The sequence below is a fragment of the Vibrio sp. F13 genome (genome assembly GCF_020806305.2).
Taxonomy (GTDB): Bacteria; Pseudomonadota; Gammaproteobacteria; order Enterobacterales; family Vibrionaceae; genus Vibrio; species Vibrio crassostreae_C.
Map to the genome: position 1 here is coordinate 3,224,525 of NZ_CP170175.1, position 57,671 is coordinate 3,282,195.

General features: G+C 44.1%; 46 protein-coding genes, 2 pseudogenes and 1 riboswitch (2 of these 49 running past the window's edge). Of the genes and pseudogenes, 23 read left to right on the top strand and 25 right to left on the bottom strand.

All coding sequences use genetic code 11. The features are described 5' to 3' along the window. Positions 1 to 1,087, bottom strand: the 5' portion of a protein-coding gene (locus tag LMH68_RS14780; protein WP_102394470.1) for a DUF1611 domain-containing protein. Its footprint begins 119 nt before the window's first position; only the first 1,087 of its 1,206 coding nucleotides appear in the window; it begins with the start codon at positions 1,085 to 1,087; its stop codon lies beyond the left edge, outside the window. A gap of 461 nt (positions 1,088 to 1,548) precedes the next feature. Next, a pseudogene (locus tag LMH68_RS14785) lies at positions 1,549 to 1,818 on the bottom strand (carboxypeptidase M32); the annotation flags it as partial. A gap of 391 nt (positions 1,819 to 2,209) precedes the next feature. Here LMH68_RS14785 and LMH68_RS14790 point away from each other — a divergent pair. Next, positions 2,210 to 2,488 (top strand): hypothetical protein, encoded by a 279-nt coding sequence (locus tag LMH68_RS14790; RefSeq protein ID WP_229648236.1) that lies wholly within the window; start codon positions 2,210 to 2,212, stop codon positions 2,486 to 2,488. 529 nt (positions 2,489 to 3,017) lie between these two features. On the opposite strand, the gene LMH68_RS14795 is transcribed toward LMH68_RS14790, so the two are convergent. Continuing rightward, entirely contained in the window at positions 3,018 to 3,929 is a 912-nt protein-coding gene (locus tag LMH68_RS14795) for a LysR family transcriptional regulator (RefSeq protein WP_229648235.1), read from the bottom strand. 330 nt (positions 3,930 to 4,259) lie between these two features. Beyond that, positions 4,260 to 5,732 (bottom strand): carboxypeptidase M32, encoded by a 1,473-nt coding sequence (locus LMH68_RS14800; protein WP_017066275.1) that lies wholly within the window; start codon positions 5,730 to 5,732, stop codon positions 4,260 to 4,262. A 296-nt stretch (positions 5,733 to 6,028) separates the two neighbouring features. On the opposite strand from LMH68_RS14800, the gene LMH68_RS14805 reads away from it, so the two are divergent. Then, entirely contained in the window at positions 6,029 to 6,664 is a 636-nt protein-coding gene (locus tag LMH68_RS14805; protein ID WP_017058961.1) for a LysE family translocator, read from the top strand. Positions 6,665 to 6,765: 101 nt separating this feature from the next. Here LMH68_RS14805 and LMH68_RS14810 read toward each other — a convergent pair whose 3' ends face one another. From LMH68_RS14810 to LMH68_RS14825, 4 genes are all read right to left on the bottom strand, one after another. Continuing rightward, a complete protein-coding gene (locus LMH68_RS14810; protein WP_017063796.1) occupies positions 6,766 to 8,241 on the bottom strand; it encodes an aerolysin family beta-barrel pore-forming toxin in 1,476 nt (491 codons plus the stop codon). Between the two features lie 560 nt (positions 8,242 to 8,801). After that, on the bottom strand, positions 8,802 to 9,263 hold the full coding sequence (locus tag LMH68_RS14815) for a hypothetical protein (RefSeq protein WP_017059728.1): 462 nt from the start codon (positions 9,261 to 9,263) through the stop codon (positions 8,802 to 8,804). Further along, entirely contained in the window at positions 9,260 to 10,072 is an 813-nt protein-coding gene (locus LMH68_RS14820; RefSeq protein WP_017066273.1) for a winged helix-turn-helix domain-containing protein, read from the bottom strand. Before LMH68_RS14820 ends, LMH68_RS14815 begins: the two co-directional genes overlap by 4 nt. A 384-nt stretch (positions 10,073 to 10,456) precedes the next feature. Beyond that, entirely contained in the window at positions 10,457 to 11,827 is a 1,371-nt protein-coding gene (locus LMH68_RS14825) for an alanine/glycine:cation symporter family protein (protein WP_229648234.1), read from the bottom strand. A gap of 128 nt (positions 11,828 to 11,955) precedes the next feature. Beyond that, a riboswitch (glycine riboswitch) is annotated at positions 11,956 to 12,075 on the bottom strand. Positions 12,076 to 12,684: 609 nt separating this feature from the next. Between LMH68_RS14825 and LMH68_RS14830 the strand changes: the two genes are divergently transcribed. Then, the gene (locus tag LMH68_RS14830) at positions 12,685 to 13,419 is read left to right on the top strand and encodes a chromosome segregation ATPase (protein ID WP_017066271.1); all 735 of its coding nucleotides are present in this window, start codon (positions 12,685 to 12,687) and stop codon (positions 13,417 to 13,419) included. A gap of 322 nt (positions 13,420 to 13,741) precedes the next feature. Beyond that, positions 13,742 to 13,969 (top strand): hypothetical protein, encoded by a 228-nt coding sequence (locus LMH68_RS14835; RefSeq protein ID WP_065584878.1) that lies wholly within the window; start codon positions 13,742 to 13,744, stop codon positions 13,967 to 13,969. Positions 13,970 to 14,112: 143 nt separating this feature from the next. Here the strand turns inward: LMH68_RS14835 and LMH68_RS14840 are convergent, their stop codons facing one another. From LMH68_RS14840 to LMH68_RS14865, 6 genes are all read right to left on the bottom strand, one after another. Further along, positions 14,113 to 15,654, bottom strand: coding sequence for an alanine/glycine:cation symporter family protein (locus LMH68_RS14840; RefSeq protein WP_017063800.1), 1,542 nt, complete (start codon positions 15,652 to 15,654; stop codon positions 14,113 to 14,115). Between the two features lie 568 nt (positions 15,655 to 16,222). After that, the gene (locus tag LMH68_RS14845) at positions 16,223 to 17,395 is read right to left on the bottom strand and encodes an ABC transporter permease (RefSeq protein ID WP_102333374.1); all 1,173 of its coding nucleotides are present in this window, start codon (positions 17,393 to 17,395) and stop codon (positions 16,223 to 16,225) included. Beyond that, a complete protein-coding gene (locus tag LMH68_RS14850) occupies positions 17,392 to 18,693 on the bottom strand; it encodes an ABC transporter permease (protein WP_136974314.1) in 1,302 nt (433 codons plus the stop codon). Before LMH68_RS14850 ends, LMH68_RS14845 begins: the two co-directional genes overlap by 4 nt. A 7-nt stretch (positions 18,694 to 18,700) precedes the next feature. After that, positions 18,701 to 19,675 carry an HlyD family secretion protein gene (locus LMH68_RS14855; protein ID WP_102333372.1) on the bottom strand — a complete coding sequence of 325 codons (975 nt, stop codon included), beginning with the start codon at positions 19,673 to 19,675 and terminating at the stop codon, positions 18,701 to 18,703. Between the two features lie 3 nt (positions 19,676 to 19,678). Further along, positions 19,679 to 21,118: a TolC family protein gene (locus LMH68_RS14860; RefSeq protein WP_017063805.1), complete on the bottom strand. Its 1,440-nt coding sequence runs from the start codon at positions 21,116 to 21,118 to the stop codon at positions 19,679 to 19,681. A 215-nt stretch (positions 21,119 to 21,333) separates the two neighbouring features. Beyond that, entirely contained in the window at positions 21,334 to 21,561 is a 228-nt protein-coding gene (locus LMH68_RS14865; RefSeq protein ID WP_009846577.1) for a hypothetical protein, read from the bottom strand. A 663-nt stretch (positions 21,562 to 22,224) separates the two neighbouring features. Here LMH68_RS14865 and LMH68_RS14870 point away from each other — a divergent pair. The 5 genes from LMH68_RS14870 (at position 22,225) to gnd (ending at position 28,718) form a co-directional block, all read left to right on the top strand. Next, entirely contained in the window at positions 22,225 to 23,832 is a 1,608-nt protein-coding gene (locus LMH68_RS14870) for a sensor histidine kinase (RefSeq protein WP_229648237.1), read from the top strand. Between the two features lie 69 nt (positions 23,833 to 23,901). Next, positions 23,902 to 24,597: a response regulator gene (locus LMH68_RS14875; RefSeq protein ID WP_017063807.1), complete on the top strand. Its 696-nt coding sequence runs from the start codon at positions 23,902 to 23,904 to the stop codon at positions 24,595 to 24,597. A 410-nt stretch (positions 24,598 to 25,007) separates the two neighbouring features. Continuing rightward, positions 25,008 to 26,510, top strand: a complete 1,503-nt coding sequence (gene zwf, locus LMH68_RS14880; RefSeq protein ID WP_017059714.1) for a glucose-6-phosphate dehydrogenase — start codon at positions 25,008 to 25,010, stop codon at positions 26,508 to 26,510. Beyond that, complete coding sequence (gene pgl / locus LMH68_RS14885; RefSeq protein ID WP_017066266.1) at positions 26,507 to 27,241, top strand: 6-phosphogluconolactonase; 735 nt, start codon at positions 26,507 to 26,509, stop codon at positions 27,239 to 27,241. Before zwf ends, pgl begins: the two co-directional genes overlap by 4 nt. Before the next feature lie 28 nt (positions 27,242 to 27,269). Further along, positions 27,270 to 28,718, top strand: coding sequence for a decarboxylating NADP(+)-dependent phosphogluconate dehydrogenase (gene gnd / locus LMH68_RS14890; RefSeq protein WP_017059712.1), 1,449 nt, complete (start codon positions 27,270 to 27,272; stop codon positions 28,716 to 28,718). A 138-nt stretch (positions 28,719 to 28,856) separates the two neighbouring features. Here gnd and LMH68_RS14895 read toward each other — a convergent pair. After that, a pseudogene (locus LMH68_RS14895) lies at positions 28,857 to 29,063 on the bottom strand (metal-dependent phosphohydrolase); the annotation flags it as partial. Between the two features lie 239 nt (positions 29,064 to 29,302). Between LMH68_RS14895 and LMH68_RS14900 the strand changes: the two are divergent. Further along, positions 29,303 to 29,716: a VF530 family DNA-binding protein gene (locus tag LMH68_RS14900; protein WP_010438513.1), complete on the top strand. Its 414-nt coding sequence runs from the start codon at positions 29,303 to 29,305 to the stop codon at positions 29,714 to 29,716. 116 nt (positions 29,717 to 29,832) lie between these two features. On the opposite strand, the gene LMH68_RS14905 is transcribed toward LMH68_RS14900, so the two are convergent. From LMH68_RS14905 to LMH68_RS14925, 5 genes are all read right to left on the bottom strand, one after another. Beyond that, the gene (locus LMH68_RS14905) at positions 29,833 to 30,024 is read right to left on the bottom strand and encodes a hypothetical protein (RefSeq protein ID WP_017059711.1); all 192 of its coding nucleotides are present in this window, start codon (positions 30,022 to 30,024) and stop codon (positions 29,833 to 29,835) included. Positions 30,025 to 30,279: 255 nt separating this feature from the next. Continuing rightward, the gene (locus LMH68_RS14910) at positions 30,280 to 31,038 is read right to left on the bottom strand and encodes a sulfite exporter TauE/SafE family protein (protein WP_229648233.1); all 759 of its coding nucleotides are present in this window, start codon (positions 31,036 to 31,038) and stop codon (positions 30,280 to 30,282) included. Between the two features lie 192 nt (positions 31,039 to 31,230). Further along, a complete protein-coding gene (locus LMH68_RS14915; RefSeq protein WP_229648232.1) occupies positions 31,231 to 32,751 on the bottom strand; it encodes a tripartite tricarboxylate transporter permease in 1,521 nt (506 codons plus the stop codon). A gap of 10 nt (positions 32,752 to 32,761) precedes the next feature. Then, positions 32,762 to 33,262, bottom strand: coding sequence for a tripartite tricarboxylate transporter TctB family protein (locus LMH68_RS14920; protein ID WP_004733594.1), 501 nt, complete (start codon positions 33,260 to 33,262; stop codon positions 32,762 to 32,764). Positions 33,263 to 33,506: 244 nt separating this feature from the next. Continuing rightward, on the bottom strand, positions 33,507 to 34,478 hold the full coding sequence (locus LMH68_RS14925) for a tripartite tricarboxylate transporter substrate binding protein (protein ID WP_229648231.1): 972 nt from the start codon (positions 34,476 to 34,478) through the stop codon (positions 33,507 to 33,509). 497 nt (positions 34,479 to 34,975) lie between these two features. Here LMH68_RS14925 and LMH68_RS14930 point away from each other — a divergent pair, with 497 nt between their 5' ends. The 11 genes from LMH68_RS14930 to LMH68_RS14980 all read left to right on the top strand — a co-directional run bounded on the left by LMH68_RS14930 (position 34,976) and on the right by LMH68_RS14980 (position 50,989). Continuing rightward, the gene (locus LMH68_RS14930) at positions 34,976 to 38,149 is read left to right on the top strand and encodes an HD domain-containing phosphohydrolase (RefSeq protein WP_229648230.1); all 3,174 of its coding nucleotides are present in this window, start codon (positions 34,976 to 34,978) and stop codon (positions 38,147 to 38,149) included. A 393-nt stretch (positions 38,150 to 38,542) separates the two neighbouring features. Beyond that, on the top strand, positions 38,543 to 39,262 hold the full coding sequence (locus tag LMH68_RS14935) for a GntR family transcriptional regulator (protein ID WP_017065771.1): 720 nt from the start codon (positions 38,543 to 38,545) through the stop codon (positions 39,260 to 39,262). A 100-nt stretch (positions 39,263 to 39,362) separates the two neighbouring features. Then, entirely contained in the window at positions 39,363 to 40,259 is an 897-nt protein-coding gene (prpB, locus tag LMH68_RS14940) for a methylisocitrate lyase (protein WP_229648229.1), read from the top strand. 146 nt (positions 40,260 to 40,405) lie between these two features. Then, positions 40,406 to 41,620 carry a 2-methylcitrate synthase gene (gene prpC, locus LMH68_RS14945; protein WP_229648228.1) on the top strand — a complete coding sequence of 405 codons (1,215 nt, stop codon included), beginning with the start codon at positions 40,406 to 40,408 and terminating at the stop codon, positions 41,618 to 41,620. A gap of 101 nt (positions 41,621 to 41,721) precedes the next feature. After that, positions 41,722 to 44,358 (top strand): Fe/S-dependent 2-methylisocitrate dehydratase AcnD, encoded by a 2,637-nt coding sequence (acnD, locus tag LMH68_RS14950; RefSeq protein WP_229648227.1) that lies wholly within the window; start codon positions 41,722 to 41,724, stop codon positions 44,356 to 44,358. A gap of 9 nt (positions 44,359 to 44,367) precedes the next feature. Further along, positions 44,368 to 45,540, top strand: a complete 1,173-nt coding sequence (prpF, locus tag LMH68_RS14955) for a 2-methylaconitate cis-trans isomerase PrpF (RefSeq protein WP_229648226.1) — start codon at positions 44,368 to 44,370, stop codon at positions 45,538 to 45,540. A gap of 118 nt (positions 45,541 to 45,658) precedes the next feature. Next, positions 45,659 to 47,563: a propionyl-CoA synthetase gene (locus tag LMH68_RS14960; RefSeq protein WP_017063816.1), complete on the top strand. Its 1,905-nt coding sequence runs from the start codon at positions 45,659 to 45,661 to the stop codon at positions 47,561 to 47,563. Between the two features lie 147 nt (positions 47,564 to 47,710). Beyond that, positions 47,711 to 48,157 carry a hypothetical protein gene (locus LMH68_RS14965; RefSeq protein ID WP_050648228.1) on the top strand — a complete coding sequence of 149 codons (447 nt, stop codon included), beginning with the start codon at positions 47,711 to 47,713 and terminating at the stop codon, positions 48,155 to 48,157. Between the two features lie 236 nt (positions 48,158 to 48,393). Then, positions 48,394 to 48,795: a glycine zipper domain-containing protein gene (locus tag LMH68_RS14970; protein WP_017062298.1), complete on the top strand. Its 402-nt coding sequence runs from the start codon at positions 48,394 to 48,396 to the stop codon at positions 48,793 to 48,795. 215 nt (positions 48,796 to 49,010) lie between these two features. Further along, positions 49,011 to 49,490: a GNAT family N-acetyltransferase gene (locus LMH68_RS14975; RefSeq protein WP_009846623.1), complete on the top strand. Its 480-nt coding sequence runs from the start codon at positions 49,011 to 49,013 to the stop codon at positions 49,488 to 49,490. An 86-nt stretch (positions 49,491 to 49,576) separates the two neighbouring features. Continuing rightward, positions 49,577 to 50,989 (top strand): bifunctional NUDIX hydrolase/phosphatase PAP2 family protein, encoded by a 1,413-nt coding sequence (locus LMH68_RS14980; RefSeq protein ID WP_029235369.1) that lies wholly within the window; start codon positions 49,577 to 49,579, stop codon positions 50,987 to 50,989. A 100-nt stretch (positions 50,990 to 51,089) separates the two neighbouring features. On the opposite strand, the gene LMH68_RS14985 is transcribed toward LMH68_RS14980, so the two are convergent. Beyond that, a complete protein-coding gene (locus LMH68_RS14985; RefSeq protein WP_017062301.1) occupies positions 51,090 to 51,899 on the bottom strand; it encodes a Cof-type HAD-IIB family hydrolase in 810 nt (269 codons plus the stop codon). A 184-nt stretch (positions 51,900 to 52,083) separates the two neighbouring features. Between LMH68_RS14985 and queE the strand changes: the two genes are divergently transcribed. Then, entirely contained in the window at positions 52,084 to 52,752 is a 669-nt protein-coding gene (queE, locus tag LMH68_RS14990) for a 7-carboxy-7-deazaguanine synthase QueE (protein ID WP_324295274.1), read from the top strand. 58 nt (positions 52,753 to 52,810) lie between these two features. Then, the gene (gene queC / locus LMH68_RS14995; protein ID WP_017063822.1) at positions 52,811 to 53,506 is read left to right on the top strand and encodes a 7-cyano-7-deazaguanine synthase QueC; all 696 of its coding nucleotides are present in this window, start codon (positions 52,811 to 52,813) and stop codon (positions 53,504 to 53,506) included. Here queC and LMH68_RS15000 read toward each other — a convergent pair. The 4 genes from LMH68_RS15000 to LMH68_RS15015 all read right to left on the bottom strand — a co-directional run. Then, entirely contained in the window at positions 53,466 to 55,493 is a 2,028-nt protein-coding gene (locus tag LMH68_RS15000; RefSeq protein WP_229648224.1) for a diguanylate cyclase, read from the bottom strand. The two genes, queC and LMH68_RS15000, sit on opposite strands and share 41 nt — an antisense overlap. Before the next feature lie 162 nt (positions 55,494 to 55,655). Next, a complete protein-coding gene (locus LMH68_RS15005; protein ID WP_017062305.1) occupies positions 55,656 to 56,006 on the bottom strand; it encodes a DUF2750 domain-containing protein in 351 nt (116 codons plus the stop codon). Positions 56,007 to 56,141: 135 nt separating this feature from the next. Further along, positions 56,142 to 56,759, bottom strand: a complete 618-nt coding sequence (locus LMH68_RS15010) for an OmpA family protein (protein WP_017062306.1) — start codon at positions 56,757 to 56,759, stop codon at positions 56,142 to 56,144. Further along, a protein-coding gene (locus LMH68_RS15015) for a TolC family outer membrane protein (RefSeq protein WP_017062307.1) crosses the window boundary here: on the bottom strand, positions 56,759 to 57,671 show its 3' portion. The gene runs 395 nt beyond the window's last position; 913 of the gene's 1,308 nt are visible here — the last part of the coding sequence; its start codon lies beyond the right edge, outside the window — the gene reads right to left on this strand; its stop codon occupies positions 56,759 to 56,761. The genes LMH68_RS15010 and LMH68_RS15015 overlap by 1 nt, the downstream gene beginning before the upstream one ends.

Sequence of the window (57,671 nt, forward strand, 5' to 3'; positions counted from 1 at the left end):
AACTGTCTATCACACTGCGTGTTTCATCCAACGACATATCTTCATGATTCAGTGTTAGTCCAATAACATTGGTATTAGAAAACGTTTCGATAAGATTGATTTCTGAGGCAATCGAAGGCATTGGGCAATCAGGAAAATCACTACGATATAAACGTTTAGGGGCATGTTGCAGTATCACACCCGTTGGACAGCTGCCACGTAAGATAAAAGCGCTGGTTGAAAACGCAGGGTGACTCAAGGCTCCTTGCCCTTCAATAATAATCAGATCCGGGTTTTCTTTTTCATAGGCCTGTACAATGACAGATTCCAACTCACCGGCACAAAATTGTGAAGGAACAGCATCGAGTGCAACGCAGTATTGTGCGCCTTGCATAATGCCTGTTTGACCGGTGGCAATCAGAACGACGTTAAGGCCTTTTTTAGTCAGTTCATTCGTTAATATTGTTGCTGTTGTTCGTTTTCCTAGCGCGCAATCCGTCCCCATGACAGCAATTCTCGGACATTTAACGTTGTGTATTTTCCCGATAAACGTTTTCAGATCGCCTTTATTTTTGGGTTTGCGAGTATCGAATATTCGAACGTTATTCTTTAAGCTGGCTTCTAAAAATAGAGGATCATCGGTTAGGAATTCATGTAAGCCATTTACGATGTTCATTCCTAGTGACATGGCATTTAAAATTATGCTTTTATCTAAGTCAGATAAAAAGCCACTTGATGGCGCAATGCCAAAAATGAAGTAATCAGGAATGCTTTCTGCGTGAATGATAGCTTCTTCAGCATTAGCAAGGATAGGTATTCCATTGGCTTTGTTATCAAGAACTTCACCAGCATCTAAGCCAGCAGACTCACTATCAATAACCGATAGAATACGATAGCTTAACGAATGTCTCACTAACCCATTAGCGGTTTTACCATCAATTTTACCAAAATTACCTTCGCAATATATAATCGCAGAAGGGATGACAGGTTTTACTTTCTGAGCAAGTGGTAACCAAGGTGCGAAATGGGGTACATCGTTGTTGATTTCTACATTTTCAATTCTAGTGAGTTTGAAGATGTTTCTTAACTTTTGGGTTGAAATGGACATAATTAAAGCCTGCGGTGAGGCTTAGGAGGGCAACTAAGGAGTGCCGAGATGTGAGTTCGGAAAAGAAAAGAAGTCCCCACTAAGCGGTAGGGATAACAACCAAGATAACACACTCACCAGACTTTTGTTGATTATTATTAATACGCTTTCTAAGTCTATCACTTTCAGGCTTCACCCATACTAACGTGATTGATTAGAGATCTAAGACTCATTGTTCAACGTCGCCGTATCAACCTCTCAGCTTTAAGGTTTCAAGATACTTTTTCTAATATTAGTTAAGTGAATTAGAGTTTTGAGTTTAACGCGTTTTTGTCCAATTTCGTGCTAGTAGGTACCAGAATCTTCCGTGATTGTTAAGTTCGATGAAGGGATAAAACCTTCAAATCAATCTAAGTATGTTTTGAAAATGTGATTAAAAAGGCTGAATCAATAAACTGATCAGCCTCTATCAATTTTTTCCATTAAAGGTAACGGCTTCTTAGGTGGTCTTTGAAGTATTGCGCATTCAAGGTTTCACCGGTTGCGCCTTTCACCAAATCATCAGTAGTAAGCAGGCTGCCTTTGCTCTAAATGTTCGATTCTAACCAATTGAAGATAGGGGATAGGTCACCGCTTTCAATCACTGAGTTCACATCCACTGTTTTCTTCATTGAAGCCATGAACTGAGCCGCGTACATCGCACCTAATGTGTAAGGTGGGAAGTAACCGAATGCGCCGTCCGTCCAGTGGAGAATGTGACCTGCATTTTAAGGTAGTTGCGGCTGTCCAAATTCTTGCTAACGGGGCGACTTAACTCACAAAGTACGAAAAGTGGGGGCAGAGTACAGTTCTTGACTCAAACGAATTCGCTAGTTTTTGCTCTGTAAATCGCACTGAAAGAGTCACATACATACAAGGTAGTATGAGCATAGCCTTGAACAAGCCCAAAATCCTCGCTGAGAGCGTTTGAGGCGGTCTGAGGGTTGTTTTTGGTAGCTAATTTACCCATTTACCATAATAAGAATGATGAACTCCGACATTAATTGCATGAAACGAGAGCTATCTATTTAGTTTCACTGCTGCGACAATCTTAATTTCTTACTAAACTGGAATTAGTATTGAACTAATAAAAAAGGAATAGTTATGCGAATTGTTTTTTTTGTTTTTGCTCTTTTTTTTTCTTCCCTTTCATTTGGAGGTTTTAAACCAATTCACGATAAAGCCATAGAAGAAAAAGCACTCGATGCATTAGAAGTTCACTTAGTAGCTGAAGGTTTGATAAGAGATGATGCTGAGCTAGCTCTCGCGTATGAGGAGGGAGGGAAGAGTATTTTTTTCTTTCGAGTAAGAGAGCATGAAGGTGGGGATGAGTTATATAGGGTTTTTTGCTCAAAGGCTAGGTGCCGTTTTAGTTATAACTGACAATTGAAGTTGTAGTGGTCTAATGATCCCTGACAATCACGTAAGCGACTTTTTCTATCCTTTTAATTCATGCTTTGCTTAATTGGCAATCTTGCTAAAACGGAAATGTCCAGAGGCTTCATAAGCCTGAAGTTTTACTCGTGGCGCTTTTCTTGCAAAGTGCCTGCTAGCTCAGATCTGCCCCAAAATCACTTAGATTGAATACTCTACATCGTTTAGGATGCGAACATTTTCCCTACTAAAAGTCATCCATCCTTATGAACTTTAGTTGTGAACAATTGCTATGTATCACATCAACCATTTAGTCACTTTATCTTCACGGGCTGGGGGTAAAATCACAACAAACTGTATGATATCTTTTATATTATTTAAAGGTACAGGGAAAGTGACATGACTGAAGAGATAGTCAGCTTGATACCTCACACTCCTATATAAAGGGTGTAATCCATTAAAACTCGAACTTAAAGTTAACTGAAACGAAAACAAGGCTCTAATTGAACCTTGTTAAAAAATTGGATGAGTCTATGAGTTAACGACGGAGACCATCTTCAAATCGCTTGCGATAATTGTTTATCACGGTGATTAACGACTTTTTAATATCAACAATTTGTTTGGAATGTGGACACCAAAGCGCGAAGCCAAACTTGAAGCCCTCTAGCATCTCATCGGCTTCAACTGGCTCAATGGCATGATTGGCAAACTCAGTATTAGCGAAGGTTTTAGGCAGTAACGCCCAACCCAACCCCGCTTCGACCATCTTTATCACTAGGGCAAGTTGATCGATTGCTTCATTGTCTGAGCTGTAAATAATCTTCTCTGACATACCTTCTTCAATAAAAGATCGTAAGACAAATTGTTTGCTGTTTTTCAGAGCTACCAAGACTGCACTTTTCTCCAACCTAGATAGATCTCCACCTTTTTGAACAAAAGGGATAAATTCGAAATGCCCAAGGAAAGTAGCATCAAAGCTATACATCGCCTGACGGTCATGCACATTGACGATACCAAAATGGTATTCGCCACTATCTATGCCTCTTTTGATGTCCTGTTTATTCCTAACAAAAAAGTTCACGCGCATTAGCGGAAAATCGCGAAGAAATTGCTGGCGGATTTCAACCAAAGCGCGATGAGGAATCACACTAGAATAAGCGATGTTGACGCTTTCTAATCCACCATAAGAGAGGCTTAGCGCCAATTTATCGAAAGTACGCGCTTGCTCGATGGTTAATTTAGCATTGTGATAAAGAAGGTGACCATCTTCAGTTGGCTCTACCGAACGCCCCACTCGTTCAAACAAACTGACCGCTAGTTGGTCTTCAAGGTTGGTAATCACCTGCCCTATCGTAGTTCGGTGCTTATTGAGTTTGACCGCGGCTTTGCTAAACGAGAGTTGTTCATAAACGGTCACGAACGCGAGAAGTTGTTCAAAACTAAAATTCATAGGTTTCGCTTCCTTTCTAGAGTGATTTACTTAAAATATGATAACTGATCTGCACCAGTGATACTGGACACTCGACTAAGCGAGTTGCCCTAATTCTGTTAATTCATGACTTACTAAATTAGATAAAACGCAACTCGGAAATGTCCAGAACCTTCACAGATGGCACTTCGTAACTCAGAAGTGCCCCTTTTCTAGTTAGAACCAAAGCTACCCTTCAGCCATAATTGTGACTTTTGACTTACAATACTTGTACTATGCTTTTTTCAGCTTGGTTCTACTTACACAGCAAGCTTTGCAAGTAGAAACCTTTAATGTAGTTGGGCGTTTTATCTACAGATAACGACTTCTCAAATGGTCTTTGAAGTATTGCGCATTCAAGGTTTCGCCCGTTGCACCTTTCACCAAGTCATCAGTGGTCAGCAGGCTGCCTTTGCTCCAAATGTTTGATTCTAACCAAGTGAAGATAGGGGATAGGTCACCGCTTTCAATCACAGAGTTTATATCTACCGTTTTCTTCATTGAAGCCATGAACTGCGCCGCGTACATCGCACCTAATGTGTACGATGGGAAGTAACCAAATGCGCCGTCTGTCCAGTGGATGTCTTGCATACAGCCGTTAGTGAAGTTGCCTTGAGTGCTTAAACCAAGGTAAGACTGCATCTTGGTATTCCATAACTCTGGCACGTCAGTGTGTTTGATCTTGCCGTTGATCAAGTCACGCTCAATCTCGTAACGCAGGATAACGTGTGCAGGGTAGGTCAGTTCATCGGCATCAACACGGATGAAGTCTTTCTTCACGCGCGTGTAGATCTTCTGGAAGTTTTCTTTCTCAAATTCTGAGCCTGAGAATTGCTGACCAGCCAAGTTCGCTAAGTGTCCAATGAACGGGTCGCTGCGGCCGACTTGCATCTCGAAGAATAAAGATTGAGATTCATGAATGCCCATAGAACGAGCTTCCCCCGCTGGTTGTCCTGCTAGGTGTTTTGGTAAGCCTTGTTCGTAACGTGCGTGGCCTGTTTCATGCACAATACCCATTAAGCTTTGAACGAATTCCGCTTCGTCATAGCGTGTTGTGATACGCACGTCTGAAGGCACGCCGCCACAGAATGGGTGAACACTTTCATCCAATCGGCCGTGTTCAAAATCGAACTGAAGCAGCTTCATGACTTCTAAACCCAGTGCTTTCTGTTTCTCGGTCGAATAGATACCTGATGGTGCGTTAAATTGCTCGCTCGATTGTTTTTCGATCACTTCATCAATTAAACCTGGAAGCCAAGTTTTAACGTCTGCAAATAGGGTATCAAGTGAAGTAGAGCTGGTGCCCGGTTCATAAATATCCAGCATCGCATCATAAGGCGTTAGATTGGCTGCGTCTGCGCGAATCTGCGCTTCTTCACGAGAAAGCTCAACCACTTCACGCCAGTTCTTTTCGAATCCAACCCAGTCGTTGTTACCGCGTTGGCTACGCCACGCATGTTCACATTTTGAACCCGATAGAGATTTCGCTTCAACCAGTTTTTCTGGAAGTAGGTTTGCTTGTTGCCACTGGCGTTTTATTTCACGAAGTGACGATTGTTGCTCAGTGTTCAGCGCTTCATTTTCAGCGTCTGCAATCCAATCGCCAAGCTGTGGTTGAGTCATTAAGCCGTGAATATGAACAGAAAGCTCGGCCATCGCTTCACTACGAGCTTGGTTACCACCTGCTGGCATCATTGAAGCTTGGTCCCAACCACAAATAGAAGCTAGGTGTTGAAAGCGTGAACATTTTTGAGAGTGTTCGACTAGTTTTTTGAATGCGCTCATTTGACTACTCTTAATTTGGTTTCTTTAAATGATCCTTAGGGCTGCGTCAGCGTTAAGGTTCATCTCGTGTACTTTGATTATGGCTTTGCTTTTTAATGACGCCGACCTTCGCAGTCGAAGATATAGCGAGAAAAGCATGAGGCGGTACGATGCCTTGAATTTACTATTTCTTAACAAATCAAACTGTTCTATTGTGCACAAAATCAGTGAGTTGTATAGCTGGTGGCAATTGTTGCTTGCGAATTGTTCAGATACACGGTATTGATGATAGATCGCTGAACAAAAATGACAATGATATGGATATTTTGAACTTTGAGGCATTTCTAATTGCCATCACTATTTTAACGCTAACGCCGGGCTTAGATACGGCTTTGGTGATTCGCAATACTAGCCGCTCTGGCTTAGCTGACGGTTGTATGACGAGCTTTGGTATTTGTAGCGGCTTGTATGTACACGCGTTTTTCTCTGCTGTGGGTATATCTGCAATCCTCGCCCAATCCGCTGAACTCTTTCAAGCCGTTAAGATGGTAGGTGCGGTTTACCTCATCTGGCTTGGCTTAAGCAGTTTGCGAGCGTTGATGAAAAACGGTGGCGGTTTGAAGGTCGGAGAACAAGCTCAGCAGGCTTACAGTGCAAAGCGTTCTTTGCGTGAAGGCTTTCTGTCTAACGTTCTTAACCCAAAAACAGCAGTTTTCTATCTGGCCTTTTTACCTCAATTTGTAAACCCTGAAGGTTCGCCTTTATTGCAATCTATGTTGATGGCTTCGGTACACTTTATGATTGCGATGGTATGGCAATGTGGTTTGGCTGGCGCTCTTAATTCCGCTAAAAACTTGCTCAAAAACGCGAGTTTTATGAAGTGGATGGAAGGCGTGACGGGCATGGTGTTGGTTGGGCTGGGTGTTAAGCTTCTTATGGAAGAGCCTGTGTAGTTCACCGTTTCCAGTTGAACATGAATATATGAAAGCCCACGACGTGGGCTTTGTGCTTTATTACTGGTAGATCTTTGTACCGATCTTATTCTACAGCGCAGTTATTCAACGACGCTAATGTTCATCTCAGCACCTTCGAAACCTAAGTCACTCAACTCATCGGCGTTAAAGTTGGTGGTAACTTCGATGTCGCCAATGCGCTCAGTAGATTCGTTGACGGAATCAGTACTTCTTTTGCTGCGTAGATTGTTAGTAATTGGTGTTGCTTGTCCAATTTCGATAGTACCTGCAAATTGAGATTCAGCGTAGAAATCTCCAGACACGTAAGAGTGGAAGGGGCGTAAGCTTCCGCCAGTCGCGTATTGCATGCTTGATAAGCCAGCTTCTTTAATCGCCCAGCCCCAATCCCACCATTTAGTTTCACCTGGGATGTAACGGTGATCCCATTGGTAGCGAATGTCGGCAGATTCACTGCTGCCACGGCCCATGGTGAAGGTATGAGCCTTGTACGGGCGGTTATCTGGATGAGAGTGCCACGCGTTGCCACCCCAACGAAGGAAGCCGTTGAATTCAACATCGTAGCTAATATCGGCGTTGAATCGGTACGGGTAAGAGATGCTTGAACGATACAGCTCAACTCGAATCGGTAGCTCCGAATTCGCAGGAACCATAGGACGAGCTTGAAGTGTTACTTGTTCGCTAGTGGAGTTGCCATTTGTTTCAGCGAAGCTTTGGTTAGCCTCGAACTTAACGGTGAGCTTAGTTTCGCCAACCAAAGGCCACTTGAAGGTGTTCTCTGTTTGAACGCTCTGTGAGAATCCGTAGCTGTTCGTTTTCGACCAGTTTGTTGATTCGTCTACTTTTAGGTCTACCACCACTTGTTGCGCGATGTTGCTGTTGTTTCTTGCCGTCGCGTAAACCGTTTTCACTAGTTCACGATCCGACTCGACAACATCACCATGCCAAAAGTTGTCGTCGTTAACGGTGTAGGCAAAATTGTCGACGGTGATTTTGGTTTTTTCATCACAGCGATAGCCGCTACAAGAGCCATTGTTATTTCCTTGTATTACCCAACTGTTGCCAGAGCGCTTTATCGTCATGTCTTCGCCCACGTACTGACTGTTATTACCGCCAACCCAAGCGTAACCTAGGTTGTGGGCTAAGTAGCTTAATGGGCGTACAAAGTCGTTACGGTTGTTCACTAATTCATACTGAACATCGATTTCGCTGCCTTCCTGAACCGATTTGGCGGAATAGTTAGGGATTTCAGATTGGTCGTTGTTTGGGTAACAGAACGTTGACCCACTGCTTGATTGCTTAATTTCGCCATGATAACCCGGCCCCATGATTACCCAGTTTCCTTTTAACCCGGTGATCTGCCAAGTGCCCATGCGAGCGACCAAAGTACTCTTCTGCTCTTCTGCTTCATAACGGTCTATAGGACGATAACCAGAGCGACAGACATCTTCACCAAGTTGGTCAAACACTATTTGGTCTGGGTAAATCTTCGCATTTACACCGGTTGATAGAACAGACAACACTGCGGTTGCTAAGAGACTTCTGTTTACTGTGATCATTAACAATTCCCTCATTTGTAATTTTTCTATTTTGATAATGTTTTGTGTGCCGTGCAGTTAACAAGACAAGTTCACTTTTTCATGTTGATAAATAGATAGATACTGAAAAGGGTTGAATTAAATTACCCAGTTAATTCAATGGCTTGTATTGTCATTAGTGTTTTTACGGTGAAAGAGCATGCAACTGAACGTAAATTGTTTGATGGGGCTCAAACCGTTTTTAGAAAAATGAAGGCCCATTATTCGGGCTTAGACGTCAAAATTATTTGACGTTATTTTTGGCGTTTGTATGAATGGTTAATTAGAAGAACAGGTATAACCATTCACAATACTCGTAGTTTTAAGGTGGGCAGGTAGTGAGTGACAAAGAGTAAAAATCTAACTTGAATATTTTGCTTTGCTATCGGTTTTAAAATGCAAACACTTAAAGTAAGGAAGACTGTAATAATTGTATTACTAATAAAATAATGAAAATAACCATCCGTTTTTTATGTGTAATATCGGAAAAGCTTGCTACTTGATAATAGGGCACTTTTTGCTAGTGGTTAAACTATCTCTAATTATCGTTTGGCCAGAAGTTGCGTTCGGCCTGTATTACACGTTTTAATGATGGCAAATAAATCATTCGAACTTAAGATATCAATCTTTACCGTTAATGGGTCATTGTTGATTAACAGGTAAGGCGCCAATCGGCTGTCATTCATTGTTTTATTTATTTTTTGCACAGAGACTAAGTCAATGGTGCCAGAAATAGAAAAGAAAAGTGATTGAGAAGGACGGGCTGTTCCTCTGAATCGCAGAACAAGTGGGTCGGGCATGTTGTCGTCTTGAACGGACATCAGGTGCAGCACCTTGTTGTTACTTATTTTCGTTAATCCGTCGGTACGTAATACATTGTCATTCACTATCAGGTCCACCACGCTATGTTGGTAGCGATGCTCTTCTTTTGGTTGGGGCGAAGGGATACTCCATATGCCAACCAATAAAACGAATGCAGAAATGAGCGCAACGATTGGCATCATAATTGACCTCTTTCTAGGAATAGGGCCAGTTCGGTACTGGCTTGATCTAGTTGGGTTGGCGTGTAAAAGATGTTGACGGACTGGCGTGTGGCTTTGTTCAGAATAGAGAGCTCAGAATATTCCGCTTCTTCGCTAATGTACGCCACGCAATCACATTGATACTGATAGAGAATGCTTTCTAGCTCTGGCGTCATCGCCATTTCAGGGGCTTGGAAAACTTGTATTTGACCTATCCATTGCTCGCTGAGCCGGTTAACGGGGTTGATATCGCTGAGGTTTCTCTCATTAACCTTAGCAAAAGCCAATAACGCTGATGCCAACAGTAAGCAGCCAGTGGTGAAGTAGCACAACTTGTTTCGGTTTTCAGCAGTGGGAAAGTAAGCCGACGAACTTTGTTTAGGGTTAGGCTTAGGTTCGACTGCAACAGCTGCACCGATAGCAATACCGTTATTGCCGACGGGTATCAGGTTGCTCGCATCAGCAAGGGGAGTTGTGGCTGCATTATTGATGGGGGAGTCGATTACCACGCACTCATCGATAAGGCGATAGCCCACCTTAGGAACGGTGACGATTGGGGTTTCTTTGATGCCTAATCTAACGAACCCTTGGCGCAGTAAACTTATACTTTTCGCTAGTGACGTATCCCCTATGAACTCGTTTCCCCAAGCGAAGCTAATAATATCTTGTTTGTTAACAATATCGGGTGAGTTTTTATGTAATAACTCCAGGACCCGAGTTTCACGGTATCCTACTTTAATAGAACGTTCATCGTTATAAATACGGTTTTTAATCGGGTCGAATCTGATCATATAGCCAACGTTTTATTTTTATTATAATTCTCTCTACAATGTAGATGACTATAAACTGACTAATATATGAATTAAAGTCACATGTTTTATTCTTCTGGTTTTTTGTGTCGTTGAAACGAAAAGAAATTTAATATGTTTGTTACAAAACGCCTGACACCAACGCACAATCTGTTAAATATAAGTAATATCTAATTAAGTGTTGGTTTTATTAGTGTCCTTTTTAGTAGTCTACTATTCGCTTTATTAAATCGCATAGTAGTCGATTTAATATTCTTGTTATTTATAAGGGCATATGTTCTGCATAATAATTTAAGACGTTTCGCTATGTGATGAAAATAAAAAAGCCCGCAGTTGAGTGCGGGCTTGGTATTCAATCACTTCAGGTTACGCTTTAACTGCTTTACAATCTTTTGAAGAAGTTAACGGTTTGAAGAATAGCTTGGTTTCTTCGATAACAACGTGGCGCAGCAAGATAAGCCCGATTAGGTTCGGAATTGCCATTAGGCCGTTCACGATATCAGCCATTATCCAGATCATGTCGAGCTTTAAGAATGCACCAGAAGCCACCAACGCAATGAAGATGATCTTGTAAGGCAATACAGCTTTGGTACCTAGCAAGAACACAACACAGCGCTCACCGTAGTAGTTCCAACCTAAAATTGTTGTAAACGCAAAGAAGATTAAGCCAACAGAAACCAACATAGGGCCAAGGGTATCTGCATTCAGACCAACAGCGAATGCGTGAGTGGTCATCGCAGCGCCTGAAAGATCAGTCTGCCAAGCACCCGTTAAGATAAGCGCCAAACCTGTCATCGTACAGATGATGATGGTGTCGAAGAAGGTACCTGTCATAGAGACAAGTCCTTGTTTCACACATGAGTCTGTTTTAGCCGCTGCTGCAGCCATTGGTGCGCTACCTAGGCCAGATTCGTTCGAGAACACACCACGAGCGATACCTGATTGGATAGCAAGCATGATGCTCGCGCCAAAGAAACCACCGGTTGCTGCTGTGTTGGTAAACGCAGAAGTCACAACAAGGGTAATGGCATTCAGTAGTTGGTCGGCATTTGAAATCAGAACGCTTAAACACGCGACGACGTACATAACCGCCATAGTAGGAACAACTTTCCCTGCCACTTTAGCGATAGATTGGATACCACCAAGGGTAACCACTGCCACTAATATCGTAAGAACGACAGCAGACATCTCACGCGAAGCGCCAAATGAGATTTGAGTTGCGTCCAAGATAGCGTTGACTTGTGGGAAGGTACCGATACCGAAGCAAGCAACGCCGAGCGCGAAGACAGCGAACATTACCGCTAAGATTCGTGAGCCGACACCGTATTGCAGGTAGTACATTGGGCCGCCAACCATTTCGCCATTGCTATCGGTTCTGCGGTATTTAACGGCGAGTAGACATTCTGCGTACTTGGTCGCCATACCAAATACAGCGGCAAGCCACATCCAGAATAGGGCACCAGGGCCACCAATCTTGATTGCGGTCGCTACACCAACGATGTTACCTGTACCAATGGTTGCTGAAAGTGCAGTACACAAAGCCGCGAAACTCGATACGTCACCCGTACCAGATTTGTCTTTGCTGAACACCATTTTCAGTGCAGTTGGGAGGTGTCTAAACTGGAGTAAGCCTAAGCGAAAAGTAAAGTAGATACCTGTACCCACTAGCAGAATAAGCAGTGGTGGTCCCCAAACGAATTGGTTAATGGTTTGTAGTGTAGCTTGTAGGTGGTTCATAGATTCCCCTTAATAAATTAAAAATTTAAGGAGAAGAGGGAAGGCAGTGCAGATCTCAGGGATCGGGGGCACTACTTAATACATACGGATTTCTAGATAGAATTCTTGTGTTAATTAAGGCTGTTGCTTTCCACTCCTCTGTCCTTTTGCCTGAGAGTTTCACTTAGCGAATCACTTATAGATAAGTAACGGGCACTAAGCTTGCTCCTTCGGCGACCGATCTAACGGTTCTCTCCAGAGGTTCCTCCAACGACAGTCCTCACTTTTCTGGATTTCTCCAGCATAAAGCACCTGAAAGATTTACTTCTTCGGCGGGTCAATCTAACTAAATGTTAATGTTTAGTTAAAAACCACTCTCCTGCAGTCTTCATCGGAACAATTACCTAAATAATTAGGTAATCTGTAGGCGTATCCTAGATCATATAAAATGTGATGTCAGCTACAAAATATCTGTTTGCACAAATGTTGTTCAACTAAATGATCAAACAACGAGTCTCTGACGTAACTTGCTTATTTAAATGGTATAAAATAGAGAAACAAGGAGGAGTTATGACTCGACTAATAGCGATTGTTTTTTTATTGGCTTTGGCATTTGTACTATTTCGTTACCGGACAAACGAAAAACTGCAAAAATGGGTAGTGATAGTTATCGTTAGCAGTTTCCTTTTGTATACTGCCAGCTTGATGATTTCGGAGTTAACTCGTTAAGCCTGCCTGTAAACAGGTGGGATGAATGTGTTAGTAAAGCTTAAGTGCTTCTGGCTTGAGCGATAGGTTTAACTGAGCCTTCACAATCAGTATTGGCATTCGTGTCAGTGACCGCGTAACGTTAAATAAATTTTTGGGAGTACCCGCTAGTGAACCAGCAATCTGGACAAAGCGAACAAGATGAAGTGGTTGTTATTGAAGAACGCGATAAGCGCAGTCAGCTTTATATCGGCATTGCTGCGGTTATAGGTTTGGCGTTAGGTGGCTTGATCGGTTCTACAATCACGGCTTCGAAGTGGGAGTCCACTTATCAGGTACTCGAAACTCGTTATCAAGAACTGCATGACAGCAAAACACAGTTGATGACATCCGTTGAAACTAAAGTGGCAAAAGTCGATACCGAAATCGATGCAAAAGTAGAAGCCGCTCTAGTAAAACAAACAGAAGAACATCAAAAAGAGCTCCAAGACCTAGCGAAGCAGTCTTCGGTTTTAGAGAAAGCGAACTACTCGTTAGAGCAGCAGCTAAACGAACAGAAGCAAACGTTAGAGCAAACTCAGCAAGACAACCAGAAACTTAATCGTCAGGCTGACATGCAATCGACTTTGTTTGAGCGTGCGCGTGAAGTTTTCCGAAAAGAATTACAGATTTCTCAAGAACTTGAAAAACTTGAGAAAGAAAGAGATCAACTCGAGCAGAATCTTGGTTCTCTTAAGAAAGCGTGTGATGTTTACTTAGATGGCACATCATGGGATGCGAAATCTGACGCGTGTGAGAAGCAAGATAACGCTAACTCTCGACTGAGTGATATAAGACAAATGATTGAAGTCCACACCATGGACCTCAAACAGATCAAAACTCTCACTGAAGAGATGGGTCTATAAGCCGAAGGCTTTACCAACCTAACGTTAGTTTTGCACTAAATATTGAAACGCCCACATCACACACGTGATGTGGGCGTTTTGCGTTTGTCGAGAGCATAGATCCGGTGCTTTCTCATTATTGATTATTTGCGTGTTTTCATTGTTTGCTTAGATATTTGTGAATAGTTACGTATATCCACAATGATATGTTACTTGTTGTCTATTAAATGACTTTGCATACATATTTTCAGCTCAGAGTCGCTGCATAATAGTGTTGTTCAGGATGAACACGCAGTCGATTGCTAGCTCGCATTTGGCTGCTTTGACGAAAAGGGATGGAGTGATGCCAGAGTATCTTTGTGAGAACTGCACCATAGCTTATTGTTTCGATGATTGTCGCTCGCCATTAGCGCAAAAAGAGATGATCAAAGTAGAAGAGTTGGTTCGTCGTGTCGATGTTGAACACGATGATGAACAGAGTGAAAAGGGTGAAAAGAGTGAGCAGGGCATTGAAGGTAGTTATTCGCCTAATCGTTCAGACATAAAAAATCCCCACAAGCCAAGCTGGTAGGGATTTTGGATAAGTTGCAGTCTTGTTCTCGCTTTCTCAAGCAAAGGGTCTTACAAAAATTTTTAGAACAGTTTCGTTTTTAGAGCTGTGTCGTTTCTTAGAATGCAGTTAGCTACTAGAGCAAAACCTCATTCCACTAAACGTTATTTCTCATACGTTTTGATTTCGCCTGATTTCACACGAGCAACAAACGATTGCAGTTCTTTCTTCACAACTGGCATCAAGAAGTACAGACCAAGAATGTTGAAGATAGACATCGCAAAGATAGCCGCATCAGAGAAGTCGATTACCGCACCAAATTGAATCGTGGCACCAATAACAACAAACACACAGAACATCACTTTGAAAATCAGCTCCGTTGTTTTGCCTTCACCAAATAGGTAAGTCCAAGCTTTAAGACCGTAGTACGACCAAGAGATCATGGTAGAAAACGCAAACATGATTACTGCGAGAGCGAGTGTGTATTTGAATACTTCTGCCGTTTCAGTAAACGATGCAGCAGTCAGCGTTACACCCGTTAAACCAGAGCCATCGAATGGACCTACGTTTAAACCAGCGATAGTGATAACCAATGCGGTCATTGTACAAATGATTACCGTATCAACGAACGGTTCTAATAGTGATACTAGACCTTCGGTGATTGGTTCTTTTGTTTTAACCGCTGAGTGAGCGATAGCTGCTGAACCTACACCTGCTTCGTTCGAGAATGTTGCACGTTTCAAGCCTTGAATTAGCGCACCAATAAATCCACCAACAACACCTTCACCAGTAAATGCACCTGTAAAGATTGCGCTGAACGCAGGGCCAACTTGATCAAGGTTAGAACCGATAACAATCAGAGCCATACCGATATACAGAGCAGCCATCCAAGGAACAACTTTTTCCGTTACCGATGCGATAGAAGGCATACCACCAACAATCACAGAGAAAACTAAAGAAGCAAGTACAAGGCCAGTGATCACACCGTATTCACTTGGTACATCAAATGCGTAAGTTAACATGGCGTGTGCTTGGTTAGCTTGGAACATGTTACCGCCGCCCAATGCGCCCAAAATACACATTAATGCGAAACCAATAGCGAGCACTTTACCTAGTCCGCCTAAACCTCTTTCACCCAAACCTTGGCTTAGGTAGTACATTGGACCACCCGAAACAACACCTGAAGGTAGGATAGTTCGGTATTTCACACCTAAGGTACACTCACAGAACTTAGAAGCCATACCCAGAAGGCCACACAAGATCATCCAGAATGTCGCGCCAGGGCCACCAATCGCAAGTGCAGCACCCACACCGGCAATGTTACCAAGCCCGACGGTTCCAGAAAGGGCAGTAGCTAAAGCTTGAAAATGGGAAACTTCGCCGTCTTCTATTGAGTTAGGGTCTGTGTACTTGCCTCTAATGATATCTACAGCCATACCGACTCGCTTAAATTGAACGAAGCCAAAGTAAACAGTAAAGATCAACGCAGCGAGTAATAACCAGCCAACAATAATAGGGAAGTTGGCTTCGCCAACCGGTACACTTTTAAATATGAGTCCAACGAACCATCCTGTGTAGTCGTTGAAAAACCCATCAACACTTTGACTTAAGTTGCTGATAGCTTGGTTAAATGATCCTTCTTCTGCAAATGCACTGGAACTAAACAATAATATAAACCCAAAAAATAATTCACGTATGTTTTTCATGGTTTTCCCTGTCTTTTTAATAAATTATGTTTGTTGCTGTTGTGTTTGTTTTCTATTTGATTTGTATATCTCAGTGGTTTATCTACTTCATTCGACGGCAACATAAACGGCTGTAGCTAGGTCGAAAAACGAAATAAATATAAGTACTGATCTTGCTTTGTATGGATATCCTTTTGGTATGTGCACCAATAAGACTATGGTATTCGGGCTACCAAGTCCTACTGATAATCCTATACATAAAAATAATGCCAACAAAGAAATTTTCACAATAAATTTACAATTGTTCGGGTTTTGTCATCATTTGGGAATAAGTCGGTGCTTTGTAGGCTGAGAAAAGTATATGCAGTAGTTGTTTTAGGGACGGGTGAAGGAGAATTCAGAGTGATGGGCTGTAGGGGCATAGGGGGGACATAGAGGGAACGTAGGAGAGTTCGAGTATTCGATATGTTTTCGAGGTGTTTAAACATACGAAGGCTAAAGGTGTGTTCGGATCTGAGGATGTTAAAAGCCCTTTATCAGAGCTTTTTGATGAGCGGGAAGCATGAATACTTTCCGCTAGCACATAAAACTAAACGGTTCGATGACTATTGCTATTGCCAACTGTGCTTTTGCTGGATTTGTGGTAGAGCTTAAGTGCCAATAACGAACCCCACAATAAAACCTGTCCCCATAGTAATGTCCATTGAGACGCCACTTCTTGCCAAGATGCACCCATCTGATTAAGTGCTAAGAAGCCTTGGATAGCCGGTGTGCTTGGGAATAGCTGTGATAACAGAACTAACCATTCAGGCATCATTTCAACTGGCCAGATAAAACCTGAAGAGAAGATCAGTGGCATTGAACTGATTAACACTACTACCGTGACGAGTTCTCTTCGTGGTACTAACTCACCAATCAAAATCCCTATCAAACAACTGGCCAGTAAGAAGGGCAGAAGTAAGGTTAAGATCTGTGTTGTTGAGGCGAGCTGGTTTATCCCATACATCGAAAAGCTAGCGCCGAAATAGTACATCGACAACAAGTAATAAATGCCGACTAAGGTACAACAGCGAGCAAGCATCAGTTTCGCTGGAGAGGTCTTACTCCAGTAGCCAAATGTCGATTGAGCGTTTTGGGTTGCACCCACTAAACCAGAAGCCATGGCTAAGGTTTGTTGCAGGATCAAAACAAAGACGGCTGGAACCACGTAATCGATGTATCCCATGTGACTATTAAACGTTGGTTTCAGGTTCAAGCTGAATGCACTGTAACCTTTGGCTGCCGATTCTAAAGGCACACCTTCGACTAACAAATGGCTGACCTTAACTTGCGCAGCTAACGTACCACCGGCCTTGGCAAGCCCTTCAACAATGGTTCCGTAGACCAAGAAGTAAGAAGCATCACCAGCGTAAGAAAGTGTCGGGCTCTTACCGAGCAGCAAGTCTTTATAGAAGTTTTCTGGAATGACGAGGAACCCACCAATCTCTTGGTTAAGTACGGCTTGTTTCGCATCGGCGATGGTGGAGTCTCGACGGACCAATTCGATCTGAGAGGTGGCATCCACCATACGCTCTAATTGATAGCTGCTTTGACTCTTATCCAAGTTCACAACCGAAGCTTTCAGTTGTTGAGGGACTTGATTAGCGTAAGGCAATGGATACAAGAAGGAATAGAAGACCACACCACCAAATACCGTAAGAAGCACGACAGGGTTGCGCAATACCGCTAAGAGTTCTTGCTTGAGCAGTTGAGTAAAGCTCATCGTTTTACTCCTTGTTGTGCTGATGCTTCTGGCTGTGTTGACGGCGTTGTTTTTGCAGATATAGCTGCTTTTGTAGATGGATCTGCTTGTGCAGTTAGAGTTGATTGCGCCAAGTGTTTCTTAATTAGCAACATTACCACCAAAGCAGGAACCGCGTACCACAACATAGAAGAGAGGCTGATCAAAGACTGTGCTGCGCTCACACCATAACTAGACTGCGCCGTTTGTACTTCGATGTAATGACTCACGGGCAATAAGCTTCTCCAAATTTGAGCAGCTGTGTTCATGTCTGTTACTGGAAAGGTAATACCCATGAACGCAAAGCTTGGTGCCGTAAATGCGCCAGCGAAACTCATCGCCCTTGCTGGATCAAGTGTTAAGAAGAAAAACAAACAACCCATAATGATACAACTGATCACGGTTAGCAGTTGGGCAATAGTCAATGCCACAAAGCTGCCGTTAAATGGCCAGTCTAAGAGCACATAGAACCAAAAACTAAACGCGATACCAAACATCAAAAACAAGACAAGGTAGGGCGTTAATGTTGATGCGAGTGACTTCATCGGGGCGTTGGATAACCAAGCGTGAAGCCCACGTGCTCTAACGTTCGCCGTCAAAACCAATATCGTGCCCACCACAATCATGATCTGCCATAGCGCTGGAATAACCGCAGACACCAAGAACTGAGCATAACTGGTGTTCTTGTTGAACAATGGCGTGATCTGGCTTTGCACTGTTACTGCTTGGCCTAATGCGGATTGCACCGTGGTATCACCGTGTGATAACTGCTTAACGACCTCAAGTTGCGCGTTAAAAGTCCCCTGAGCCTGCAACAACGCCGAATTCACTAGCTTACCTATCAAGATAAATTGGCTGTTATAGAATACAGACACTTGCGGATTCAAGCCGAGCAGAAGGTCTCGGTCGAAGTGCCTTGGTATCACAACATAACCATAGATATCACGTTCGATCATCGCTTTCGCCGCATCACTCGCAGAGCTGTATTTCTGAGTGACTTGCAGCGTTGGTGACGCATCAACAAGGCGTGTGAACTGTTGCGAGATTTGACTGTGCTCAAGGTCGACAACTGCGACCGGTAAGTCACGAGCGATCCCTTGTGAAAAAATCAGCCAGATACTGGCAGCAAGCAGCAAAGGAATCCAAGTTAGGCAAGACAACAACCATTTGTCTTTGCGGACAATCGCCCACTGCCGAAGCAAGGTATTCTTCGCTCTATGATGCTCAGTTGATTGCGAGCCTCTAGATTGCGATCCAGTATATTGAGAGTTAGCAGACATAAGTCACCTAAAGCTCAACCACTAGGCTCATGCCCATACGCAGTGTTTCGCTCGTATCGACAGGGTGCGCTTCTACTTCAAAAGTACGTAAATCGAAGCCTTGTGCTGCGTCTGTTGAGCGCCAAGTTGCGAAATCACCCATTACGGCGATGTGAGTTACTTGGAAAGTTAATGATTTATCCAGAGCCGGTAGGTACGCCTCAAACTGGCTGCCTTTCTCGAAATGCTTAAGCATGTCTTCACGAACATTGAGCACAGCCCAAGCATCCTTGGTGTCGATAACAGTCACAACAGGGAAGCCTTGTGGTGCAAGTTCTCCACTGCTCAATAGAACCTGAGAGACTTCGCCATTAAACCAGCTGTGGATCTGTGTGTCTTTTGCGTAAGCTTCAACTTCCGCTACCGCACCCGCTGCCATTAACGCTTTTTGAGTGGCGGCCACTTTGGTTTCGTCACGCGCACCTTCTTGCGCTAATTGATACATTTGGAATGCAGCGCTTTCGGTGTACTTCGCCGCTTGCCACTGTGTTTTGGCTTCATCACGCTTCTGCTCGGCAACCACACCATCGTTGTAAAGGTTGTTTACACGTTGGTAGGTTTTGTCCATCAGATCGGCAGCTGCTTTGGCTTTCAACCATTGGTCTTTAGCCGCTTGGATCTGTTGAGTACGCGCGCCATTCTCTGCTTCTTGTGCTAATGCACCAGCGGCTTTCTGACCAGCTTTTGCTTGCTCTAGCTTCGCATCAATCTCAGGGCTTAGTAGAGAGAAGATCAATTCGCCTTTTTCAACCGAATCGCCTTTGCGCACGAATATTTCATCAATTCTGCCAGGTACTTTCGATGAGATGCTGTATTGCTGCGCATCGATTTGACCTTGAAGCTTAACCGGCTGAGGTTGATAAGCTTGATAGAAACTGTATCCGACCCAGCCAATAACGCCGATACCAACTAAAGATAGAAGAAGGGGCTTAATAGGTTTCATGAATTATCCTTTTGACTGGCTAACGGTGTCTGTTTTTGAGTCGAAATCAGACGGAACAGAGGAGGTTAAGTAACTGGAGTAAGCATTCATTTCGCTGGTTAGCGCTAACAGCTTGTTGAGAGAGATTAGGTATTTGAAGCGAGCAGCAGATTGCTGGGTTTTAATGCTCGCAAGATAAAGCTCGGCATCAACCACTTCTAATGAGTTAGATAACCCTTGTGTGAAGGCTTTTTTACGAAGTAATAGGTTTTCCTGAGCTAAAGACAAGCTCGAGTTTAGGCCTTGAACCTCTTCAATCGCTTGGTTTGCTTCAAGGTAAGTCTTTTGTACCAACACGGTTAAGTCTTGCTTAGCTTGTGACTTAAGGAATTGAACCTGTGATACGGCACTGTGAGCCGCAGCGACTTTGTCGGAACGGCCAGAGGTATCAAGCAGTGGCACATTCACACCAATGCCAACCAACCAATCGGGTTTCATTTCACTGGCTAGAGAGTCATCTTCATACAGGCTGTAATCACCATAAAGGTAAACCTCTGGGTAGTATTTACCTTTCTCGGCTTTAATTAAGCTGCTTGCTTGTTTCTCTTTTGCATCAAGAATCTTAAGGCCGGGGTAGGTCATGAGTGTCTGGTCAATGAACACGTCCATATGAGGCAGGTTCTTATTGATAAACAGTTGTTCAGAGGGTTCTACACTTTCATTTTGACCAAGGATTTGGGTCAACGCCAATTGCGCAATTTTAAGATCGTTCTGAGCTTTCGTGCGCTCTACAATCGCTTTATCTAAAGAAGCATCGGCTTGTAGGCGTTCTACTCGGGCGATTTGTCCTTGCTGTTCAAGCTTGATGGCGAAATCACGATGCTGAGTTAAGCCTGCTTCAACGGCTTGACGCGTTCTCACCACGTCTTCCGCTAAGATCACCGAGAAGTAATACTTACTTAAGTCTTCGTAGCGAGCTTGTTTCTCCATCAACAGTTGGCTTTGCGCTTCTTCGCTTTTACCTTCAGCCGCATTTTGCGCAGCGGTTATTCGACCACCAGTGAAGATAGGCCACACAGCACGAATGGAAGAGCTAAAGATGTCTTGTTCGGTAATCGTTGAGGTAACGCCACCAACTAGAGGGCGCAAAATCGCGGATATAGCAGGGTTTACTCCACTCAAGCTATCTGAAAACTGTTCACCATTAATCGTCACATCACTATCAAGGTGCGTGTAGTTAGCCCCTAAGGTAATAGAAGGAAGATTGAGGCTACTTGTTGAGTTCTGAAGGTGTTGATAACGTTCAACGTTGGCTTGTTGAGCCGCAAGAGAGTTGTTGTTCTCTTGGAGAATTTGCCACGCTTCAGAAAAAGTGAGCGGAGCTGCATAGCCTGGCGAAGCCATAGTGCCGAGAAGCATACTGGCGATCGCAAGGTATCGGAATTTTGGTTTGGTCATCTGCATTAAATACCAATTAGAGTATTAACTCTAATGTTAACAGGGCGATAGTCATTTGTCTTGAATAGATTGTCTCATATGAATAGAAATTCTCATAACTCGTTAATCAAGTGTAAATAAGATTGAGTGACGTGAATATCAAAGATAAATGAAACTTAAAAAGCACGCATAAGCATGCTCTTTAAGTTCAGTATAGAAGTGTTTTTACAAAATGAAGTGGCTTATTTAAAGCTAGGACAATGGTGATCGGCGCGCCATACCAATTGTCTTGAACCTTGCATTGTTTGTAATAAATCTCTACCTGACATTTGCGGGAATGCTAACAATACCTTGAGATCGAGAGGGGAGGTGCCATCTTTCTCATAGGCTCTTACGTGAGTAAAAGTCGATTGTAAGTGTTTGAACAGCATAGTCTTAGTAAGACAAATTCCAAAGTTATCGCGTTTCATTGCCTTGTTTCCTTTTCAACAATGTTTATACGTTATGTTTGTTATCCTGTTTCTATTGGACGTTGCCACTGATCGATACTTCCTGCTCATCAATGTTTTATTATTGGGCGCTGATTTGATCAGGCGCCTCTTGATTGTCATGCTGGCCAGTAGTGTAAATAAGGATGTGTGAATGAGGTTAGATAGATAACCTGTTTGTTCAGCAACCGTAGCGGCGAGCGTGCAATTTTTAGTTATAGATACGTCCAGCGAGTGAAGGGTTGTTGCTATTTTGTTAATCGAAGTTTCGATTCAAAGCGCGGTCTGAAAATCATGACCTATGGCTTAGCAACAATAAACTTCTTCATATGCAACCATTATAATTGTATTTATTTTAAACAACCTAAAAAACACCTAAAAGCTTAGTGATCTAGCTCAATATTTATTCGTTTATTTTGGTTTTTAAGCTAATCAGTCCTAAAAATGAACGATTAATCGAGATGAACAACGTAAAGGATTATCAATTAACAATCTGCTCAATTATTTAGTTGAGTAGCAGTCACAAATTCACGTCCCTAGAAAGGTCATGCGATTAACTTGGTGTTAACATTGATCGTCTAACACTAGGGACGGTGGAATATGAAATGGAGCAGTATCAGTTTCCGTAAAAGGTTACTGATTATCATGACGGTCACTGGCCTCGTTGAACTTTTGATTCTTGCAGCGGCTGGTTTTTATTACATCAAACAATCTCAAGAACAAGAGATGGGTTTGAAAGCGTTAGGTGTTGCTGAATTTCTATCTGAATCGCCGCTTGTCACCAGTATTATTCAAGAAAATGGGACGTTGGACCCTATTGGCGTTCCCTACGTTCTGTCTGAAGAAACCCAAGTTAAATTTCGTAACCTTACTCAGCTCATTGGCGCGGCGTTTATCGTTGTGGGAGATGATAAAGGTATCCGCCTGATTCACCCTTATGATGACAGGCTCGGTAAACCCATGCGTGGTGGCGATAACCAAAAAGCATTGGTATTGGGCGAGTCTTATGTGTCGACAGCCAAAGGATCGCTGGGTTTTTCAGTTCGTGGTAAATCCGCGGTAAAAGACCCCCAAGGTACCGTTATTGGCGTGGTGTCAGTTGGTTACTTATTGGATTCTTTGCAAGATCGAATCGAACCTTACTTAGCCTTTTTGATTGTGATGGCGTTGCTGGTGGTTGCGGTAAACGCTTTGATTTCGAGTTATGTATCTCGTCGTTTTCAGCGCGCTATTTTAGGCTTTGAGCCTGAAGAGATAGGCCGACTGTATGTTGAGCTAGATGTAACCATGAGTACCGTGAAAGAGGGCATTCTGAGCATCGATAAGCACGGCATTTTACGTTCAATTAATAAAAGTGCCTGCGATATTTTATCGATAGACAGGGATAAAGCACTCAATCAACAGCGCCTTTCTGATGTATTGCTAGGCAGTGATTTAGAACAACTGCTATCAACCGGCGACACCGACCACGATGTTGAGTTGTATTTAAACAATAAGCGAATTATTGCCAACCGTAGCCCCATTATAGTGGCAGGTGAAGTGGTCGGAGCGGTATCGAGTTTCCGATTACGAGATGAAATTAACGATTTAACAGACCAGCTCTCACAAACCAAAGAATATGCAGATCTACTGCGTTCACAAACCCATGAGCATCAAAACAAGCTCAACACCATCAGTGGCTTGATTCAGATGGGCGAGCTGGATTCAGTCCAGCAATTGATTGGTCAAGAAACCGCGCACTATCAAAGCTTGATCGAGTTTTTACGTGAAACCGTTAAAGACCCGCTCATCGCAGGTATGCTCCTTGGGAAAACGGAGCGCGCGCGAGAAATTGGTTTAGAGCTTAAAGTTGAAGAAGGCTCAAGGCTTGAAGCTCTGCCTAGCTGGTTAAACGCGGATGACGTTGTCACAATCCTTGGCAACCTGATTGATAACGCCTTTGATGCCACCATGACGGCGATTAAGCAAGAGGGTCAAATTGCACCAGCGCGTCGGGTTATTGAAGTTTCAATCAGTGATTTTGGTAATGAAATTATCGTAGAAGTAGAAGACAAAGGGTGCGGTTTGCCGAAAGAGTTGGCAACCAAAGCACTTACCGAAAAAGGCGTATCGAGCAAAGCGAAGCAAAATCGTGGTGTGGGTTTGTATCTGATAAAGCAGCTGGCAGACCGATATCAAGGGCAGCTTGAAATGGTCGACAACCACGATTTTGGCACGCGAATGACGGTTTATCTGCCAAAAGAAGAACAATAATAATTAAGCACGAATCGATCTTGCGAAGATCATCGTGACGGAAAAAGCATGGTTAAAGGAAGAACATAAATGAACGCAATCACGAGAGTCATGGTCATTGAAGATGATATTGCGATTGCAGAGCTACACCATCGTTATTTAGAACAGATGGGTGGCTTTGACGTGGTCGGTATTGCCACCACACAGTCTGAAGCGCTGATGCAACTGGACATCTTAAAACCGGATTTGGTGTTATTGGATGTGTATCTACCGGACGGGTGTGGGCTCGATATTCTTAATCACGTAAGAGGGAGCAATCAAGGCTGCGACGTTATCTTGATTACTGCTGCTCGAGATGTGGATACGCTGCAGCAGGCAATGCGCGGTGGAGTGGTCGATTATCTATTGAAACCAGTCATGTTTCCTCGTTTGGAAGCGGCGCTGAAAAAGTATCAATCTCAACAGCAAGAGTTTGAAAGTGTGTCGGATTTGAATCAAGGTTTGGTTGATAAGATGCTGCAAGCCAATGCCAAAGCGGACTCTGGAAAAGTATCCACCTTACCCAAAGGCATTGATGGCGTAACCTTGGATAAGATCAGAGCCATTTTTCAACAAGCTGATGCCGTTAATATTACCGCCGATGAAGCCGGAGAACGAATTGGTGCTAGCCGAACCACCGCTAGACGCTATTTAGAATTTTTGATTACCACTGGTGAGTTAGTCGCAGACTTAAATTACGGTACCGTGGGGCGGCCGGAGCGCTGCTACAACAAAGCGCAAAGATAAACACGACACCATCAAAATAAATATAAAGCCAGTTGAATAAGCTGGTTTTACCTTTTTCTCCCTTTCCTATTGCTTACTCCACCGACCAGATACCGTTCTTTCTTGACTACACTGTTTGAGAATGCCGATTTGCATCTCCCGTGGGTCAAATGAACGGAGCTATCGATTAGAATTTGTTCGAAATGAGTCAATATTTAATCGATTGCTTTCACAGTGGTTGATGTAAATCAAATAGTCATAGACAATACTGTCCCGAATAGAGGTGATAGCTTTCACCCTCGTTTACCAAACGCATTCTCAAATTTAATAGGTGCTTACTATTGATGTAATAGTTAAGACCTATTATCTATTTTCGTATGTCGCTGATACCTTTGGCGAATACTAAAAACCTTGTTTTTATAGGAAAGATGATGGTAATACCTGAAAACAGCAGCATCGTTATTTTTGGTGCGTCGGGAGATCTAACTTACCGCAAGTTAATTCCTGCTCTATACCACCTGTATGCTAGCAATCAACTACCAGAATCCTTTGCGATTCTTGGAGTGAGCCGTACTGAGTACAGCGATGAGTCTTACCGTGAGAAGCTGAAGAAGTCTCTTCAGGAAATGGAAAAAACTGAACCTGAGACGCTGAATGCATTTATTGAACATCTGCATTACCAAGCGATCAACACTTCAGATGTAGACGACTATGCTCGTTTAGCACAACGTCTAGACAAGCTTGAGCAAGACTACCAATTCGAAAACCATAACACATTGTTCTACTTGGCAACCCCGCCAAGCCTATACGGTGTGATTCCAGCAAACCTTGCTGCGCATGGCCTTAACGATGAATCGAACGGCTGGCGTCGTCTGATCATCGAAAAACCATTTGGTTACGACTTAGCATCAGCTCAAGCGTTGGATGAAGAGATCCATCATCACTTCCAAGAACACCAGATCTACCGTATCGACCATTACCTTGGTAAAGAGACGGTTCAAAACCTTCTAGTGCTTCGTTTCTCAAACGCGATGTTTGAACCACTGTGGAACCGTAACTTCATTGAATACGTTGAAATCACAGGTGCTGAGTTCCTTGGCGTTGAAGAGCGTGGCGGATACTACGACGGTTCTGGCGCAGTTCGCGACATGTTCCAAAACCACCTGCTGCAAGTGCTAGCGATGGTAGGTATGGAGCCGCCTGCACAAATTAACGCTGATTCTATTCGTGATGAAGTGGTTAAAGTGCTTCAGTGTCTGAAACCATTAGAAGAAGATGATCTGCGTAAAGACTTAGTATTAGGTCAGTACACAGCATCAGATGTTCGTGGTCAGCACCTACTAGGTTACCGTGAAGAGCATGGTGTAGCGGATGATTCTCGTACCGAGACTTACATCGGCTTGAAAGCTCACATCAATAACTGGCGTTGGAATGGTGTTCCTTTCTACGTACGTACAGGTAAACGCTTACCAACACGTGTGACTGAAATCGTGATTCACTTTAAGAACACGCCACACCCAGTATTTGGTCAAGATGCACCAGAGAACAAGCTGATTATCCGCATCCAACCGGATGAAGGTATTCAGATGAGCTTTGGTTTGAAAGAGCCAGGCGCAGGCTTCAAAGCAAAAGAAGTGAAAATGAACTTCTCTTACTCTGACTTGCCTGAAACTCAGATGCTAACGGCTTATGAGCGTCTTCTTCTTGATGCACTGAACGGTGATGCGACTCTGTTTGCACGTACCGATGCGGTAGAAGCATGTTGGAAGTACGTTCAACCAATCTTAGACTTCAAGCAAGATCCTCAAGCACTGTTTGGCTATGCTTGTGGTACTTGGGGCCCACAGGAAGCAGATGAACTTCTGCAACGTGATGGCCGCGCATGGCGTTTCCCATGCAAAAACTTAACAGACACGGATTACTGCGAACTATGATCAATCACAAGATCTTTGCAACGCCTGAACTGGTTGTTGAAAACCTAGCAAATGAAATGAAAGCATACAGCGAGCAGGGCAAACCTGTTCACATTTCACTGTCTGGTGGCAGCACGCCAAAAATGCTTTTCAAACTTTTAGCACAGGCGCCATACGCGGAAGGTATTCAATGGAATAACCTTCACTTCTGGTGGGGCGACGAACGTTGCGTTGTACCAGACGACGCTGAAAGCAATTTCGGTGAAGCAAACGCGCTCTTATTTTCAAAACTAAAAGAGTTTACTCAAGTAAACCTTCCTGCTGAAAACATCCACCGCATCCGTGGTGAAGATGAACCAAAAGCAGAAGCAGAGCGTTTCGCAAAAGAGATGGCAGACGTAATCCCAACAGAAAACGGCACGCCTGTATTCGATTGGATTCTGCTTGGTGTTGGCGCAGACGGCCACACAGCTTCACTATTCCCAGGTGCAACCAACTACCAAGATGAGAACCTATCTGTATTAGCTTCTCACCCTGAGTCTGGTCAAATCCGTGTTTCTAAAACAGCGAAAGTTTTAGAAGCAGCAAAACGAATCAGCTACCTAGTACTGGGTGCAGGTAAAGTTGAGATCGTTAAAGAAATTCATACAACTCCTGCTTCAGAACTGCCTTACCCGGCAGCGAAAATCCAGTCTAAAACTGGCGAAACAGAGTGGTTCCTAGATTCAAATGCAGCAAGTGCTATCGCATAAGTGCGAATAGCCGCAAGGAGATAAAATAATGAAAGGTGATATCGGTGTAATTGGCCTAGCAGTAATGGGTCAGAACCTTATCCTAAACATGAACGACCACGGCTTCAAAGTTGTGGCTCATAACCGTACTGCTGCTAAAGTAGACGAGTTCCTAGAAGGCCCAGCTAAAGGTACTAACATTGTTGGTGCTTACTCTCTAGAAGAGCTAGTTGAGAAGCTAGAAGCGCCACGTAAAGTGATGCTTATGGTTCGTGCTGGTGACGTTGTAGACACGTTCATCGAAAACCTAATCCCACTTCTAGACGAAGGCGACATCATCATTGATGGTGGTAACACTAACTACCCAGACACTAACCGTCGTGTAGCGCATTGTCGTGAGAAAGGCATCCACTTCATCGGTACTGGTGTATCTGGTGGTGAAGAAGGTGCTCGTTTCGGTCCTTCAATCATGCCAGGTGGTGCGGCTGAAGCTTGGGAAGCGGTTAAGCCAATCTTCCAAGGTATCTCGGCAAAAACTGACGCTGGTGAGCCTTGCTGTGACTGGGTTGGTAACGACGGTGCTGGTCACTTCGTTAAGATGGTACACAACGGCATCGAATACGGTGACATGCAGCTTATCACTGAAGCATACCAGTTCATGAAAGATGGCCTAGGTATGTCTGCTGACGAGATGCAAGCAGTATTCGCTGACTGGAACAAGACTGAGCTAGACAGCTACCTAGTTGAAATCACTGCTGACATCCTTGGCTACAAAGATGAAGACGGTGAAGCGCTAGTTGAGAAGATCCTAGACACTGCAGGCCAAAAAGGTACGGGTAAGTGGACTGGTATCAACGCACTAGACCTAGGTATCCCACTAACACTGATCTCTGAGTCTGTATTCTCTCGTTGCCTGTCTGCTCTTAAAGACCAACGTGTTGAAGCTGAAGCTTTGTTTGAGAAGACAATCACTCCAGTTGAAGGCGACAAGCAAGAGTGGGTTGATGCACTACGTCAAGCTCTACTGGCTTCTAAGATCATCTCTTACGCTCAAGGTTTCATGCTAATGCGTGAAGCGTCGAACGAAAACGGCTGGGACCTAAACTACGGTAACGTAGCGCTAATGTGGCGTGGTGGTTGTATCATCCGTTCTGCATTCCTAGGCAACATACGTGATGCGTACGAAGCAAACCCAGACATCGCGTTCCTAGGTTCTGACGAGTACTTCAAAAACATCCTACAAGGCAGCCTAGTGGCATGGCGTAAAGTAGCAGCGAAATCTCTAGAGTCTGGTATCCCAATGCCATGTACGATTTCTGCGCTATCTTTCCTAGACGGTTACACAACTGCACGTCTACCAGCGAACCTGCTTCAAGCTCAACGTGACTACTTCGGTGCTCACACTTACGAGCGTACTGACCGTCCACGTGGTGAATTCTTCCACACAAACTGGACTGGTACAGGCGGCGATACTGCTTCTACAACTTACGACGTATAATCGTTAGTTAGAATCAGTAGAGAACAAATTTGTTCTTTCAGCTGCAAACTAGAAAACAAAAGGATGCCTCAGTGGCATCCTTTTTTGTTGGTTTGCGTATTTTTAGATGGTCACTTCAAACACACAACTAATTATCGCTTAGGCGGTCATGATATGTGGTTGTACATCGTCGTTGTATTGATCTCGAATGGCCATAAAGCTGTCTAGGTTTTGTTTAGGCGCTTCAACCCACTCTGGGTCAAACATTGAACCAGTGTTTGCTTCTATATAGGCCATCACCTCATTCAGTGACCAAGCGTGTTTATAGGCTCTTTTACTCATTAACGCATCGAATACGTCTGCCAGTTAATAGCGTATGCGCTATTGCTTAACTAAAGTGCTGTTAATGATGATCTGGACGTTAAATAACCATTTTAAAATTAAATGAAAAGATAAATAGGATAACGCACATGCTTTATGCCATCATAAAGACATAAACAAGGGCAATGGAAATAATGCCCAAATGATTGAGCTAGAAGCGGTCAGTGATGACGGTGTTCTAGAGTAAATTCAAGGCCTTTAGTTGCCTTGAAAAAGGTAATGTTATGACTGAAGAAGAAAGAATCGAACTGCAACAAAATAACCCGCTACACGGCTTAAAGCTTGAAACCATGATCACTGAATTAGTGGATCATTATGGTTGGGAAATTTTAGATGCGGCAATGCGTATGAACTGCTTTAACACTAAGCCTACAGTGGCAAGCGCAGTTAAATACCTGAAGAAAACCGAATGGGCTCGTGAGAAGGTTGAAAACTTCTACCTTTACCGTTTCAAGCGCATGCCTAAAGCATCGGACATCGAATACCAGATGCCTCCGCGTTCACGTACATTCCGCCATGGGCTAGAGCCTCGTGAGCCAATGGAACTAACGGTTGAGTCTATCCACGCTTCTCAAGCTAAAGCTGCGTCTGCATTTAAAGAGCGCCGCGGCGGTAACGGTCGTAACTTCCGTCGTTAATAAGAAGGCGTCGTTAGATAAGGCGTCGACGATTAGTACGCCTAATTAGATAAGCGAAAAACACAAAAGGAGCCTATGAGCTCCTTTTTTAATGCGTTCGATTAAACCGTAATTGGCTAAGCTTCGCGGTTCTTTCTTTGGTTCTTCCAAAGATCGGTGACATAAACGATCGCACTGACCAGTAAGAATAGCGCTGACACAGAAAACAGAGCGGGCATTTTTAAGATCCACGCGAATGTGGCAGCAAGAAAAGCGACAAAGCAAATGAGTCGACTTGATGACATGACATGACCGAGTTTAGTGTTCATAACGCCTCCTAATGAAGTCTCACTTTCGACAGGAGAATTATCCTACCTTTGGCAAAATAAAGGCTAAAAAACAGTCTAAATTGTTATCAAATTTACTAATTAAAGGACTCGTCTCACACATATCGACACGGTTATTTTATAAGTAATAAAATAGCGAGATAGGTAATGCGAGAGTCAGTTTTCCCGCTGTGTTTTCCAGTTAGAATTAGATTCAGTTTCGGGTTTAATTAGTGTCAAACTGACTTAGCATAAAACCTAGTTTTTATAGAAAAAGTAAGCGGTGATTAAGAAACTCGCGATGATCACTGTATTACGAACATATTGTTGTGGGATGCGGCGAGAGACTTTTGCTGAATAATAACCACCAACCAATGTACCCAATAATACAGCCATGCCAGACGGCCAATTAATCGAACCATTTACGATAAAAAACACGATCGCTGCGAGGGAAGCACACGCGGACACGAGCAGTTTGATGCCATTCATCACGTTGATGTTGGTGTAACCAGCCAGCGCCAAATAGCTCAATGTCACAATGCCCAAACCTGCATTAAAATACCCACCGTAGATACAGACAATCAAAAGTAATAAAGCGGAAAAGAATGCGCCTGCGCTAGTGGCGTGCTTATGTTTTGCTGTAGCTTGTTTAAGCCATTTATTGAGCGTGCCGCCAAACGTGAAAAGCAGAGCAGCATACAGCAACAGCCAAGGGACAGATTGAGTGAACAGAGCTTCTGGTGTGTGCAGCAGTAAAAATGCCCCGATACCACCGCCAATCACACATAAAGCTATAGTCAGTTTTAGCTGCTTAGTACCAGATTGAATTTCGTGGCGCAGAGCGTAGGCTCCGCTAATGTATCCAGCACACGAAGCAAAGGTATTGGTCGCGTTGGCTGCTATTGGTGGAACGCCAGCAAATAACAAAGCAGGGAAAGTGATGAAGCTGCCGCCACCCGCAATGGAGTTAAGCACACCGCCAACCACCCCTGATAAGAATAGAATCAACCAATCCATAGTTTTAGAATCCAATACGTTAACTAACTGGTTACCTTACTTGAATTTGTTATGAATATCAGCGCCATGTGTGTTGTAAAGATAGGTTTGTGAGTTTGCTACCATCTTTAACCGCTGGTTTTAATTGAGGCTTTAAATGAAAAAAGGAGCCAATGGCTCCTTTCGTTGAGGTTTAGTTGATTCGATAAAGCTTTACACTTCTACTGGCTTCGCTCTAAAACTCTTAAATAGTTTCACTAGAATCGGGCTAGACAGCACCAATACCGCCAGAATAGTGAAGGTCATCGTAATAGGGCGTTCCCATAAGAAGTTCAACTCACCATCGCTGATCATCAATGCTCGTCTTAAGTTCTCTTCCATCAAGCCGCCCAATATGAAGCCTAACAGTAATGGTGCCAATGGGAAGTTGGCTAGCCTTAATGCTATCGCAGCCATCGCTACCAGTAGCATCACAAATACGTCCATCGTGTTGAATGACACCAAGTACACGCCAGTGATTGAGAAGAAGATAATCATTGGCAGTAGAACCGTTCTAGGTACCGCTAGCAGTTTAGAAATATAAGGGATTAAAGGCAGGTTTAAGATAACCAGCACGATGTTGCCAAAGTACATCGAGATAATCACCGACCAAAATACGTCTGGGTGCTCAACGAACAAGCGAGGACCCGGCTGAATACCGTAGGCAATCAATGCACCAAGCATAATTGCTGTAGTACCAGAGCCCGGAATACCGAGTGTTAACAGCGGTACAAATGAACCACTTGAAGCTGCATTGTTTGCTGATTCAGGAGCCACAAGACCACGAATACTGCCTTTACCGAACTCTTTCTGCTTGTCTTTTGGCGCGAGGCTACGCTCCATACCGTAACTTAGGAATGCCGCAATAGTGGCACCTGCGCCCGGTAGAACACCGGTAAAGAAACCGAGAATAGAAGATCGAATTGAAACTGGTGCCACTTCTTTGAACTCTTCTTTGGTGACCTTCATGCTACCAATATCCGACATCTTTTGGCTTTCTTCCGCGCTGGTGTCTTTCTCCGGTTTTAGAATACCCATTAAAGTCTCACCTAAAGCGAAGGTTGCCATAGCAAGAAGTAGGAAACTAAAGCCATCCATCAGGTCTGTTAGACCAAACGTGAAACGTTCAACACCAACCCCTTTGTCGATGCCAACAGTAGATAGCATCAAACCAAGAATGGTCATCATCCATGCCTTGATTACCTGACCTGGGCCCGCAAACGCCGCTACTGCCGATAAACCTAACAACATCAATGCGAAGTAGTCTGAAGACTGGAAGCTCAATGAGACGCTTGCTAAAGCCGGAGCCGCAATCAAAAGCATGATTGCCGAAAGCGTGCCGCCAGTGAAAGAAGAGTAAGCCGCGAGTGCAAGTGCTTTACCCGCTTGGCCTTTTTGTGCCATCGGGTAGCCATCGAATGCGGTTACTACCGTTGAAGAACAACCTGGAGCGTTGATTAAGATTGATGACGTCGAGCCACCAAATACAGCGCCGTAGTACACACCAGCCATCAAGATTAGGCCAGAAGAAGGGTCTAGGCCGTATGTAATCGGGATCATCAACGCGATTGCTGAAATTGGACCGAGTCCCGGTAGCATCCCAATAAAGGTACCAACAAAACAGCCAACAATTACCATCATGATGTTCATTGGCATCACGGCGGTCGAAAGTCCTTGTAAAATTCCGTCTAACATAATGTTATCCCTACCAAAGAGTGAAGATTAAACCAGGCTCTAGGTAGATATCTAAGCCTTGAGTTAATAAAAGAAAGAACGCGATAACGAAAGGAAACGACGCGCCAAATAAGACAGCTTTGCGGCGCTCACCCAGTAGGTAAAAGCCTGCAAGTAAGAAGAAGCTGGTTGCTAAAACAAAGCCAAGATAAGTCAGCCCAACACCGTACAGAGCCATTAACACCAAGAAGCCAATAAGCAGTTTCCAGTTCAACGGCGTAGTGTCGCATGTGACTTTTTTATCTGGCTGTCCGGTTATAAGCAGGATCAACGAAAGGCCAATGCCGATAAACGTTAGCAGGATAGGTAAGGTTCTTGCTGTGAAGGGTTCGTACTCGTCACCGGGGAACAAAGGAATCAGCGTGGTTTGGTAGCCATAGCATAAACACGCAAGCATAAAGAGCATGGCTCCGATGCGATCCTTCGAAAGCAAAGATTCCTTACTCAGAAATTTGGTTGGTAAGTCCGACATATCCAACTCCATTTGGGGTGGTATAAAAAGTAAAAAAGCCGTACATGAGCGAGTCAATGAAATGTCTGGGATCACTAACCAAAGGTAAGCGAATTACGGTACTGGTTTATCAGCCACTTGCGTTTACAACGAATCGGCAAGCGTTAGTAATACGTCTACGAATAAACAAAGGAGTTTGAAGTTAACTCATGCACGGCGAAACAGGAAAGAGTAAGAGGGCACATAAGCCCTCTATGGTTGTTGGTTACTTCAAGAAACCAAGCTCACGCATTAGATCGCCCATCTGTTTTTCTTGGTCTTCTAGGAAGGCGTAAAAATCTTTGTCAGCTTTGTAGTTGTCGATCCAACCGTTACGGTCACGAACCACTTGCCACTCATCGGTTTTGTACATTTTGCCAAGCGCTTCGTTCCACTCGTCGATTTTTGCTTGGCTTGTACCCGGTGCCGCAAAGAAACCACGCCAGTTAGCAAATACTGTCTCGTTGCCGTATTCAGTCAGTGTTGGGATGTTAGGCGCAGCGTCAAGACGCTTTGGAGCCGTCACAGCAAGCACTTTTACTTGGCCAGATTTAGACATCTCTAGTACTTCACCAAGGCCCGTTGAAAGCAGCTGTGTTTCGCCAGAAAGCAGTGCCGCCATCGCTTTACCGCCAGCATCGTAGGCAATGTAACGTACTTTCTTCGCATCAAAACCTTCGCCTTTGAACGCTGCCGCTACTACAAGGTGGTCCATGCTGCCACGAGCTGAACCGCCAGCAATCTTCACTTTACGTGGGTTGGTTTCGAACTCTTTAACGACGTCTTCCCAAGTGTCGTACTTAGAATCCGCAGGAGCGACGATTGCGCCGTAATCGGCAATGGTTGCTGCTACCGGAGTTAGGTCACGGAAAGATTGAGGGAAGATACCTGTTAGTGAACGAACAACGATAGGCGTTGAGTTCACCATTAGCGTGTCTTCTTGGCGTTGTGCTGTTTCGATTAGGTGAGCAATCGCTTTACCGCCACCGCCACCAGACAGGTTTTGGAAAGAGACATTTTCTACGATGTCTGATTTCACCAATACATCACCCGTACCACGAGCTGTCATATCCCAACCACCACCAGCGCCGCCAGGGATTAGGAAGTGGATTTTTTCTACGTCAGCAGCAAAAGTGTTGAAAGAAAAGGTTGCTGTGATGATAGAAGCCGCAAGAGTAGGTTTCAGTGCCTTGAACATGGTTCACGTTCCTTATGTAGGGGATCTCTTCAATGGAGAGAAACTTATGTTTTATTTCCAGCTACTAAACAGATGAGTAGGATATTGCTTAGCAGATGAAGCTAAAGTTAACGGTGTGTTAATGAAATGTCTGTAATGCGGCGATATTGAGAATAAAGAACATTGGATTAATATTGTTCATAAAGTTCACGGTAACGTGTTTTTGTCCATTTACTGTTGAATGATATCTGGATTCTAAAATCGTAGTTATTGTCTCAGAATGATTGAATTCATTGACAAAGGTTGGATTTAACTAGCGTTTTCTACTCGAGTGCATTGGTTGTTGGTCTATATTGTTAGATGTGACTACGATAACTATTTCTGCAAAAGAGTCAGGTGTATAGAGGTGTTAGATTTTAGATGTGGAATAGAGTTACTATAGTTGATATGCAACTTAAGCGGTATTGATTGCGCTAGGCTGTTAACTTTGGAGTTGGCGATTATTCAAGGATGAAATAATGGCATTAAAAAAAATTTCGTTACGATTTACTGTTGGAGGAATGTTTTTACTCGCGACATTTCTTACCGCTGTTGTTGCGGTTTCACTGCAATATTACTTCAGTAAAAAAATGGCGACTGAGAATACCCTATCAAAGTTGACGATGGTGTCCCAAGAGCTGAGTAACTATATCGGCGCGGTTGATTCTGACGCAGCCAATACGGCGCGTTTACTTTCTTCAGTGAAACGTTCTATAAGTAACAAAATATCGAAAGAAGAGTCGCGTAGTATTCTTTCAGAAGCAATTAAAGATAACCCTCTCTTTTATAGTATTTACATTGGCTCATCTAATGAAAACTTCTTCCAAATTATTAATCTAGAATCTGCCCCTGTCGTTAGAGAAAAAATCGGTGCACAACAAAAAGACCGTTGGGTTGTGGTTGAGATTCATAATATAGGGGAGGAGCGCGTCCGTACGACGAAATATTTTGACCAAGAGTTTACGCTAAGAAACTCAACTACGGAGCAGAGCAACTACCTTCCAACAACCAGGCCTTGGTATGTTTCTGCCAATGTTCAGTCGGTCGAAAAAACTCAGCCATATCTTTTCCAGCATTTACAAATTACCGGGCAAACTTATTCTTTAGCGTTTGATTCGAAAATCGAATCTGAAGTTCAACATGTGATTGGTATTGATATTGTGTTGTCTTCTTTAGCTAGCAAACTATCAGGTACGGCGCTTGGCTTAGCAGAAGACAGTAAGGTTGAGTCTTTCTTATATTCGAAATCGGGTAATATTATTGCGTCTAACCTCAAGGTTAACAATCAGGAATCGGAGTTTGATGTATCAACATTGATGCTATCGTCTGAGCTGCAAGCCTTGATTAACGATACCCCTCCGCTGTTAGTGTCTAATCAAAATGATTGGGGGCCGATGGACTTTTCAGTGGCGGGAAAACCAAACGGCTATGCGATAGACCTTCTTAAAATGATTGGTGAGATGACAGGGATCAGGTTTGAATTTGTTAATGGTTTCTCTTGGGGCGAGCTTGTCAGTAAGTTTCAAGAAGGAAGTATTGATGGCCTGCAATCGGTTCAACATTATAAAAATAATGGCATAGATGGCCTATACACGACTCCAATTTATGAATTGCCATTTTCTATCGTGACAAGGGTCGGCGCGAAGGTTGTCACTAATTATGCCGAGCTTGAGGGTAAAAAAGTTGCCATTTTATCTGGGTGGTCAATTATTCCTAAGTTGAGAGAGGATTTTCCGAACATTGATTTAGTTGAATTTGAAAACCTAGAGTCTGCATTTAATTCAATTGAAAGCGAAGAGAACTTTGCTTTCTTAGAAGCAGAACCCGTACTCTCGTTTGCATTAGATAGGTTTTTCCAGCCAGGCCTTGTTGTCAATGGGACTCTAGAAGATCTAAAACAGAACTACTCAAACCAATTCCATTTGGTGCTGCAGAGCAAGCATAAACAATTGCTCCCAATCATTGATCAAGCTATCAGTAAGTTAAGTGGTGAACAACTTGATGCCTTAGCGAAAAAGTGGCTGCATGATACCGGCTTTAATACGAATACGACGGTTCCTTATACTGAACTTTATGATTTGACTAAGGAAGCAACGGTTGAAGGCAGTATGGTAAGGGTAGAGTTGAATGGCGAGATCAAGCATCTCTATTTAAAGAAAATAGACACGGGCGAACACTACTCTGAGTATTTTGCGGTATTGATTCCCGAATCTGAAGTCTTCAGTACAGTCAATAAACGTCTAGCAACCTCTGTTGGTGTAACGGTGTTACTGATGAGTTTGACGTTGCCTATTGCTTGGGTTTTTGGTGCGCCGATAGTGCATCCAATTCGCCAATTAGAGGAAGAGACTCATAAGGTTAAGCTGCGTGATTATGACAACGTGACAATTCTTGATACTCGAATCAAAGAAGTGTGGGAATTATCTGTTGCTGTAAAAGATATGGCTATGGAGATTAAACGACATGAACAGATGCAAGAGGCGTTTGTTGAGTCGTTTATCAAGCTCATCGCTCAAGCGATCGATGATAAGTCCGCTTATACGGCAGGGCATTGTAATCGTGTACCAGAACTCGGCTTGATGCTGGCTGACGCGGCGGAACAATCGCAGTCTGAGCACTTCAAAGACTTTGAGTTTAAAAATGATGACGAACGCCGTGAGTTTAGAATTGCGGCTTGGCTTCATGATTGTGGCAAGATCACGACACCGGAACACATCGTCGATAAAGGTACGAAGTTAGAAGCGAACTACAACCGAATCCACGAGGTGAGAACTCGATTTGAAGTACTTTGGCGTGATGCGGAAATCACCGCTTTGAGAAAACAACTTGATGGTACGCTATCAACGCAACTGATAGCCGATGAACTTACGGCAACGAAGCAGCAGCTACAAGATGACTTTGCCTTTATCGCTACGTCGAACGTTGGTGGTGAGTTCATGAGTGACGACAAAGTTGCTCGTATTCGTTCGATCGCTGAGACGACTTGGATGCGTAATTTTGATGACCAACTTGGTCTATCACCGATAGAAGCCTTGAATCGAGAATCGAGTTCAAGCTTGCCAGCGACAGAGCTGCTGTTAAGTGATAAGCCTGAACATATAGTGAAAAGAGATAGGCCGTTAGAGTTCGACCCGAAATATCAAATCAAAATGGATGTGCCGGAGCACCTATACAACTTAGGCGAAGTCTACAATCTGAGCATTGCACGTGGCACGTTAACTGCTGAAGACCGATTCAAGATAAATGAGCATATGCTTGGCACGATTAAGATGCTTGAGAACCTGCCATTCCCGAAAGAACTAAGCCGTGTTCCTCGCTATGCTTCGACGCATCATGAAACACTCAAAGGTACGGGATATCCAAGGAAGCTGACTGGTGATGACCTTTCAATCCCAGAACGTATTCTGGTGATCTCCGATATTTTTGAGGCGTTAACTGCTGCGGATAGGCCTTATAAGAAGGCGAAGCCAATCAGTGTTGCTGTCGACATCATGTACAAAATGGCGTTGGACGAGCATCTCGATATCGAACTGTTTAGATTGTTCTTAACCAGCGGTACTCACCTGCGTTATGCAGAAGAGTATCTCAAACCGGAACAAATTGATTTCGTTGATATCAACAAATACCTAGAAGTTACTCGTCAGATAGCTTGATTAAAGGTTGGCTTGTTAGAACGGGTTCGATGAATGAAAGGCGCACATGAGTGCGCCTTTTTTATATCTGTTTATCGGTGAGCTGGTGGATAGATACGAAGGGGGCTGCTTTTGACAAGTTTCGGCTATAAGTTGTCGACATATCGATTTCAAATGATTTTAGGGTAGATAGGGGGTTAGTGACTCTTACTCTGATTAAATCGATAAATAACAGATGGTTGAGTTGTTTGTAGTGTCCTTTTGGATTAGTTTTAATCGTCTATGAAAAATACTACCTTAGTCTGAATTGTCGACAATTGGCTTGATTGTCGACAATTCAATCGTGTATTTTATGTTCATGTTATGAAATTGTTGACAATTAAGGTTCAGCAATCAGAAGTGAGCAGCGTGAATATGAATACTGCGATAAAAGATCTCAGCTTAAATGCAAACACGAAGACACGTGTGAACGATAAAGAGAACACTAAATCAGAAAACCTCACTGAGTACCTCGTTGAGGCGATTGTTAACGGTGAATTAGCACCGGGCAGTAAGATCTCGGAGCCTGAACTGGCTAAACGCTTTGAGGTAAGCCGAGGCCCATTACGTGAAGCGATAATGCGTGTTGAAGGGCTTGGCTTGATTGAACGCATTCCTCATGTAGGGGCTCGAGTTATTACTTTTTCGGCAGACAAACTACTCGAGTTGTACGCGGTGCGAGAGGCATTGGAAGGCATGGCGGCTCGCTTAGCAGCAAGACATATCACACAAGAAGAGCTTGTCGGGCTTGAAGGATTATTGTCGACACACTCAAAATACATCGATGAAGTCGAAGGTTCTTCTTACTTTCATCAACATGGGGATTTCGATTTCCATTACCGCATTATTAAAGCGAGTCGTAACAGCAAACTGATTTCGCTGCTGTGTGATGAGCTTTATCACCTATTACGCATGTACCGCTATCAATCGCCTAGGGCTCAGTCTCGACCAAAAGAGGCGCTCGATGAACACAAATACATCCTACAAGCGATTCGTAATCGCGATGAAGAGCTAGCAGAAATGTTAATGCGACGACACATCTCGGGCAGTCGATTGCTGATAGAACAACAAATTCAATCCAAAGATCTTGATTAAGCGACCATTGGAATCTGTCAGCGGATCAGTGCTGGCGATAACCAAAAGCCGTAAGTCTTAAAGGTTAGCTAGAAATAAACAATTAACAGGGAGCGTCATTATGAAGTTATCAGCAGGAGCTAAGTTCCGACAAGCTGTGCAAGACAACGACCCATTGCAGATCGTCGGTACGGTGAATCCGTATTGCGCGATGATGGCAAAGAACTTGGGGCATCAGGCGATCTATTTGTCTGGCGGAGGCATCGCCAATGCGTCTTATGGGTTGCCTGATTTAGGCATCACCACATTGAACGATGTGTTGGTAGATGTTGAACGTATTACCAACGCGTGTGATCTGCCATTGCTGGTGGATATCGATACGGGATTTGGTGGCGCATTCAATATTGCACGTACGATTCGCGTTATGGAGAAGGCAGGCGCAGCAGCAATCCATATGGAAGACCAAGTGGCCCAGAAACGCTGTGGTCATCGACCAAATAAAGCGATTGTAAGTCAGCAAGAGATGGTCGATAGAGTCAAAGCGGCAACCGATGCTAGAACCGATGAAAGCTTTGTGATTATGGCACGTACGGATGCATTGGCGGTTGAAGGCATTGATAGCGCAATTGAGCGAGCGATAGCTTGTGTTGAAGCGGGCGCAGACATGATCTTCCCTGAGGCGATGAATCAACTCGATCAATACGTGAAGTTCTCGGCAGCGCTGAAATCAGCAACGGGCAAGCACGTGCCTATTCTTGCGAACATCACTGAATTTGGCCAAACACCACTCTACAGCTGTAACGAGTTAGCCCAATCAAGTGTCGACATGGTGCTTTATCCATTGAGTGCGTTCCGTGCGATGAACAAAGCGGCGGAGAATGTTTACAAGCACTTGCTAATTGAAGGCAATCAAGAAGCTCTGTTGGATTCAATGCAAACCCGTAAGGAGCTTTACGAACACCTTAATTACCACGACTACGAGAACAAGCTTGATCAGTTGTTTTCAAGCGAAGGGTAAACCGGTTTCAATTAATCAAAAATCAACTTAATCCAATAACGTGAAATGGTTAGTCGCCATATCCAGTATCGATGATAAAGATCATCGGACACATAAACAGGCAGCACCAAAGAGTGCAGGCGACTAACACAGAAAAGGAGTTCACCATGTCTGTATCTTTGAGTGATAAAGCAGCTGTCGAAAAGGCTTCAACAGAAAACCAACAACAAAGCGAAAAACCCGAAATCAAACCAGCTAGCGCACCTGCAATCGGTGGTGCTGGTCTACGTGGGCAGAGTGCGGGAACCACGGCGCTATGTACCGTAGGCCAGTCAGGAACGGGTTTGACCTACCGTGGCTATGACATAACCGACCTTGCTAATCATGCTCAGTTCGAAGAAGTGGCGCATCTGTTACTAAGAGGTCATTTGCCCAGTGAAAAAGAGTTAGACGATTACAAAACGTTGTTGATTGGTTTGCGCGGCTTGCCTCAACCTTTGAAAGCAGCACTAGAGCTTATCCCTGTAGACGCTCATCCAATGGATGTGATGAGAACGGGTTGTTCAATGCTAGGTAATCTAGAGCAAGAGTCAGATTTTTCTGAGCAACTGTCTGCGACTGAGCGAATGCTTGCGCTTTTCCCTGCGATTATTTGTTACTGGTACCGCTTTAGTCATGATGGCGTGCGCATTGACACTGAAGATCAAAGCGAAGCATGTCTGGGTGGCTACTTCTTGAAAATGCTAACAGACAAAACTCCAAGTGAACTTCATAAGAAGGTGATGCATTGCTCGCTCACCCTATACGCGGAACACGAGTTTAATGCTTCAACCTTTGCCGCTCGTGTGTGTGCATCAACCCTGTCTGATATCCATTCGTGTGTCACCGCAGCGATTGGTACGTTGAGAGGCCCTTTACATGGAGGTGCGAATGAAGCGGCGATGGAAATGATCCAAGATTGGCAAACCGCTGATGAAGCAGAAACTAACATCATGCAGATGCTTGCTAACAAAGACAAAATCATGGGCTTCGGTCATGCCGTTTATCGTGAAAGCGACCCGCGAAATGCGCTAATCAAGCGTTGGTCAAAAGAGTTAGCTCAAGAAGTGGGAGATAAGCAGCTTTACGCCGTTTCTGAGCGTGTTGAAGCGGTAATGAAGCGCGAGAAAGGCTTGTTCTGTAATGCTGACTTCTTCCATGCGTCGGCTTATCACTTCATGGACATCCCAACCAAATTGTTTACTCCTATCTTCGTGATGAGCCGCCTTACGGGTTGGACGGCGCACGTGTTCGAACAGAGAGAAAATAATCGCATCATTCGTCCAAGTGCAGACTACACCGGCCCAGAGCATCAAGACTGGCTACCAATCCACTTACGTTAGTTCTCTATATCGAGCCGACTTATGTCTTGAGGTGACTTCCGTCTTCATATGACAAGGCCTCAAGAACCAACGAATAGAATTTAACAGATAATGGTGGATGTATGTCTGATGTAAAACTTGAACAAGCTCAGTACCTTGATAAAAATCAGTACCGGAAACTTTTACCCGGAACCCATTTAGAGTATTTCGATGCTTGCGAAGCGGTAGAAGCGATATCTCCGGGCAGTTATAAAACCTTGCCTTATACGTCGAGAGTATTGGCAGAGCAATTAGTAAGACGCTGTGATCCTGAAACCCTTGAAGGCAGCTTAAAACAGATCATTGAACGCAAGAGCGACTTAGATTTTCCTTGGTATCCTGCGCGCGTGGTATGTCATGACATTCTTGGTCAAACAGCCCTAGTAGATTTGGCTGGATTAAGAGACGCGATTGCCGACCAAGGCGGAGACCCTGCCAATGTGAACCCCGCTGTCGAAACTCAATTGATTGTTGATCACTCTCTGGCAGTGGAACATGCAGGCTTTGATAGCGAAGCCTTTGATAAAAACCGCGCGATTGAGGAGCGCAGAAACGAAGACCGTTTTCATTTTATTGAATGGTGTAAAACCGCGTTTAAAAACGTGAGTGTGATTCCTGCGGGTAATGGAATTATGCACCAGATTAACTTGGAGAAAATGTCTCCAGTGATTCAATCTAAAGAAGGAATCGCGTTTCCTGATACCTGTGTCGGCACCGACAGTCATACTCCTCATGTTGACGCTCTGGGTGTTATTGCAATAGGTGTAGGTGGTTTGGAAGCTGAGACTGTGATGCTCGGTCGTCCGTCGATGATGCGTTTGCCTGACATCGTGGGCGTTAAACTTACAGGTCAGAGGCAAGAAGGTATTACGGCTACTGATATTGTGCTCGCCATTACTGAGTTCCTTCGCAATGAGAGAGAGGTCTCAAGCTATTTGGAATTCTTCGGTGAAGGGGCTCGTGCACTGACCATTGGCGACCGCGCCACTATATCGAATATGACACCAGAATACGGCGCGACAGCAGGTATGTTCTACATCGATGAGCAGACTATTCAATACCTGAAGCTCACCGGTCGAGAGCCGGAGCAGGTTGAATTAGTTGAACGCTACGCCAAGCAAACCGGGCTATGGGCTGACGATCTCGATTCTGCTCAATACGAACGGGTATTAGAGTTTGATCTGTCTAAGGTTGAACGCAATCTTGCAGGGCCGTCTAACCCACATCGTCGTTTACCAACCAGTGAACTTGCCAAACAAGGCATCAGCCAAGCTTCTTGGAAAGAGCAACACGCTGAACAATATTCTGATGAACAAATGCCAGATGGTGCCGTGATCATTGCGGCGATTACTTCTTGTACCAATACCAGTAACCCAAGAAACGTGGTCGCCGCAGCATTGGTTGCGAAGAAGGCCAATCAGCTTGGATTAGTTCGTAAGCCATGGGTAAAAACGTCATTCGCGCCAGGCTCAAAAGTTGCCAAGCTTTATCTTGAGTCCGCCGGTTTGTTGCCTGAACTGGAAAAACTAGGCTTCGGTATCGTCGGTTATGCGTGCACAACCTGTAATGGAATGAGTGGTGCGTTGGATCCTAAAATTCAACAAGAGATCATCGACCGTGACCTATATTCAACCGCTGTGCTATCGGGGAATCGAAACTTCGATGGTCGAATTCACCCTTATGCCAAACAAGCGTTTTTAGCATCACCGCCATTGGTCGTCGCTTATGCCTTAGCTGGTACGATTCGCTTTGATATCGAAAAAGACAGCTTAGGTACAGACAGCAACGGAAAATCGATCTATTTAAGTGACTTGTGGCCGAGTGATGCAGAGATCGATGCAGTGGTCGGTGAACATGTTAAGCCTCAGCAATTCCAACAAATCTACGTGAAAATGTTCCAGCCAGACGAGGAACAGGTGACTACTGAACCGCTTTATGACTGGCGACCTCAAAGTACCTATATTCGCAGACCACCTTATTGGGAAGGAGCTCTGGCGGGAGAGCGAAGCCTATCTGGTATGAGACCTTTAGCGATTTTGGGTGACAACATCACCACAGATCACTTATCCCCTTCAAATGCGATTCTCGCTTCGAGCGCTGCGGGGGAATACCTCACCAAAATGGAAGTGCCGGAAGAGGACTTTAACTCTTACGCGACCCATCGAGGCGATCACTTAACCGCCCAACGAGCAACCTTCGCCAACCCTAAACTGTTCAACGAAATGGTGAAGGACGCAGGAGAAGTCGTTCAAGGTTCACTAGCAAGGGTTGAACCCGAAGGTCAAGTTACGCGAATGTGGGAAGCGATAGAAACCTACATGAACCGTAAACAACCTTTGATTGTCGTTGCTGGCGCAGACTACGGGCAAGGCTCGTCACGTGACTGGGCAGCCAAAGGTGTGCGCTTAGCGGGTGTTGAAGTAATTGTGGCAGAAGGGTTTGAACGAATTCACAGAACCAACTTAGTTGGCATGGGCGTGTTGCCTTTGCAGTTTAAAGCGGGAACTAATCGCAACACCTTGCAACTCGACGGTACCGAGTTTTACGACGTTTACGGCGACATTGAAGCGGGTTCTGATTTGGCTCTAGTCATCACTCGTAAAAACGGTGAAAAGCTTGATGTTCCTGTGACCTGCCGACTAGACACGGCAGACGAAGTGAATGTTTATAGCGCTGGTGGCGTGTTGCAACGTTTCGCCAAAGACTTTCTTGCAAATTAGGAGCTAGTTATGAACATCAAACAGTTAAAAGTACCTGCTACCTATATGCGGGGCGGAACAAGCAAAGGTGTCTTTTTCAACTTAAGTGACTTACCTGAAGCTGCGCAAGTTGCCGGAGAAGCTCGAGACGCATTACTTCTGCGCGTGATTGGTAGTCCAGATCCTTATGGCAAACAAACCGATGGCATGGGTGGCGCAACATCCAGCACCAGTAAAACCGTTATTGTTTCGAAAAGTAGTAAAGCCGATCACGATGTTGATTACCTATTCGGCCAAGTAGCAATAGACAAGCCGTTCGTTGATTGGAGCGGTAACTGCGGCAATCTGTCTGCTGCAGTGGGCCCATTTGCTATTCATAGTGGCCTAGTCGACTCGAATCGTATTCCAGAAAACGGCGTGGTCGAGGTGCGAGTATGGCAAGTGAACATAGAGAAAACCATTATTGTTCATGTACCTATCGCTGGTGGTGAAGTCCAAGAGTTGGGTGACTTTGAGCTCGATGGTGTCACTTTCCCCGCCGCTGAGATCCAAGTTGATTTTCTAGACCCCGCCGATGCGAGTGGTTCAATGTTTCCGACAGGGAATGTTGTCGATTTTTTAGATGTTCCAGATCTGGGTTGCATCAAAGCGACATACATTAATGCTGGGATACCCACCATTTTTGTTGATGCTGAATCGGTTGGCTACCAAGGCACTGAACTTCAATCAGATATCAATAGTGATACCAAAGCCTTGGCTCTGTTTGAATCCATACGAGCACATGGTGCAGTAGCAATGGGTCTTATTGATTCTTTAGAACAAGCTGAATCACGTCAACATACACCTAAAGTCGCGTTTGTTGCTAAGCCTCAAGCGTACCAAGCTTCCAGTGGTAAATCGGTTGCTGTCGAAGATACTGACCTTCTGGTGCGTGCTTTGTCTATGGGGCAACTGCACCATGCCATGATGGGTACGGCTGCGGTTGCTATTGCTTCAGCGGCAAGTGTTCCTGGCACCTTAGTGAACTTGGCAGCCGGTGAGGGAAGTCGTGATTTCGTGACCTTTGGACACCCGTCAGGAACCTTAAAGGTAGGTGCGAAAGCGCTGCAGGCCGAAAGTGGGTGGAAAATAGAGAGGGCGATTATGAGTCGTAGTGCCCGAGTGATCATGGAAGGTGCCATTCGTGTGCCTTTTCCCAAGTAAAGCGATTGTCGTGAACGGTTAAATGTTCACGAATACAACGCTGAGAAAAGAGTGCACCCAAGTGAAACTGTTAAAAGCTAGTCGCTTGGACTAATGGATAAATCATGGAGGAGGCACTATGTCTGCTACGAATCGAATGACTAGAAAAACAGATTACATCACCGAGTATCAATGGGCGAGGGAAGACCCAAATTCGTTTTGGGAAACACAATCACAAGCGATAGATTGGTTTGAACCACCAAAAACGATATTACAAACTGACGATAACGGAATTGAGCGTTGGTTTCCTGATGGGGTGATGAACACCTGCTGGCTCGCGCTGGATTATCATTGTGAAAATGGGCGAGGTGACAATACCGCACTGATTTACGACTCTCCAGTTACAGGAACTCAATCCTCGTACACTTACAATCAATTGCGTAACCAAGTGGCTAAAGTCGCTGGTATGTTAGCCACGCAAGGCGTTACCAAAGGTGATCGTGTGGTGATCTACATGCCAATGATTCCTGAAGCGGCGATGGCAATGTTGGCCTGTGCACGACTAGGCGCGGTGCATTCGGTGGTGTTTGGTGGTTTTGCTCCTCATGAGCTTGCCGTTCGAATTGAAGATGCCGAGCCCAAGGTGTTGATTACTGCCTCCTGCGGTGTCGAGATAAACAAAGTCTTGCCATATAAGCCTATGGTCGATCGCGCGATCATGGACAGCCGCTGGAAGCCTGAGAAAGTGGTGGTATTCCAAAGAGAGCAGTCTCTAGCCGAGTTGAACAACGAACGCGATGTACTTTGGCAGCAAGCTGTTGAGGATGCTTTGCCTCACGTATGTGTGCCTGTTCTAGCGACTGACCCACTATATATCTTGTATACATCAGGGACGACGGGTAAGCCAAAAGGCGTGGTGCGCGATAATGGTGGTCATGCGGTCGCGATGAAATACTCGATGAGCACTATCTACGATATGCCGCAAGATGGTGTGTTTTGGGCGGCTTCTGATGTCGGCTGGGTAGTGGGGCATTCCTATATTGTGTATGCGCCATTGATTCATGGTTGCACAACCATCTTGTTTGAAGGAAAGCCAGTTAGAACGCCAGATCCGGGGGCATTCTGGCGTGTGTGTGAAGAGTACAACGTCGATGTGTTATTTTCTGCGCCAACGGCATTTAGAGCTATCAAGAAAGAAGATCCTGAAGGCGAGTTACTCACCAAGTATGACTTATCATCGCTCAAGTCGATTTTTATGGCGGGAGAGCGTTTGGACCCGCCAACATTGGATTGGGTTGAGTCTCATACCAATAAACCGGTTATTGACCACTGGTGGCAAACCGAAACGGGTTGGGCTATTTCTGCCAATCCGACAGGGCTGGAATCTTTGCCAGTGAAAGCAGGTTCTTCAACTAAGCCTGTGCCCGGTTACCAAGTCGAGATTCTTAATGAATTGGGTGAAACGGCACAGCCTAATCAGCAAGGCTTTGTTGCACTCAAACGTCCACTACCACCCGGTTGTCTGCCAACGGTTTGGCGTAATCATGATCGATTTGAATCTGGCTATCTGAGCCAATTCCCAGGCTATTATGTTTCTGGGGACGGTGGCTATCTCGATGAAGATGGGTATCTATTTATTATGGGTCGTATCGACGATGTGATAAACGTAGCGGGACACCGTCTGTCGACTGGAGAAATGGAAGAGATCGTGGGTGGTCACCCAGCCATTGCAGAATGTGCGGTAGTCGGGATTCACGATGACTTGAAAGGACAACTTCCTTTAGGTCTAGTTGTGTTAAAAGATGGCGTAAAAGTCGATGGCATTGAGTTGCAAAGGGAATTGGTTGGCAAGGTTCGTAATGAGATCGGCGCGGTAGCTTGTTTTAAGCAAGCCTTGGTTGTTGAGAGGTTACCTAAGACACGCTCAGGTAAGATCTTACGTAGAACGATCCGGCAGATCGCAGAAGGTGAACAATATGTGGTGCCTTCAACTATTGACGACCCTACCAGCTTAACTGAAATTGCTGAAAAGCTCGGCAAATAGACGTCGCAGTTTAGGTAATCTCACCTTCGGCTTGTTGATTTATACATAATCCGGCGTGATGGTTTACCTAAACTCTACTTTATTCATCCGCTTATCCATTGCGTTTACTATGACTTCATTATGAATCCCACATATTGAGGTCTTTTTATGCGAGCTTACTTTTTGTTGATTGCTTTATTGGTCAGTGGTGCTGCTAGTGCCAGTATTTCAAAGGATGAAGCGAGTAGAGCGTTGTTAGAACCTTTGAGTCATCCCAAGGTATTTAAATGTGTATCAAAGACTGGCGTCGATCTCTATCAAGCGGTTTTTGATATTGGTGTGGGATATGAAGCCGACCCTATTAACTCGAAGATGATCGTTAATTCAAGGAAAGGCCGCTACGAATATCAAATCTTAGGCGCAGTAAGGTCTGAAAGAGCTGGTGAAATTGTCGTGTTAACTCGCCATGTGGGAGACGGTGTTAAAGTTGCGGCTATGATTGATGACGAAAATGGCAAGATACTGGGGATCGGCGATAAAAATCATTATCGAGATTGTGGTGTTAGGCCACCACCTAGCGTAGCAAACATGCAAAACTTTTGGTCTAAAGGCTAAGAGATATGTGAAAGGCAAGAATTATAGAGAAAGCGCGATTGAGGCGACCTTATTGGTCGCCTTTTTTGTTGGTGAGGATAAAGCGAGCTCAAAGCTATATATCATTAATCAGTTATGCGATGGCTGAATAATACATAGCTGAACATGATGTATCGTCTAAACGTGGCTTTATTTATCTCATTAACGGCTCTGCTTAAGATGGTTCTACTCAAAACGAAGAACTAAGCGAGACTCCTATGAAATTCACTAAACCTTTTCTTTTAGCGACACTGATTGTGACTCTTTCTGGTTGCGCATCACCAGCAATGGATAACGAAAATGAGAATGCCGCACGTAATCGTGGTGCGGTAGGTGGTGCTTTATTAGGAGCAACAGCCGGCGCTCTAACTGGAGATGCGAGTTTAGCCGTTAAGGGCGCTGCATTAGGTGGTGTGACCGGTGGTGTTGCGGGTTCAATGAAAGATACGGACGATGCAAGAAACGCACAACGAACCCAAGTTACTGCTGATGGTCTAGCGCAAGACAATCGCACTGATGCAGAAAAGCGAGTTGCGGAAGTAGAGGCGGAAATTAAGCTTATTGAACTGGAACAACAGCTTGCTGATCTCAAAGAAGAGAAAGAAGATAACGGTGCATAAAGCTGAAGCTACAGCAAAAGCCACAGCAAAAACCATAGCTTCGATATTCGTTTAATTCAAAATCATTCAAACAGAATGGCCACGTAATGTGGCCGTTTTTGTATCTAAAATACACACTTCAAACAATGAATTAATTCAATAACTTGTATAGATACTCACGCCAAGTAAACTAGACTCAGTTTAGATATTAATTTGGTTTGAGAAGCGCAATAGTCATGAATGTCACCTTAAGGGCCGCAAAGCACGCGGATTTAGAACAACTTAACGAGTTAATGTTCGATCTCCACCATCACCACCACCTTGCTAGCCCAGAGCACTTTAAAACGGCAGAAGAGATTGAGCAGGAAAAAAGCATTGCACGATACTTGGATGACCCTGAATGTTTGGTTTATGTGGCATTAAAAGGAGAGCTCATTGTTGGCTTTATCTCTGGGCATTTTTGTGAGCTTATCTCAACGGTCAGCAAACCAGTGCCGATGGGAAGTGTCGATGAACTGTTTGTCTTGCCTGATTATCGAAAAGAATCGATTGCTGAAAAGTTGTTTAACAAAGTTGAAAGTACTTTTGATGATTATGGGGTTGAACAAGTCTTTGTAGAAGTTTGGGACTTTAACTCGCCTGCCAAGGACTTCTATCAAAAAATGGGGTTCACACCTCACATTCAATGGATGAGGAAGGCTTTGCACAAAACGTAGACAGCGATTTTGTGTGGCTTTGATTACAATAGTTCAACTGCAAAAGCAGTCTTCAATATTCTTCTATTATTTTTTAGGTAAACTCGTTGGTTATTCGATATTTATTAGTTTTCATACTGTCTCTTTTGAGTACTACTTCCGCTTGGGCAAACGACACTTTGCCCGATCATATCGCGGGCGCCTTGTGTGTAGTACGTGCTGATAACCAAATCGTGTTGGTTGATGAGTTGATCACAGGTCAATTGTCTCTACCGGGAGGCACTGTTGTTTCAGGTGAGCCGCCAGCCGTCGCGGCGCAACGTGAAACGTGGGAAGAGGCTGGTTTGTCGGTAACGGTCGGTGATGTGCTAGGTTATACCGACAGTGCCGTCGTGTTTGATTGTATTTCTGACTCTGAAGTGATCAGTTACAAGGCTCGAAATGAGTTAGGTGGCTTTGAGCTGCCGATTTGGTTTGCTCCTCATTATGGCGTGGAAGTCAGCCGAGCGATGTTACTTCCTCCTACTGAATTGCAAGATCACCAATACCGCTACCCAGAACAGTGGTCTGAGATTAACGAGCTGTTTTTATCTGCGACAGATCAACCGGTGACGTATGTGACTGAGCTGGTGGGCGCGGCACCCAAAGTCCATCAAGTTGAATTAAATTGGATTGTGTCACTTCAAAACACGTTCGATAAGATGCCAAGCGTATTTGCGAATACTGTGCTTTTGACTGACTTGTTGGCCAAGCCATGGGTCTTCATTGTGATATTGCCGTTAATTGCTTGGTACTTTGGCCGTAACTTCGCGTTGAAGTTTGGCTTCACTTTGATCTCGGTGACACTACTTACTTTAATCGCGCACCAAGGTTTTGGTTTTCCACGTCCACACGCTTACATGCCAACATTGAAACTGGTGATGAGCAGTGGGTATAGTTTTCCAAGTCTGTTGGCTGCCTTGTGGGTCAGTTTAACCTTGTTAGTCTTTTGGAAACTAAAGCGCCTCTTGGAGCAAAAAGCCATTCTGGTAGTGCTCGCTGGCCTGCTGTGGATCATGCTATTTAAGTCTTATTCAGGTAGTGCGTTTTTTAGTGATGTATTAATGGGTGGCGTATTAGGCGCTTTAACGACGTGGCATATCGTGAGATTAGACGCGAAACCGGATGTTGATATTAGCGCCTTATTGAGTTCTAAAGGTGTTTGGTGGGCATTGTGCTTACTGTCGATTGTTCTGACGGTGATATGGCCACTGCCAACATTCTCATTCTGGGTGGCGATTTTGATGACGATTGCATGCCTAGTGACGTTAACAGACTCGAAACCTTTGGTTGGTCAGTTCTCATTCAAGATCGTTCTTGGAGTGATGGCGATGTTGTTAGCGGGAAATCTGCTGATTAGCTGGGCTGGAAGCTTTGTCTCTTTCAGCGGTATTGCTTCATTTATTGTTGAAACGTTACGTTTCCCAATCTTGATTCTGTTTGGTGTGGTGGCATTTCGTCTGCCATGGAAAAGAGAGTAAGCGACTCGACTAACACAAAATCAAAAAGGCTGTGCAGTGCACAGCCTTTGTCATTTCTGAAACAAGCAAAAAGTAATTCTTATTAGAACCTGTTGAGCGTTTATGAGTTGAAGATAAACTTCTCAATCGCGACCGCTACACCATGGTCGTCGTTGCTAGCTGTGATGTGATCCGCCAGTTTCTTGGTTTCTTCCATTGCGTTTTCCATTGCAATGCCAAGGCCTGCGTATTCAAGCATATGGTGATCGTTTTCAGCATCACCCATGCAGATGACTTCTTCCGCTTTAATGCCTAAGTGTTTCGCTATCGCTTCAATACCGACACCCTTGTTTGATTTCGGGTTTAGGAACTCTAAGAAGAATGGTGCACTTTGTACGATAGTAAACTGAGTCTTAAGCTCTTGTGGCAACTTACCGATGATTTCAGTCAGCTTGCTTGGTTCAGCGACAATCATAGTTTTGATGATTTCGTGGTCATCTTCTAGTTGAGAAAAGTCGAACTCGGTTATATCTAAGCAATTAATACGCGCTTCAATACCAGTGTACTCATTGTTCTCAGGTGTGATTAAGCCGTGGATCTTGCTGAAAGCATGGACATAACCACCAAGCTGTTCAGCGAGGGCAGCAATCTCTTTTGCGGCTTTACCGTTGCTGATCTCACTGTGAATGATCTCTTTTGTCGATACGTTCTGAACCATAGAGCCGTTGTAGAAGAGTACAAAGTCATCTTCGCCGTCAATCGAAAGCTCATCTAATTTGCTTTGCATGCCTTCTAAAGGGCGACCAGAAGCGAGAACTACTTTCACACCTGCAGCTCGTGCTTTGGCGATTGCGTCTTTGTTCTCTTGAGAAATCACTTTTTCACTGTTGAGTAGTGTGCCATCCATATCAAGAGCAATCAGTTTGTACATGTTGTTCCTTACTAAAAAATTAAAAGCTAACGAAATCTATGGGCGAAAGGATAAGGGAACTTGAAAGTTCAGGCTAGGGCTTTGATCAACTCATTTATCAGTACTCATTTGTTTGACCAAAAGGGGGAAGTGCTTTAAGGTCTGCGGTTGATTAATTTCATCAAATGATTGAGCTGAGGGAAAGTTGTACAAGATTAATGAAATGTTTGAAACCATTCAGGGTGAGGGCGTGTTTACTGGCGTTCCCGCTGTTTTTGTTCGTCTGCAAATTTGCCCAGTGGGCTGTTCTTGGTGTGATACCAAGCAGACCTGGGAAGCGTTGCCAGAAGAGGAAACCAGCCTTGGCGATATTATGGTTAAGACAGAAGATTCACCTACTTGGTCAGCAATCGATGCTCAAGGAATCGTGAATGAATATATCAAGCAAGGTTACACTGCTAAGCACATTGTGATTACTGGTGGTGAGCCATGCATTTATGATCTTGTTCCTCTTACTGAAGCGTTTGAGCAGCACGGTTGTTGCTGTCAGATTGAGACTAGCGGAACATCAGAAGTTAAAGCCACACCGGACACTTGGGTTACGGTGTCACCGAAAGTGGCGATGAAAGCGAAACTGGAAATCTTAGATAGCGCCTTGCAACGTGCTAACGAAATTAAGCATCCAGTAGGTACAAGCAAAGACATCGAACAACTTGACGGTTTATTGGAGCGAGCAGCAGTTCCTAACGACACTGTTATCGCTCTGCAACCAATCAGCCAAAAAGACCGCGCTACTCAGCTTTGTATTGATACCTGCATTGAGCGCAATTGGCGCTTATCAATACAAACTCACAAATATTTGAGCATCGCATAGGTTGTATTTTTACTGGGCAAGATAAGTCGCTAGTAGAAGGTTCTCGTAAGGATTTAAGATGAAAAAAGCAGTGGTAGTATTCAGTGGTGGTCAAGACTCAACAACGTGTCTTGTTCAAGCATTAAAAGAGTATGATGAAGTTCATGCGATTACGTTTGATTATGGTCAGCGCCATAGACTCGAGATTGAAGTTGCTGAGTCATTGTCGAAAGAGCTTGGTGTGAAAGCGCACAAAGTGATGGATGTGACTCTGTTGAATGAACTGGCTATCAGCTCTTTGACTCGTGACGATATTCCTGTGTCTCATGAGCTGCAAGAGAATGGGCTGCCGAATTCATTCGTTCCTGGTCGTAATATTCTATTTCTGACTCTAGCGGGTATTTACGCTTACCAAATCGGTGCTGAAACCGTGATTACAGGTGTGTGTGAAACAGACTTTTCTGGTTACCCTGATTGTCGTAATGACTTTGTGAAGGCGATGAACTCTGCACTTGTACAAGGTATGGACAAGCAGCTTGATATCAAAACACCGCTAATGTGGTTAAACAAGGCTGAGACATGGGCGCTAGCAGACCAGTACTCAGCACTTGAACTTGTTAGAAACAAAACACTGACTTGTTACAACGGCATTGTTGGTGATGGCTGTGGCGATTGTCCGGCATGTGAACTGCGTAAAGTTGGCCTTAACGATTACCTCGGTGATCGCGAAAGCATCATGGCTGAGTTGGTTCGCAAACAGGCTGAGAATAAATAATTTCAGGTAAATCAATCGGTTCGTTATATGCATCAATAATGCAGTTTCGGCCGTTGCTTTTGGCTTGATAGAGTGCTTGGTCGAGCACTGAATACAAGTCATCAAAGTCACTTAATGCGTTTGAGGTTGCTAGATAAGCAAAACTCGCGGTCACATTAAGTGACTTTTTGCTTTCTGATAAAAAGACAGTGCTTGAAATGGCGTAGTGCAACTCTTCAACGCGTTCTCGTACCTCTGCTGGTGGGGTATCGGTTAACATGATGACAAATTCTTCACCCCCTAAGCGACCAAACAATTCACCATTCACTAAGTGTTTTCTAATTTGATCACTAATATGGACCAGTGCCCGATCACCAGTAGGGTGCCCATGCTCATCATTAATCTTCTTAAACTTATCTAGATCGAGCAGCACGAGCACATGCCGTTTGTCCGTTCCTTTACAGCGTTTCACTCTTTTGATTCTTCGAATTATCTCAGTTCGGCTATATGCTTTCGTTAAGCCATCAATTGCTGCTTTTGCGCGAACCGTTTTGTTGACCAATACCGTAAAGCTTGCAGCACAAAGCAACAGAATAACAACGATGTTGTACATCCATCTTTGATGTTCCATTTTTTCAATTTGAACACGGTCGAGTTTCGCCTGATGTGTCAGGAAAGAGCTTTCTAGTTCTTGTTCATATTTGGCGTGCGTTAGGCCGAGCGCTTCGAGTGCGAGTCGATTATCGATATCTCTAGCTTCCATTTGTATTGATGAGTATCGCTGGTAGAAATAGAAAGCTTGTTGGTAATCGCCGAGTGATTGATGGATATCAGAAAGCTGCAGAAGTGACTGCGCGATGTATTTATGCCTCGTGACTTGTTCTGCTAATTCTAGCGCTTGTCGAGCATAGTTAAGTGCTTCCGTTGGCAATTTCTGTTCTTCGAACATATCGCTGATCGCCAAGAAAGCATTGATGCGAATGACATCATTGCTCAGTTCGCTCGAAGCTGAAAGAGACTCGATTAGGAAGGCTCTCGCCACATCATAGTTTTTCGTTTGAGTGTACGCCTTTCCTAAGCCAAGACTTGTGAGTGCGATACCGTAGCTATGCGACGATGAGCTCAACAGTGTTCTTGCTGTCTGAAAGTGGTGAATTGCTAGTTCACTTTGCTCTTGGTTAAGGTAGAGATCCGCAAGGCTGTGATGCACTTGTGCTTTCATTAAATCTGAAGCGTTTACTCTGAGAATGAGAGCTTGCTCTAGATACTCCGCCGATTTTTCATATTGCTTTAATTCTTTGAGCAAGTTACCCACATCGTTGTAAACCCCTGAAATATCATGCCCTTGTGGAAACACGTTTATTAGTGATAGGTAGGTGTCTAGTGCAGCTTGATAGTCACTGCGGAAATGATGATTGTTCGCGATGACTCGATAAGTCCCGAATTTTGGTAATACAGGGTCAGCGATGTCATGTAAATCTGACTGAAGGGCAGAGCAGTAATAGTTCGCTTGATGGTATTTAGCTTGCTCGTTAAGCGATCGGCATAGCTGGTACTTTAGTAAGGCTTTACCAGTTAAATCACTGCGAGATTGCATTTTCGCCAAAAGTGTTAGAAAGCCTTGTTGTGCTTGTTCATATTGGCCTTTGCCGTCTTTCCTCAGAGCAGAAATAAACGCTGTTTCTATCGCTTGGTAGTCATTGTCGTTTGAAGCGATTCCGTAGAACGGCTGATCTCGGTGGCTCATGTATTGATACAGAAGAGACGCAAGGTAAAGCTTATCTCCATAAACCGTTGAGCCGATGTAGCGTGTTTGCAGCATGTTTAATGCGCGCTCAGGAGAGTGGTTTAAAGTAGAGAGATAAAGCGCGTTCCAATCAGCATTTGGAGTAGAGCTTAGATTGGAGGTATAGACTGGTGAATTGTGGTCACGATCTGATGTTGATACTTGGCTATAAGAACAAAAGCTAATGAATAGTAGAAAGGTAACAAAAACGAAGTGATTCACAAGAGACGATCAATCAGATAAAGAACGATATTCTATTATTAGTTTGATGTTGCTTCAAATTTTGAATGGTGCGACTACGTGGTTATGCGAGGTAGGTCTCTAATTTATTGATACTAATCAGAGGTATATCGGTCGCGCGAATCGTGCGACCGATATCGGAAATTAGATGTATAATTTCGCTAGGTCAGAAGGCTCAAGTTCTTTGCCTTCTAATGTTGCATTCCAGTTAGTACCAACAAGAACGCCGTCTTCAGCAAGAGTCAGTAACCAATCTTCTACAAAGATATCTAGTGGAATTTCTAATACTTCGAAGTCAGCCCACTCTTCAACGTTGTGAGTTTGAGCATCTTCTTTTGAAGACCAGAATGGCATCACTTCGCTGTTTTCGAATTCACTTGAGTCACATGCTAGCCAACCTTCTTCGTTGCGAAGGCCCCATACCAGTTTAGTTTCTTGTGTTTCAGAAACGAAAAGTTCTAGATTTGCTTGAGTATCAGCTGTTAGTTTGCTCATGGATTAATTCTCTATGTTGATAACGTGGCAAGATTAACATTATAGACGGCTTAGGTATATGCTATTCAAGGAATTATCACCATACTGAAACGTTAACTTAAGATAACGTTTCAGTATGGTAAAAGCTGGGTACGCCTACTTTTTAATTTTGGTGAAGATGTGCCATTCTTCTTTGATATTACCCTTAAATCCAACAACGGAAGCAACAACTTTTCGATGTAGTGCGTGATTGATTTGGGTGTCATCACTGCTGAATTCAGAATCACCATGACCTACGATGCTGACTCTAGATGGCTGAATACCGTTGCTAATTAGCGCTCGTCTTACATGTGATGCACGTTCTTTCGAAAGCTTTAGGTTATGTTCCGCGTTACCTACTTTGCTGGCATAACCTTGCAATTCAATGCTGGTACTTTCGTAGCGCTTTAAAAATGCCGCCATTTGGCGTATCTGCCCTAGAAAGACAGGGTTTATTTCCGTTGAATTATTAGCGAAGAGTATATGCAGCTCTTTCTTTTCCGATGACTCGAAATATGATCCACAACCGTCGTTATCGATCTCGGCACCAATTTGTGTATCGGGACATAAATCTCGCGCGTTTATTACACCGTCATTGTCATCATCTTGAAGATCGTAAATTTGAGTGACCGGCGGTAGAGCGCGATATTCGAATTCATCTTCGTTGTTTTCAGCTAAAGCATTGGCAGATACAACCATGAAGCAAAGCGATAATACTGTGTTGGTAAGCTTCATTAATATTCCACCTTTTCATTCCATTCTTCTGGGATCTCAACTCGTAAACCGATGAGTAGGTTACCAGTTGCGTTCATTACGCGATATTTTGCGTATTGCTCGTCATACTTAGCATCTAAATAGCCTTTACGAGCTTCGAATAATTCATTCTCAGTGTTAAGTAAGTCGAGAAGGGTACGTTTACCGATACGGTATTGTTTCTCATATGAGATTACCGTGTCTGATGCCGAGTCTACGTGGTCAGATAGGAACTCTTTTTGCTGAACCGTTAAATCAAGTGCGCTCCATGATAGACGTAGACTCTCTTCTACATTGCGGTAAGTACTTTCGCGAAGGTCCTTGGCTTTGTTGAGTTGGTAGGCTGCACTTTCTGTGCGGTCTTGATCCGAACCACCATTGTAAAGGTTGTATCTTAAACGAACCATGGCAGAAAACTCATCGCTGCTGCCTTCTGTACCACCGGCGTCATCACGCCAAGTTTGAGCGGCTTCAAAAGAAACAGTCGGGTAGTTGGTACTCTTAGATTGTTTGTATTGGAACTTCGCTGAGTCAACATCGGCTTGTGCAATCTTAATGACTGGATGCTGGTTAAACGCTTTTGCCAACGCACCATCAACGGTATAAGGAATTGCACCCGCATCTGCGCGAGGGAAAGTTAACCCTAAAGGAGATTGACCAACAAGTCTTTTAAACTGAGTATGCGTATCAAAAAGGTTGTTTTGAGCAGCAAGCAAATTCCCGTGCGCTTTCGCAATACGAGCTTCAACTTGTGACATATCTGCGGTTGAACCAATACCTGATTCCACGCGCTTACGAATATCGTTATATATCTCTTTGTGCGTCGCTAAGTTACTTTCCGAAAGAGAAAGCACTTCATAGGCTTTCACTGCATCAAGATAAACCTTTGTTACT

Bases quoted from the DNA above. Each gene is read 5' to 3' on its own strand.
- LMH68_RS14790 (WP_229648236.1), top strand. From the start codon at position 2,210: ATGCGAATTGTTTTTTTTGTTTTTGCTCTTTTTTTTTCTTCCCTTTCA.
- LMH68_RS14795 (WP_229648235.1), bottom strand. From the start codon at position 3,929: ATGAATTTTAGTTTTGAACAACTTCTCGCGTTCGTGACCGTTTATGAA.
- LMH68_RS14800 (WP_017066275.1), bottom strand. From the start codon at position 5,732: ATGAGCGCATTCAAAAAACTAGTCGAACACTCTCAAAAATGTTCACGC.
- LMH68_RS14805 (WP_017058961.1), top strand. From the start codon at position 6,029: ATGGATATTTTGAACTTTGAGGCATTTCTAATTGCCATCACTATTTTA.
- LMH68_RS14810 (WP_017063796.1), bottom strand. From the start codon at position 8,241: ATGATCACAGTAAACAGAAGTCTCTTAGCAACCGCAGTGTTGTCTGTT.
- LMH68_RS14815 (WP_017059728.1), bottom strand. From the start codon at position 9,263: ATGATGCCAATCGTTGCGCTCATTTCTGCATTCGTTTTATTGGTTGGC.
- LMH68_RS14820 (WP_017066273.1), bottom strand. From the start codon at position 10,072: ATGATCAGATTCGACCCGATTAAAAACCGTATTTATAACGATGAACGT.
- LMH68_RS14825 (WP_229648234.1), bottom strand. From the start codon at position 11,827: ATGAACCACCTACAAGCTACACTACAAACCATTAACCAATTCGTTTGG.
- LMH68_RS14835 (WP_065584878.1), top strand. From the start codon at position 13,742: ATGCCAGAGTATCTTTGTGAGAACTGCACCATAGCTTATTGTTTCGAT.
- LMH68_RS14840 (WP_017063800.1), bottom strand. From the start codon at position 15,654: ATGAAAAACATACGTGAATTATTTTTTGGGTTTATATTATTGTTTAGT.
- LMH68_RS14845 (WP_102333374.1), bottom strand. From the start codon at position 17,395: ATGAGCTTTACTCAACTGCTCAAGCAAGAACTCTTAGCGGTATTGCGC.
- LMH68_RS14850 (WP_136974314.1), bottom strand. From the start codon at position 18,693: ATGTCTGCTAACTCTCAATATACTGGATCGCAATCTAGAGGCTCGCAA.
- LMH68_RS14855 (WP_102333372.1), bottom strand. From the start codon at position 19,675: ATGAAACCTATTAAGCCCCTTCTTCTATCTTTAGTTGGTATCGGCGTT.
- LMH68_RS14860 (WP_017063805.1), bottom strand. From the start codon at position 21,118: ATGCAGATGACCAAACCAAAATTCCGATACCTTGCGATCGCCAGTATG.
- LMH68_RS14865 (WP_009846577.1), bottom strand. From the start codon at position 21,561: ATGAAACGCGATAACTTTGGAATTTGTCTTACTAAGACTATGCTGTTC.
- LMH68_RS14870 (WP_229648237.1), top strand. From the start codon at position 22,225: ATGACGGTCACTGGCCTCGTTGAACTTTTGATTCTTGCAGCGGCTGGT.
- LMH68_RS14875 (WP_017063807.1), top strand. From the start codon at position 23,902: ATGAACGCAATCACGAGAGTCATGGTCATTGAAGATGATATTGCGATT.
- zwf (WP_017059714.1), top strand. From the start codon at position 25,008: ATGGTAATACCTGAAAACAGCAGCATCGTTATTTTTGGTGCGTCGGGA.
- pgl (WP_017066266.1), top strand. From the start codon at position 26,507: ATGATCAATCACAAGATCTTTGCAACGCCTGAACTGGTTGTTGAAAAC.
- gnd (WP_017059712.1), top strand. From the start codon at position 27,270: ATGAAAGGTGATATCGGTGTAATTGGCCTAGCAGTAATGGGTCAGAAC.
- LMH68_RS14900 (WP_010438513.1), top strand. From the start codon at position 29,303: ATGACTGAAGAAGAAAGAATCGAACTGCAACAAAATAACCCGCTACAC.
- LMH68_RS14905 (WP_017059711.1), bottom strand. From the start codon at position 30,024: ATGAACACTAAACTCGGTCATGTCATGTCATCAAGTCGACTCATTTGC.
- LMH68_RS14910 (WP_229648233.1), bottom strand. From the start codon at position 31,038: ATGGATTGGTTGATTCTATTCTTATCAGGGGTGGTTGGCGGTGTGCTT.
- LMH68_RS14915 (WP_229648232.1), bottom strand. From the start codon at position 32,751: ATGTTAGACGGAATTTTACAAGGACTTTCGACCGCCGTGATGCCAATG.
- LMH68_RS14920 (WP_004733594.1), bottom strand. From the start codon at position 33,262: ATGTCGGACTTACCAACCAAATTTCTGAGTAAGGAATCTTTGCTTTCG.
- LMH68_RS14925 (WP_229648231.1), bottom strand. From the start codon at position 34,478: ATGTTCAAGGCACTGAAACCTACTCTTGCGGCTTCTATCATCACAGCA.
- LMH68_RS14930 (WP_229648230.1), top strand. From the start codon at position 34,976: ATGGCATTAAAAAAAATTTCGTTACGATTTACTGTTGGAGGAATGTTT.
- LMH68_RS14935 (WP_017065771.1), top strand. From the start codon at position 38,543: ATGAATACTGCGATAAAAGATCTCAGCTTAAATGCAAACACGAAGACA.
- prpB (WP_229648229.1), top strand. From the start codon at position 39,363: ATGAAGTTATCAGCAGGAGCTAAGTTCCGACAAGCTGTGCAAGACAAC.
- prpC (WP_229648228.1), top strand. From the start codon at position 40,406: ATGTCTGTATCTTTGAGTGATAAAGCAGCTGTCGAAAAGGCTTCAACA.
- acnD (WP_229648227.1), top strand. From the start codon at position 41,722: ATGTCTGATGTAAAACTTGAACAAGCTCAGTACCTTGATAAAAATCAG.
- prpF (WP_229648226.1), top strand. From the start codon at position 44,368: ATGAACATCAAACAGTTAAAAGTACCTGCTACCTATATGCGGGGCGGA.
- LMH68_RS14960 (WP_017063816.1), top strand. From the start codon at position 45,659: ATGTCTGCTACGAATCGAATGACTAGAAAAACAGATTACATCACCGAG.
- LMH68_RS14965 (WP_050648228.1), top strand. From the start codon at position 47,711: ATGCGAGCTTACTTTTTGTTGATTGCTTTATTGGTCAGTGGTGCTGCT.
- LMH68_RS14970 (WP_017062298.1), top strand. From the start codon at position 48,394: ATGAAATTCACTAAACCTTTTCTTTTAGCGACACTGATTGTGACTCTT.
- LMH68_RS14975 (WP_009846623.1), top strand. From the start codon at position 49,011: ATGAATGTCACCTTAAGGGCCGCAAAGCACGCGGATTTAGAACAACTT.
- LMH68_RS14985 (WP_017062301.1), bottom strand. From the start codon at position 51,899: ATGTACAAACTGATTGCTCTTGATATGGATGGCACACTACTCAACAGT.
- queC (WP_017063822.1), top strand. From the start codon at position 52,811: ATGAAAAAAGCAGTGGTAGTATTCAGTGGTGGTCAAGACTCAACAACG.
- LMH68_RS15005 (WP_017062305.1), bottom strand. From the start codon at position 56,006: ATGAGCAAACTAACAGCTGATACTCAAGCAAATCTAGAACTTTTCGTT.
- LMH68_RS15010 (WP_017062306.1), bottom strand. From the start codon at position 56,759: ATGAAGCTTACCAACACAGTATTATCGCTTTGCTTCATGGTTGTATCT.